The sequence below is a fragment of the Geodermatophilus amargosae genome (assembly GCF_900116515.1).
Taxonomy (GTDB): domain Bacteria; phylum Actinomycetota; class Actinomycetes; order Mycobacteriales; family Geodermatophilaceae; genus Geodermatophilus; species Geodermatophilus amargosae.
In genome coordinates this window covers 57672-115342 of the sequence record NZ_FPBA01000013.1, presented here as the reverse complement: position 1 = coordinate 115342, position 57671 = coordinate 57672, and the positions used below count along the sequence as shown (strand labels likewise).

Below are 57671 nucleotides of genomic sequence, written 5' to 3'. Positions count from 1 at the left end.
GGGCCGGCTGGCCTTCGACCGGCCCGAGTCGATGGCCACGCTGCTCGCCGTCGTCTCCGAGGACCCCGCGCCGACCGAGCTGGCCGGCCCGCTGGCCCCCGTCCTCGAGGGCCTGCTCACCAAGGAAGCCGCCGCCCGATGGGACGTCCCGCGGGCGCGCGCGGCGCTGCGCGCGGTGCTCGAGGGCGCCGGCCCCGGGCCGGAGTGGAACCCGCGCGCGCAGCGGTCCGGCGACGGGCCCGAGGACGGTTCCGGCGACGACGGGAACGCCGGCGGCCGCCCCACCCTCGGCGGCCAGGTCGAGCGCTTCGACATCGACGACCTGCGCGCCCTCGCCTCGGTGATCCACGGCGTCGCCCGGGACGCCCGCGACCAGGCGCGCCACCTCGCCGACCGGCGCAAGGAGCGCAAGGAACGCAAGGAGCTCGAGGAGAAGCACCGCAAGCGGGGGTCCCGGCCCGTGCGGGCGGCCGCCGCCCCGCCCGTGGCGGCGCCCGCGGCTCCGCCGTCCCGGCGCCGGCCCACGGCGCCCGTGCAGCGCCGCCGGTTCAAGCGCCGCTGGGTGGTCGTCCCGGTGCTGCTCGCCGTGCTCGCCGTGCTGGCCGCCCTCGCCGGGGTGGTGGCGCTACTGGCCGCGGCGTTCGGCGTGTGGTGAGCGACCCAGCCGGGACGCGTCCAGCCGCTGCGACGCCACGTAGTACAGGGTGGCGCCCTCCGGCACCGGGGTGTCCCACGAGGGGCTGACGAGCAGCCCCTCACCGGTGCGCATCGCGAGCACCGTGGCGCCGTGCTCGCGGCCGAAGGCCGTCTGGCACTCGCCGAACGTCCGCTGCGGCAGGTCGTGTGGCACCCGCACCGAGTAGGTGTTGCCGTGCCCGCCGGCGGTCATCAGCTCGTTGTAGACCTGGGTCAGCCCCGGGTCGGCGGCCTCCTCCGACAGCAGGAAGGGCATGTGCCACTGCACCACCTGCACGCCGGCGTTGACGTAGCGGAGGGTGTCGCGCCGGCCGAGGTCGCGCACGGCGGCGACCATGTGCACCTGCGGGTTGGCGTGGTCGACGGCGACCGCGATGGCGAGGGTCTCGTTGTCGTCGCGGCCGTCGATGACCGCCGTGCGCGCGCGGTCCACGCAGGCGCGCGTCATGACGTCGGCGTGCGTGAGGTCGCCGCGGACGAAGGAGACCCTCGGCTCCTCGGGCATGGGGTTGCCGGGCACGTCGTCGTGGGCGGCGAGCACCACCTGGGTGCCCGGCTCGACGGTGAGCTCGGCGACGATCCGCTCGGTCCGTCCCGGCGTGTAACCCAGGACGACCACGTGGTCCCGGAGGTCCAGGCCGACCACTCCTCTCAGCCGCTTGCCCCGCGCCGTCTGCAGGGCGGTGGCCAGCTCGGTGAACAACAGGGTCAGGGTGACGATCCCGCCGACGATGACGTAGGCGCCGACGAGGTGGCCGGGGCCGGACTCGGGGAAGAAGTCGCCGTAGCCGACGGTGGCGGCGGTGACGACGAAGTACCACCAGTAGTTGGCGGGGGTGACGAGCTCGCTGCCCGGCTCGGCCAGCGCCATGAGGCCCCAGCTGGTGAGGAACACCAGCGTGGCCACCGCCAGTGGCAGCCTCCAGCCGGGCAGCCGGATGCGGGCGAAGCGCAGCAGCCGGTGCAGGAAGAACGGCAACGCGGGGGCTCCCTCGACGGCGCGGCGGACACCGCAACCTACCGTCGCGCGGCGCCCCCAGGAGTCCCCCGGGAGCGGGACGGGTAGCGGCCGCCCATGCGCACCCGTGAGCTGCTCACCCACGCGTACTCGCAGGTCGGCGAGACGCTGCACGCCGCCGTCGAGGGCCTGTCCCCCGACCAGCTCGCCGCCCGGGTCGGCCCCGACGCCAACCCGATCGGCTGGCTGGCCTGGCACCTGCTCCGGGTGCAGGACGACCACCTCGCCGAGGTCGCCGGCAGCGAGCAGGTCTACTCGGCGCAGGGGTTCGCCGTCCGCTTCGGCCGGCCGGCCGACGACGCCGCCACCGGGTACGGGATGAGCAGCCTGGAGGTGGAGTCGCTGCGGGTGCCCTCCGCCGACCTGCTGCTGGAGTACGCCGACGCGGTGGCCGCCCGCAGCGCCGAGTACCTCGGGAGCCTGTCCGACGACGACCTCGACCGCGTCGTCGACGAGCGGTGGGACCCTCCGGTCACCCTCGGCGTCCGGCTGGTCAGCGTGCTCTCCGACGACCTGCAGCACGTGGGCCAGGCGGCCTACGTGCGGGGGCTGCTCGGCGCCTGAGGTCACAGCACCCGGGCGGCGAGCTCCTCGAGGACGGCCGCGGGCTCGGCCAGGCAGCGGGCGAGGTCGGCCACCTCCGTCAGGGCGTGCGCGGCGGCGAGGCCGGCGGCCGCGAGCTCGCCCGGTCCCAGGGCGACCCGGCCGGCCAGCCCGACGCAGGGCACCCCGGCCGCCCGGGCCCGGGCGGCGACGACGGCCGGCGCCTTGCCGCGCAGCGACTGCGCGTCCAGGCTGCCCTCCCCCGTCACGGCGAGGTCCGCGCCGGCCAGCGCCGCGTCGAGCCCGACGAGGTCGGCGACCAGCTCCGCCCCCGATCCGACCGTGCACGTCAGGACGGCGGCCACGCCCGCCGCGGTGCCGCCCGCCGCGCCCATCGCCGGCCGGCCCTCGAGGTCGATCCCCAGGTCGCGCCGGACGACGGCGGCGAACCTCCCGAGCGCGGCGTCCAGCTCGGCCACCTGCTCCGGCGTCGCACCCTTCTGCGGGCCGTAGACCGCGGCGGCGCCGTCCGGGCCGGTGAGCGGGTTGTCGACGTCGGTGGCCACCGAGACGGTGACCTCGCGCAGCCGCGGGTCGCGGGCGCCGACGTCGATCCGGTCGAGGGAGGCGAGGCCCGCCCCGCCGGGCGGCACGTCGCGGCCGGTCGCGTCGAGCAGCCGAACGCCGAGGGCCTGCAGCAGGCCCGCGCCGGCGTCGGTGGTGGCGCTGCCGCCCAGGCCGAGCACGACCCTCCGCGCGCCGGCGTCGAGCGCGGCCAGCAGCAGCTCCCCCACCCCGCGGGTGGTCGCGGTCATCGGCGCGGGCTCGGGGAGCAGCCCGAGCCCGGCCGCGGCGGCGAGCTCGACCACCGCCGTCGTCCCGTCGACGGCGGTGGTGGCGCGTACCGGCCGGCCGTCGGGACCGCTGACCGTCGTCGTCACCGGGCGGGCGCCGGCGCGCAGTGCGGCGGCCACCGTGCCCTCCCCGCCGTCGGCCATCGGACGGGTCAGCACCTCGGCGTCCGGGTGCACCCGGAGGAGGCCGCGGGAGACCGCGTCGGCGGCCTCCGCGGCGGTCAGGGTGCCCTTGAAGGAGTCGGGCGCGACGACGATCCGCACGCCCGGCAGCATGCCCTCCCCGCGCGTAGCGTCGGGACGTGACCGAGACCGCGCGCACCGACTTCTACGCACTCGAGGAGCTCCTCACGCCCGAGGAGATCGACGTCCGCGACCGGGTGGCGGACTGGTGCGCGAAGGAGGTCACGCCGCGGATCAACGACTACTGGGAGCGCGCGGAGTTCCCGTTCGAGCTGGTGCCGGGCTTCGCCGAGCTCGGCATCGCCGGCGGGACCATCGAGGGCTACGGCTCCCCTGGGATGAGCGCCGTCGCGGCCGGCCTGGTCGCCGCCGAGCTGGCCCGCGCCGACGGCAGCATCGGCACCTTCAACGGCGTGCACAGCTTCCTCGCGATGCAGTCGATCGCGCTGCTGGGCTCGGAGGAGCAGCGCGAGCGGTTCCTGCCCGCGATGGCTCGGATGGAGAAGATCGGCGCGTTCGGCCTCACCGAGCCGCGGCACGGCTCGGACGCCGTCGCCCTGGAGACCCGCGCCCGCCGCGACGGCGACTCCTACGTCCTCGACGGGCAGAAGAAGTGGATCGGCAACGGCTCGATCGCCGACTACGTGCTCATCTGGGCGCGCGACGAGGAGGGCCAGGTCGGCGGGTACGTCGTCGAGAAGGGCACGCCCGGCTTCACCGCGCGGGTCATGACCGGCAAGACGGCGCTGCGGGCCGTGTGGCAGGCCGAGATCACCCTCGACGGCGCCCGCGTCCCGGCCGAGAACAAGCTGGAGAACTGCCGGTCGTTCAAGGACGTGTCCACGATCCTCGACCGCACCCGCTACACCGTCGCCTGGCGGGCGCTGGGCGTGGCGATGGCCTCCTACGAGCTGGCGCTGGCGCACTGCCTGAGCCGCGAGCAGTTCGGCCAGCCCATCGCCGGCTACCAGCTCGTGCAGGAGAAGCTCGCGACGATGCTCGCCGAGATCACCACCATGCAGCTGATGTGCTGGCGGCTGTCGAGCCTGGCCGACACCGGCCGGATGACCGCGGCGATGGCGTCGCTGGCCAAGCGGCACTGCTGCGCCACCGCGCGGGCGATCGTGGCCGACGCCCGCGACCTGTTCGGCGGCGACGGGATCCTGCTCGAGCACCACATCGCGCGGCACCACGCCGACATCGAGGCGATCTACACCTTCGAGGGCACCGACCACGTGCAGGCGCTCATCGTCGGACGGGAGATCACCGGGCTGTCGGCGATCAGCGGCCGGCGGCGGTGAGTCGCGCGCTGAGCCCGCGCGGCTGAACGTGGCGACCTCCCAGGCCGGCCGGGACAGCCGTCGGCACTCCGGGCAGCCGGTGCGCCCGGCCCCGATGCGCTCCCACGTCTGGCTGCCCCGGACCTGCACGATCGCACCGCAGAGGGCCGGCTCCACCTCGCCGTCGAGTCCACCGGCCGGGCCGTGCCCCGCGTCACCGCGAGCCGACCCCCTCGTCCGGGGAACCGACCGGCGGCCCGCGGGTGGCACCTCCGGGCGCCTCGCGGCGTTACCGTCGGGGAGTCCTGCAGAGCGGAGGAGCGAGCGCGGTGGATCCAATCAGCCTGGTGGTCGGGGCGGCGCTGCTCGTCACGGGCTTCCTCGCCGGACGGCTCGGGCGTCGCCGTCCCGCCGGTCCCCCACCCACCCCGGTGCCCGTGTGCGGCTGCGGGCACCCGCTGAGCCAGCACGACACCGAGACCAACACCTGCTACGCCGAGCTGCGCCGCGACACCTTCGACAGGCGCGGCCGCTGGGCGGGGCACAGCTGGGTGCCCTGCACCTGCCGGCAGTACGTCGGCCCGCGCCCGATCGACGAGGTGTTCCTCCCCCGCGTCCTGCCCCCGTCCGACTGAGCTCCAGCGGCGGTAGGGCCGGCGGTCCGGCGCCGTTCCAGCGCTGTCGACATCGCCCTCCGCCGCGATCATGGAGCCGGCGCCGCGCCACGCCGTCGCCGGGCGGCGTGTCGCCGCCGCAGCTCCGTGATCGTCGCCGGAGCGCGGGAGGCGGACCGCCGACGGTCTCGGGGGCGGCGACGTGGCGCTGTCCGGCGTGATCACGGGGCGGGTGCCACGACGCGCCGAGGCCCGGCGGCGTGTCGCCGCCGCGGCTCCGTCATCGTCGCCGGCACGCAGCGAACGGGACCGCGGGCGGCCAGGGGCGCGGATCAGGCGGACGGCGTCGCGAGGTCGGTGAGGGCCGTGACCAGCGCGGCGACCCGGGCGTGGCCGAGCTCGGTGGTCAGCGCCGCCTCGTGCGCGGACACCAGCGCCTCGAGACGGTCCAGCCGGGTGCGGCCGCGGGCGGACAGGTGCACCCGCACCCGCCGGCCGTCGTCGGGGTCGGGCAGCCGGTAGGCCAGCGCGGCGTCGACCAGCCCGTCGACCAGGCGGGTGGCGGTCGGCGCCGGGACGCACAGCGCGGCACCCAGCTCGCTCATCGTCCGGCCCGGTCCGGAGGCGAGCGCGCGCATCAGCCGGTAGGTGTCCAGCGAGGCGCCGTCCTCGGCGAGCACCGCCCCGACCCCACGGGCGACCCGCCGCGAGACCACGCTCAGCAGCTCGACGAGCGAGGACGCCGGCGCCTCGGTCCGGGTGGCCTGCTGCTCGACCGCCATGGCCGCACCATACTCAGAGAGTGCCCGGACCGACCGTCCCGATGGACGCGTGGGAGGCCGCCGTCGCCGGCCGCTCCCCCGACGTCGTCCGGATCGGCCTGGCCGTCCCGCTGACCGGCCCGCTGGCCATGACCGCGCCCTCGGCCCTGGACCTCGCCGCGCTGGCCGCCGACGAGCTCACCGAGGCCGGCGGGGTGCGCGGCCGCGCGGTCGAGCTGGTCACCGTCGACGCCGGACAGCGGCCCGCGGAGGTGGCCGCCGAGGTCGCCGCGCTGCACGCCGCCGGCGCCGTCGACGTCCTCGTCGGCTTCTCCACCAGCGACGTGTCGCGTGCGGTCGCCGCCGCGCTGGCCGGGCGGGCCGGGTACGTCTTCACCCCGCCGCACGAGGGCGGCCGCGGCTCACGGGGGGCGCTGCGCATCGGCTCGTCGCCGCTGGTGCAGCACGCCGCCGCCCTGGCCTGGCTGGTGCGGCACCGCCGCGCCCGGCGCTGGGTCCTGCTCGGCACCGACTACGTCTGGCCGCAGGCGGTGCACCGCGCCGCCCGGACGGTCCTGCGAGACCTCGGCGCCGAGGTGGTCGGCGAGCTGCTCGTCCCCTTCGGCCCGGCCGACCCCGGCCCCGCGCTCGGCCTGATCCGCCGCACCCGCGCCGACGCCGTGCTGCTCAGCCTCGTCGGCCGCGACCTGGTCGCCGTCAACCGCGCGTTCGCCCGCGCCGGGCTCGACCGCCGCGTCGTCCGGCTGTCCGGGGCGCTCGAGGAGAACGGCCTGTACGCGGTGGGCGGCGACGGCACCGGTGAGCTGTACGCCTGCATGCCCTCGTTCGCGGCGGCCGACGGCGCCGCCGACGAGGGGCAGCTGGCCCTGCAGGAGCGGCTCGCGGCGCGCGTCGGGCCGAGCGCGCCGGTGGTGTGCGCCTACGCCCGCGGCGTCCACGACGGCGTCCGCGCCGCCGCGCGGCTGCTGGAGACCGGCGTCCCGGAGCCGCCGCGGATCCCCCGGCCGCGGCTGGCCAGGGCCGACGGGCTGGTGTTCCGCGAGGTCGGGTCGCGCGACTGACCCCACTGCTTCCGAACGGAAACAACTGTGGCCTACCCTCCCCGCGTCCGGCTGCGTGCCGGCCGAGAGGAGGAGCCGTGAGCGACCCCCGCACCACCCCGTCCCCCGACCTCACGAAGCCGGGTCGAGGAACCGGCGCCGGAGCCGTGCCCGCCGCCGGCGCGGCCGGCGTCGAGGAGTTCGGTTACCGCCAGGAGCTCAAGCGCTCGCTGACCTTCACCGACCTGCTGGTCTACGGCCTGGTCTTCATGGTCCCGATCGCGCCGTTCGGGATCTTCGGCAGTGTCTTCCAGGGCTCGGGCGGCATGATCGCCCTCGCCTACGCGATCGGCGGGCTGGCCATGGCCTTCACCGCCGCGTCCTACTCGCAGATGTCGCGGGCCTTCCCGATGGCCGGCTCGGTCTACACCTACGCCGGCCGCGGCATCGCCCAGCCGGTCGGGTTCATGGCCGGCTGGATGATCCTGCTCGACTACGTGCTCGTCCCCGGGCTGCTCTACCTCATCGCCGCGGTCGCGATGAACTCGATCCTCCCGTCGGTCCCGGTGTGGGTGTGGCTGATCGGCTTCGTCGTCCTCAACACCGTCGTCAACTACTTCGGCATCGAGTTCACCGCGCGGGTCAACAAGATCATGCTGGTCGGCGAGCTGATCGTGCTGGCGGTCTTCCTGGTCATCGGCGTCATCGCACTGGCCACCGGCGCGGGCCGCGGCTTCGACTTCACGCCGATCTACAACGCCGACACGTTCTCGCTGGAGCTCGTCTTCGGCGCGGTCTCGATCGCGGTGCTGAGCTTCCTCGGCTTCGACGGCATCTCCACCCTCGCCGAGGAAAACAGGGACTCGGCCCGCTCGATCGGCAAGGCGATGATCGCCGCGCTGGCGCTGGCCGGGACGCTGTTCATCGTCCAGACCTGGGTCGCCGCGCTGCTCGTTCCCGACCCCGACACGCTCATCGCCGAGGGCGACGCCGCCGGCACCGCGTTCTACGACGCGGCCGAGGTCGCCGGCGGCGCGTGGCTGGGCACCCTGACCGCCGTGGCGACGGCGATCGCGTGGGGCTTCGCCAACTCCCTCGTCGCCCAGGCGGCCACCTCGCGGCTGCTGTTCGCGATGGCCCGGGACCGGCAGCTGCCCGCCTTCCTCAAGCAGGTGCACCCGACCCGCCGCGTGCCGGTCAACGCCACGCTGCTGGTGGCGGTGATCTCCCTCGTGCTGGGTCTGTACATGGAGTCGCGCGAGGACGGGATCACGCTGCTGTCGACGCTGGTCAACTTCGGCGCGCTGTCGGCGTTCCTGCTGCTGCACGTCTCGGTGGTGTGGCACTACGTCGGCCGGCTGAAGAGCAGGAACTGGTGGCTGCACCTCGCGGTGCCCGTCATCGGGTTCGCGATCCTGGCCTACGTCGTCTACAACGCCCAGGTGGCCGCGCAGGAGCTCGGCTTCGTGTGGCTGGTCATCGGCCTGGTGCTCATGGGCGTGCTCATCGCCACCGGCCGCAAGCCCGAGATCCGAGCGGAGGAGAACCTGTGACGACGTCGCTGGAGGTCGTGTCGCTGGAGCCGACCCCCGACCAGTACCGCTTCTCGTTCGGCGGCGGCGAGCCGCTGATCACGGTGGCGCCGGGCACGGTGGTCGAGCTGACCACCGAGGACTGCTACGGCGGGAAGGTGCGTGGCGTCGACGACCTGCCCAGCCGGGTGTGCGACTTCCCCTACCTCAACCCGGTCAGCGGCCCGATCGCCGTCGAGGGGGCCGAGCCCGGCGACACCCTGGCGGTGCACCTGGTCGATATCGCGCCGGCCCGCGACTGGGCGGTGTCGAGCACGTTCCCGCACTTCGGCGCGCTCACCACCACCCACTCGACGGCGATGCTGCACGAGCCGCTCGAGGAGCTGGTCTGGCTCTACGAGGTCGACCGCGAGCGGGGCACCTGCCTGTTCCGCCCACGCCGCGGCGGCCCGGAGGTGGAGCTCCCGCTCGACCCGATGCACGGCACGATCGGCGTCGCGCCGGCCGCGGGCGAGGTGTTCGCCAGCATCACGCCGGGCGCGCACGGCGGGAACATGGACACCCCCGAGATGCGGGCGGGCACGACCGTCCACTTCGGCGTCAACGTGCCCGGCGCGATGCTCGCCCTCGGCGACGGGCACTGCCGGCAGGGCGAGGGCGAGGTCTGCGGCACCGCGGTCGAGTCGGCGATGCGCACGGTCGTCGTCGTCGACCTGGTCAAGGGCGGCGGCCCGGTCTGGCCACGGCTGGAGACCGACGAGTTCCTCATGTCGACCGGCTCGGTCCGGCCGCTGGAGGACGCCTACCGGGTGAGCCAGCACGACCTGGTCACCTGGGCGGCGCAGCTCACCGGCTGGGACCCGCTCGACGCCCTGCAGCTGGTCAGCCAGGCCGGCCTGGCGCCCGCGGGCAACGTGGTCGACACCAACTACACGATGGTCGCCAAGCTGGCGAAGCGGTACGTGCCCGGTGCCGTGGCGCACGACGGCGTCCACGAGCGGCTGCGGGCCACCGCCTCGGCGTACCTGCAGCAGCGCTGAGGACTCCGCCGGGCGTCCGGGGTGCACCCGGCCGCCCGGCGGGGTAGCGCAGCGGGACGCCACCGCAGTCGGAGGAGCACCCGTGCCCGAGTCCCCGCAGAACCGCCGGTCCAGCGGCCGCGCCACCCCCGGCCGCGCCGCCGGGTTCCTCCAGCCCAGCCGCCGGGCCACCCTGCTCGCGGCCACCGAGCCGGTCCGGGCCGCGGCCAGCGCCGGCGCGCTCGCGCTGACCTACCCTCTGCTGCGCGGCGCCCCGCGCGGCGAGCCGCACGGTGTCCTCGTGCTCCCGGGCCTCATGGCCTCCGACGCCTCGACCGTCACCCTGCGCCGCTGGCTGCGCGGGCTCGGCTACCCGGTGGTCGGGTGGGAGCTCGGCCGCAACCGCGGCCCCACCCGCGAGATCACCGAGCAGCTGCCGAAGCTGATCGAGCAGCTCGCCGACCGGCACGGCGGGCCGGTCAGCGTCGTCGGCCAGAGCCTCGGCGGCATCTTCGCCCGGCGGCTGGCGCTGCGGGTGCCGCGCCTGGTCCGCCAGGTGATCAGCCTCGGCTCGCCGTTCGGCCTGTCCGGGCGGCCTGCCGACGGCACGCCCGGTGCCCGCGCGTACGCCCGCTACCGGCACCTGCACGCCGTCCCGACCACCGGCCGGGGCGACCTGCGCGGCTCGCTGCCGGTCCCGAGCACCGCGGTCTACTCGCGCTGGGACGGCGTCGTGGACTGGCGGGCCTGCCGGCAGGCTCCCGGCCCGGGGGCGGAGAACGTCGGCGTGCACGCCAGCCACCTCGGGATGGGCCACGACCCGGCGGTGCTGTGGCTGGTCGCCGACCGCCTGGCGCAGAGCGGCGACGAGTGGCGGCCGTTCACCCCGCCGGCCCGCCTGCGGCTGCTCTACACCAGCGAGGACGACGTCACCGGCTGACGCCGCGCGCGCAGGACGGCGTCGGCCACGTGCCCCTCGTGACCGCCGTGACCCCCGTGGACGGCCTCGTGCCCGCGGGCCGGCCGCGGCCGGGTCTCGGCCACCTCCACCGTCCACTCGGCCGGGTCGAGGGCGGCGGCCATCTGCTCGCCGGTGGCGTACCATTCGGGCAGCCCCGGCCGCCGCACGCCGTGCGCGGCGTCGCCGCCGTCGTGGGCGGTCACCAGCAGCGTGCCGCCGGGCGCGACCGCCGACGCCAGCGTCCGCAGCACGTCGTCGCGGCGGTCGGGCAGGAAGTGCAGGAAGGACGCGGTCACCAGGTCCCAGCGCTCCTCCCCCGGCTGCCACGCGGTGATGTCGGCCTGGCGGGTCTCCAGCTCGACGCCGGCGTCCGCGGCGGCCGCGGCCGCCCGGTCGAGCGCGGTGCGGGAGACGTCGAGGGCGGTCACCTGCCAGCCGCGGCGGGCCAGCCAGACGGAGTCGCCGCCCTCGCCCGCGCCGGCGTCCAGGGCGCGGCCGGGCGGGAGGCCGGCGGCCTCGGTGGCCAGCACGTCGTTGACCCGGCCGCTCCAGACCCGGTGCCCGTTCGCGCGGTAGCGCTCCTCCCACCACCTCTCGCCGAACTCCGGGTCGGTCTGCGCGCGGACCACCTCGACCGCGGCGCGGGTGTCCTCGGCGACGAGGTCGGCGTTGATCTGCGCACCGGCCCCCAGGCCGGCGGCCGCCGCGCTGATCACCTGCGCGCTCAGGTCCGCGACGTTCCCGGCCGCCCAGACGCCGGGCACCGCGGTGGCGCCGCGCGGGTCCACCGGCACGTGCGACCCGACGACCGCCTCGCCCATCCGGAACGGCGCGGCCTCCAGGCCCAGCCCCGTGAGCACGGCCGAGCGGGCGGTGAACCGCGGGGCGACGACGACGGCCGCGCGGGGCACGACCTCGCCGTCGGCCAGCCGGACGCCGGTGAGCCGCCCGCCCTCGGTCTCCAGCGCCGCCACCTCGCCGCGCACCACCCGGACGCCGCGCGCGGCGAGCGCCTCGGCCGTGGCGTCGTCGGGTTCCGGCGCGGTGTGCAGGAACAGCAGGACGTCGGCGCTCCACTGCCGCCACAGCTGGGCCTGGTGCACGGACATCGGGCCGGTGGCGATCACGCCGACCGCCTGGTCGCGCACCTCCCAGCCGTGGCAGTACGGGCAGTGCAGGACGTCCGTGCCCCACAGCTCGCGCACCCCCGGGATGTCCGGCAGCTCGTCGGTGAGGCCGGTGGTGACCAGCAGCCGGCGCGCCTGCAGCACCCGACCCCCGGCCAGCTCCACGGTGAAGGCGCCGACCGTGCCGCCGGTCGAGGTCACCGTGTCCTGGACGAGCGCGACGCCGTACCCGGCGACCTCGGCCCGCCCGGCGGCGAGCAGGTCACCGGGCGGCGTGCCGTCGCGGCCCAGGTAGTTGTGCATCTCGTGCGCCGGCGCGTTGCGCGGCGTCCCCTCGTCGACGACGGCGACCGAGCGCCGCGCCCGTCCCAGCGCCAGGGCCCCCGACAGGCCCGCCGCTCCCCCACCGATGACCACCACGTCGTACGTCTCGTCCATGCCGACGACTGTGCGCCTGGCAGTGCCACCTTGACAAACACCTTTGCCAGAACGGCAAACTGGACGGCGTGACCGACCTCGACTCCGTCCTCGACGCCGTGGGCCCGCGCCTGCGCGAGCTGCGCCGCCGGCGGGGGGCCACGCTCACCGCGCTGTCGGAGGACACCGGCATCTCGGTGTCGACGCTCTCCCGGCTGGAGTCGGGGCAGCGCCGGCCCACCCTGGAGCTGCTGCTGCCCCTGGCCCGGGCGCACCAGGTGCCGCTCGACGAGCTGGTCGACGCACCCGAGACCGGCGACCCGCGCGTGCGCCTCAAGCCGGTCACCCGGCACGGCGCCACGTTCATCCCGCTGACCCGCCGGCCCGGTGGGCTGCAGGCCTACAAGCAGGTGCTGCCGCCGCGCTGGGGCGGGGAGCCGGGCGAGCAGCGGTCGCACGAGGGCTACGAGTGGCTCTACGTCCTGTCCGGGCGGCTACGGCTGCTGCTCGGTGACGTCGACGTCGTCCTCACCGCCGGCGAGGTGGCCGAGTTCGACACCCGGACCCCGCACTGGATGGGCAACCCCGACGACCGGCCGGCCGAGCTGCTGGCGCTGTACGGCCCGCAGGGCGAGCGGATGCACGTGCGCGCCGCCCCCCGCAGCCACTAGCGCTACGAGCCCCCCTCAGGGGACGACGACCAGCCGCGCGCCGGCGTCGCCCGCGGCCTGCCGCGCCCAGGCAGCGGCGACGTCGGCCAGCGGCACCGTCTCGTACGCCACGCCGACCCGGCCGGCGGCGGCCGCCGCGAGGACCGCGCCCAGGGCGCTGCGGCGCTGCGCGGGGGTGAGCGCGTTGTTGGTGTAGCCGAGCACCTCGGCCGACCGGCCGCGCAGCACCGCCGAGGAGAACACCGCCTCGTCGCCGGACGCGCCGCCCAGGTTCACCAGCCGCCCGCCCGGCGCCAGCACCCGCGAGGCCGCGGTGGCCGCGGTGCCGAACACCGGGTCGACGACGACGTCCGCGTCGCCCTCGCACGCCCCGGCCAGCGCGGCCGCGAGCGCGTCGACGTCGCCGCCCGCCGGCACCACGGCGTCGGCGCCGGCCGCCCGGGCCCGCTCCTGCGCCGCGGCGGAGCGGCAGACCGCCACCACCCGCCCGGCACCCAGGACCCGCGCGGCCCCGACCGCCACCTGGCCCACCGCGCCGCCGGCGCCGAGGACCACCACCCGCTCCCCCGGCTGCAGCCGCCCGCGCCAGGTCAGCGCCATCCACGCGGCCACCGCCGACAGGCCGAGGGCCGCGACCGCAGCGTCGGGCACGTCGGCGGTCAGCGGCACGAGGTCGTCGTCCGCCACCGCGCAGCGCTGCGCGAGGCCGCCGTCGCCGGGCGCCATGCCGGCCGACGTCGCGAACCAGACCCGGGTGCCGGCCGGCAGCCGGCCGGACTCCTCGACGACGCCGACGCCCTGGACGCCGGGGACGTAGGGCACCGCCGGCGTGCCGAAGTAGCTCGTGCCGGAGGCGCAGAGCAGGTCCAGCGGCACGATCGGCGCGGCGGTGACCCGCACCAGGCTGCGCCCCGGCCCGGCCACCGGGTCGGGGTGCTCGGCGTGCTCCGGGAGCGCCCCGGGCGCCCGGACGACGGCGGCGCGCACGTCAGGTGCTGATGTCGGGATAGGGCAGCGTCAGGTGCTCCATCGCCTTCCCGTAGGCCTTCTGGTACTCCAGCGGCCCGTGGTCGCGCTCGAACATCGCGATGAACAGCGTGAGCGTGAGGAAGGGGTGGGCGCCCATCTCGAACAGCGTCACGTGGTCGTGCTCGCGCAGCGCGCGCCGCTCGTCCTCGGTGAACTCCAGCCAGGTGCTCTTCTCGGCCGGGGTGCAGTTGAGGATCGTGTTGGCCATCTCGGCCTCCCACCACGCCACGGTGCCGGCGGGGTCCTCGCGGTAGCGCTCGACCAGGGCCGGGTCGCGGTCGACGGTGAAGAGGAACTTGTCCAGCAGGTAGCGGCTCATGCCGGGACCCCGTCCGGGTACCAGGTGAAGTACGCCTCCATGGTGTGGAACAGGTCGAGGGTGTCGACGTGGTCGGCCTTCGCGCCCTCGCCGGCCACGCCCATCATCAGCATGAAGTCCATGAACCCGTGGGTGGCGTTGCCGGGGTGGTGCAGGGACTCCAGCGACACCTCGGCCAGGCAGCCCTCGATGTCCCCGGAGGCGATCCACTCCACCGCCCGGCGGTCGAACTCCGGGTCCGGGCCGTGCTCGCCGAACTGGCGCGGACCGCCGAGCTCGAGCGAGAGGTGGCCGGTGCCGATGACGGCGACCCGCTCGTCCGACTCCCAGGACTCGACCATCTCCCGGATCGCGCGGCCGAGGGCCACGAACCGCCTCGGCTGCGGCAGCGGCGGCGCGAAGATGTTCGTGTAGACCGGCACGATCGGCAGGTCGGCCTGGGGGCGCAGCGTGATGATCGGGCACGTGATGCTGTGGTCGATCCGCAGCTCGTTGGAGAAGGCCAGGTCGAAGTCGCGGTCCAGGCCGTCGCGCAGCAGGTGCGCGGCCAGGTCCTCCTCGCCGCGCAGCGTCATCCGCGGCAGGCCGAACTCGCGCTCCTCGTTGTACCAGTTGGCGTCGAAGAAGGGCGCCTTGCCCACCAGGAACTGCGGCATGTTGTCCAGCCACAGCTGGTGGAAGTGGTCGCTGCCCACCATCACCAGCACGTCGGGCTCGGCCCGGGTCAGGGTCTCCCGGAACCGCTCGATCTTGGCCACCCACTCGTCGGCGAACGGCGGCCGGTCCGCGCCGGTGGCGGTGCTGGCGCGGTAGTAGAAGGGGTGGTGGGTGGACGCGATGACCGCGGCCAGTTCAGCCATGCCGACCTCCCAGTGAGTCGGGCTCGTACGGATCCGGGGCGACGGAGCGGTTGTTCAGGTCCACCGACAGGAAGACGTCGTTGGCCACGGGGTGGCGCAGCTCCTCGGCGAGCTGGCCGATGAGCCCGGCGGTGCGGGCCAGCAGCGCGAACCCGCGCAGCAGCTCCAGCGGCAGGCCGAGGTCTGCCAGCGCGGCCCCGCACACGCCGGCGCCGTTGAGCGGCAGCGTCTTGCCCAGCACCTGCGGGTGCACCCGGCCGATCGCGGCGAACAGCGCCAGGTGCGGCCCGACCAGGCCCTCCTCGGCGGCGATCTCGAACAGCCGCGGGGTGCGCGGGTCGCCGTCCTTGTGCACGTGGTGACCCAGGCCCGGCACGAACCGGCCCGCGGTCCGCTGCGCGGTCACCGTCTCCAGCGCGAGGGCGTCCCAGCCGGCGTCGTCCCCGGGCAGCTCGCCCTCCGTCGAGGTGAGGACGCCGTGCAGGAACCGGCCGCAGTCCTCGGTGACCCCCAGGAAGCGTGACCCGCCGCCCAGCAGCCCGGCGGCCAGCGCGCCCTGCACCGAGTCCGGCGCCGACAGCCAGGTCAGCCGGGTCACGATCGCGGTCGGGGTGAAGCCGTGGTCGGCCAGCGCCGCGAGCACCGCCTCGAACACCCGGGTCTCCCCCCGGGTCGGCCGGCGCTGGGTGGCCAGCCAGAACGCCAGCTCGCCGAAGCCGACGCTGCCCATGACGTCGCGGGCGAGGTCGGTGCCGAGCAGGGTGATCGACTCCCGGCTCGAGGCGCCCAGCGCGGTCGGGTACTCGCGCGGCCCGATCACGGCGTCTCCCCGCCCTCGGTCAGCCAGCGGCGGACCTCCTCGCCGTGCTCGTCCAGCGTGGGCGGTGGCAGCCGGTACTCCGCGGCGGTGTCGGAGAAGCGGATCGGGTTGCGGATCGAGGGGACCCCCGCGTCGCCGTCCCCCGCCGTCACGACGGGGTCCAGGCCGACCTCCTCGGCGAAGGCGACGCCCTGGTCGATGGTGTTGATCGGCCCGCACGGCACGCCCGCGGCGATGATCTCGCGGAACCACTCCATCTTCGTGCGGGTGGCGAGCCGCTCGACCAGCAGCGGGCGCAGCTCCCCGCGGTTGGCGGTCCGGTCCTCGTTGTGCAGGAACCGCGGGTCGTCGGCCAGCCCGGGGAGCCCGAGCACGTCGCACAGCTTGCGGAACTGGCCGTCGTTGCCCGCGGTCACGATCAGGTCGCCGTCGGAACAGGGCAGCGGCTCGTAGGGGAACAGGCTCGGGTGGCTGTTGCCCATCCGGAACGGGACGACGTCGCCGGCCACGAACGCCGAGGTCTGGTTGACCAGGCCCGACAGCGCGCTGGAGAGCAGGTTCACCTCGACGTGCTGCCCGCGGCCGGTGGCGTGCCGGTGGTTGAGGGCCGAGAGCACGCCGATGGTGGCGTGCAGCCCGGCCATGACGTCGAAGACGGCGACGCCGGCGCGGTAGGGATCGCCGTCGGGGTCCCCGGTGAGGCTCATCAGCCCGGAGATCGCCTGGACGATGAGGTCGTAGCCGGGCAGCGACCGTCCGCCGGGCCCGCTGCCGAAGCCGCTGATCGACGCGTAGACGACCGCCGGGTTGGTCGCCGCGACGGTCTCGAAGTCGAGCCCGAAGCGGGCCAGGCCGCCGGGCTTGAAGTTCTCGACCAGGACGTCGGCACGGCGGGCCAGCTCGCGGGCGGCGGCGGCGTCGCTCTCGTCGGTGAGGTCGAGGGCCACCGACCGCTTGTTGCGGTTGACGCCGAGGTAGTACGTCGACACGTCCTCGCGCACCGGCGGCTGCCAGGTGCGCGTGTCGTCGCCGCGCGGGCCCTCGACCTTGACCACCTCGGCGCCGAGGTCGGCCATCAGCATCGTGGCGTAGGGGCCGGCCAGGATGCGGGAGAAGTCGGCCACGAGCAGGCCTGCGAGAGGTCCCCGGGGTGCGGCTCCGGCGGGTCCTGCCGTCATCGTCGCCTCGAGCTCCTCACCGCGGTGCTGCACCGATCAGCGGACGGCCGTCCGTCGTCGCCGCCGATCCTGGGGAGGGCGACCGCACGCTGTCAACCGGGAGGCCGGCCGCTTGACAGGTGGCGCAGGTCACGGACAGGGTGACGCCGTCCGGCGTCGGTGTCCGTGCAGCGGACAGGCGTCCGTCCGTGTCGAGGCGTCCGAGGAGCCCCCATGACCCAGCCCCCGTCCCCGGCGCCGCAGGCCGGCCGCCCCGTCGTCCTGCGCGGCGGCACCGTGCTCACGATGGACGACGCCGGGACGGTGCTGCGCGACGCCGACGTCCTGGTGGTCGGCGACCGGATCGCGGCCGTCGGACCCGCGCTGGAGGTGCCCGAGGGGACCCAGGAGGTCGACGCCACCGACGGCGTCGTGATGCCCGGGATGATCGACACCCACCGGCACATGTGGCAGACGGCCATGCGCGGCTACGGCGCCGACTGGTCCCTGACCCAGTACTTCGTCTGGTACTACCTCGAGCACGGTCGGCGCTTCCGGCCCGAGGACGTCGCCGCGGGCAACCGGCTGGCCGCCGTCGAGGCGCTCGACTCCGGGGTCACCACGGTCGTCGACTGGTCGCACGGGCTGCAGACGGTCGACCACGCCGAGGCCGCCGTCGACGCGCTGCAGTCGGTGCCCGGCCGGTACGTGCTCGCCTACGGCAACATCCAGGGCGCGCCGTGGGAGTGGACCGCCGACCCGGCCGTGCAGGGCTTCCTCGAGCGCCGCCGCACCGGCGCAGGCGACCTGCTCGCCTTCCAGCTCGCCTTCGACGTCACCGGCGACCCGGCCTTCCCCGAGAAGGCGGCGTTCGAGGTGGCCCGCGAGCTCGGCCTGCCGGTGACCACGCACGCCGGCGTCTGGGGCGCGACGAACGACGAGGGCGTCCGGCTCATGCACGAGCACGGCTTCGCCACGCCGGAGACGGTCTACGTGCACGCCGCCTCGCTCTCCCCCGACAGCTACCACCGCATCGCCGCCACCGGCGGGTCGATCTCGGTGTCCACGGAGTCCGAGCAGAGCGCCGGTCAGGGCTACCCGCCCACCTGGCAGGTCCGCGCGCACGGCATCCCGGTGTCGCTGTCGATGGACACCAGCGTGTGGTGGAGCGGCGACCTGTTCTCCGCGATGCGCACGACCCTGGGCGCCGACCGCTCGCGCGAGCACTTCGAGGCCCACCTCAAGGGTGAGACCGTGACGCAGCTGGCACTGCGGGCCCAGCACGTCGTCTCGTGGGCCACCCGCGGCGGCGCGGCGGCGCTGGGCCGCGACGACCTCGGCCGGCTGACCCCGGGCGCGAAGGCCGACGTCGTCCTGCTCAAGAACGACGCCTCGCCGGTGTCGTTCCCCCTCCTCAACCCCTACGGCCACGTGGCGTTCCAGGCGCAGCGCGGCGACGTGCACACCGTGCTGGTCGACGGCCGGGTGGTGAAGTCCGGCCACCGGCTGGTCGGCGTCGACCTGGCGGCCGTGCGCCGCGAGGTCGAGGCCACCGTCGAGCACCTGCGCGCCGACATGGGCGAGGACGTCTGGCAGGCGGGGATGGACCCGGAGCTCCCCTCGGGCGAGGTGCTCGACAACCCGTACCAGTACACCGACTACCGCTCGGACTCCACGCACGCCGCCCGCGAGGAGGCCTTCGAGCGCCACCTGGCCGGCGAGCGGTGACCGCGCCGGAGCGGGTGCCGGTCGCCGTCGTCGGGGGCGGGCCGGTCGGGCTGACCGCCTCGCTGCTCCTGAGCCGCCTGGGCGTGCGGCACGTCCTGTTCGAGCGGCACCCCGGGACGTCGGTGCACCCCAAGGCCATCGGGCTCAACCAGCGGACGATCGAGGTGTTCCGGTCGCTGGGGATCGAGGACGTCGTCCGCGGGCACGCGGCACCGCCGGAGACGGTGGGCCGCACGGGCTGGTACACCTCCTTCGCGGGGCCGACCGGCCTCCACGGTCGCCGGATCGCCGTCCGCGACGCCTGGGGTGGCGGGCGGTACCGCGACGAGTACGCCGCGGCCAGCCCCTGCGGCTACACGATGCTGCCGCAGATCCGGCTGGAGCCCCTGCTCCGCGCGGCCGCCGAGGCCGCCCCCGAGGCCGAGCTCCGCTTCGGCACCGCGGTCACGGGCCTGTCCGACACCGACGCCGGGCCGGTCACCGTGAGCTGGGAGAGCACCGACGGCCGCCGGGGGGACGTCGTCGCCGACCACGTGGTCGCCGCGGACGGCGGCCGCACGGCCGCGGGCCTGCTCGGCATCGGCGACACCGGCCCCACCGACCTCCTCGACATGGTGAGCGCGCACTTCAGCGCCGACCTGTCCGCCGCCCTGCCCGACCCCGGCCTGCTTATCCACTGGTTCGTCAACCCCGACCACGCCGGGTCCATCGGCAGCGGGTACCTCTACCACCTCGGCCCGTGGGACGAGGCCGGCACGTCCCGGGAGTGGGTGTTCGCCTGCGCCTTCCTCCCGACCGACCCGGCCCGCTTCGACGACGACGACATGCGCGCCCGGATCTCGCGGTCGCTCGGCCTGCCCGACCTCGAGGTGGACCTGCACTCGATCAGCCACTGGTACATCCGCTCGGTGGTCGCCGACCGGTTCCGGTCCGGTCGGGTCTACCTGGCCGGCGACGCCGCGCACCGCATCCCGCCGTGGGGGGCGCTGGGCCTCAACACCGGCGTCCAGGACGTGCACGCGCTGACGTGGCGGATCGCGGCCGCCCTGGCCGATCCCGACCTGGAGCCGCTGCTCGACGGCTACGAGACCGAGCGCCGGCCGATCGCGCTGACCGTCGCGGCCAACTCCCTGGCCAACTTCCAGGCCCACGGCGGCGTCGTCGACGTGGCGCTCGGACTGGACCCCGCGGCCGGCCCGGCGGCCGGCTGGGCCGCGCTCGCCCGGCTGTTCGACGACGGTCCCGACGGCGACGCCGCGCGGGCCTCGGTGCAGGCGGCCATGGACGTCCTCGACGCGGAGTTCCACGCCCACGGCGCCGAGCTCGGCTGGTCCTACCCGCAGGGCACGGTCGTCCGCGAGCCCGGGCAGGCCGAGGGCTGCGTCCCCTCGGACCTGCTGGTGTACCGGCCCACGACCGCTCCCGGCCACCACCTGCCGCACGCGTGGGTGACGGCCGGGGACCAGCGGCGCTCCACGCTCGACCTGGTCGGTCGCGGGAGGTGGGCGCTCGTCGTCGACACCGCGGCGGAGCAGTGGCAGCAGGCGCTCGCCGCGTCCTCGTCCCCGCTCGCGGGCCTGGTCGACGTCGTCGCGGTGGGGCCGGACGCGGCGGTCCGCAGCGGGGAGGACTGGCCCCGCCTGCGGGAGGTCGCACCCGGCGGCGCCCTGCTCGTCCGCCCTGACACCATCGTGGCCTGGCGGGCCCGCGACCTGCCGCAGGACCCGGCGACGGCGCTCGCCGCGGCGCTGGAGCGCCTCGTCCACGGCACCGTCGCCGCGCAGCCCTGAGCACCCGGCCGACGGGCGGGGTCCCGCGCACCTGCGACACCAGGAACAGGAGACGGCATGGCCGGACGGGGTGAGGGACCGGACTTCGTCGAGGCGCTGGCGCGCGGACTGGACGTGCTCGCCTGCTTCGACGCCGACCGGCCCGCCATGACGCTGAGCGAGGTGGCGGCCGCCGCGGGGCTGGCCCGCCCGACGGCGCGGCGGCTGCTCCTGACCCTCGTGGAGCTGGGCCACGTCCGGTTGGCCGGCGGGGCGTTCTCGCTCACGCCGCGGGTGCTCTCGCTCGGCATGGCCTACGTCGGCGCGCTCGGGCTGTGGGACGTCGCCCGGCCGCACCTCGAGGAGCTGGTGGCGCGGACCGGCGAGTCGTCGTCGATGGCCCAGCTCGACGGCTCGGACATCGTCTACGTCGCCCGCGTCTCGGTGCCCAAGCTGATCACGCTGCGGGTGGAGATCGGCACGCGCTTCCCCGCCGTGCAGACCTCGCAGGGCAAGGTGCTGCTCGCCGCCCTGACCCCTGACCAGCTGGCGGAGACCCTCGCGCAGCCCAGCCGCTCGGGCCTGCCCCCCTACATCGGGCGCACGCCGGAGCAGCTGCGCGAGGAGCTGACCGAGGTGCGTGCCCGCGGCTGGGCGCTCGCCGACGAGGAGCTGGCGCCCGGCGTCCGCTCGGTGGCCGTCCCGGTGCGGGACGGGACCGGGGCCGTGCGCGCGGCCATGAACGTGACCGTGCACGCCGCCGAGACGTCCATCGAGCGGCTGCTGGGCGAGCACCTGCCGGCCCTGCTGCGCACCGCCGGCGAGGTGAGCGCCGACTGGACGCGCTGGCAGGCCCGCCCGCACGTCGAGGTCGAGCGGGCGGCCACCGCGGCCGGGTGAGCGGGCGGCGCCCTGGGTACCGACCGCCGTCATGAGCGGGAAGTCGGCGGAGGACTACGCCCAGGACTACACGGACCCGGAGCTGCGGGAGCGGCTCAAGGAGGAGATCAAGGCCGGCGACAAGGGCGGGCGGCCCGGTCAGTGGAGCGCCCGCAAGAGCCAGCTGCTCACCCACGAGTACGAGGCGCAGGGCGGCGGCTACCGGCACGAGGGCGAGCGCACCGCGTCGCAGGAGCACCTGCAGGAGTGGACGAAGCAGGACTGGCACACCGCCGACGGCGGCGACCGGGCCCGCGGGTCCGACGGGACGAAGCGGTACCTGCCCGACGCCGCGTGGGAGCTGCTGTCCGACGAGGAGAAGGCGGCCACCGACGCGCGCAAGCGGGGCTCCGACGAGCAGCACGTGGCCAACACCGACGCCGCCAAGGAGGCCCGCAAGGCCGCCGAGCTCCTCGACGTTCCCGCTCCCGAGGCGCGCGAGCGGGTGGCGAAGATGCACGGCGACTCCCAGCTGGACCGCGCCGAGCAGGCCGAGCGCGACCTCGGCACGGGCCGCAAGACGGTGCTCGAGGCGATCGAGGAGCAGCGCGACCGGGACTGACAGGGCGCCGGCCCCTGAGACCGACGCGACACGCCGTGCAGGCTACGCAACATTGCCCGGACTGCACGATCCGCGCGATGATGTCCGGGTGACCTCCGGCCTGCGCGAGCGCAAGAAGCTCGCCACCCGCCTGGCGCTGCACCAGGCGGCGCTGCAGCTGGTTGCCGAGCGCGGCCTGGACGGCGTCTCGGTCGACGACATCGCCGCCCGCGCCGACGTCTCTCCCCGCACCTTCTTCAACTACTTCCCGACCAAGGACGACGCCGTCGTCGGGATCGACGCCTCCGCCGTGGGGCAGGCCGCCGAGCGGTTCGCCGCACGGCCGGCGCACGAGTCGCCGGTCGAGGCGCTGCGCGCGGTCCACGCCCAGCAGGCCACCGAGATGGCCGGCGAGCCGGAGACGCTGTGGCCGCTGCGGCTGCGGGTCATCGACGAGCACCCGGTCCTCATCGCCCGGCTGCACGCGGTCTTCGGCTCCGCCGAGCGCGCCCTGGCCGAGGCGATCGCCGTCCGCACCGGCACCGCGGTCGGGGCCGACGTCTACCCGACACTGCTCGCCGCGGTGTCCGGGGCGGCCATGCGCGCCGGCCTGCACGCCTGGCTGGCGAGCGACTTCACCGCCTCCCTGCCCGCCCTCGTCGACGAGGCGTGGGACGCACTGGCCGCCGGGCTCCCCGCCCCGCGCCGCTGACCACCTGAGCGGCCGGCGCCGTCCGCTCCCCCCTCGCTGCCGCGCGCTCGCGGCACCGCCGAACGACCCGAAAGAGGACCTCGTGCAGGCCCCGCCCGACAGCTCCGCACCGCCGATCGTCCTGACCCGGCGCCGCATCAACGTCATCTTCAGCGCCCTGCTGGCCGGCATGCTCATGGCCGCCCTCGACCAGACGATCGTGTCCACGTCGATGCCCACCATCGTCGGCGAGCTCGGCGGCGTCTCGCACATGGCGTGGGTGACCACCGCCTACCTGCTGGCGACGACGCTGGTCATGCCGGTCTACGGCAAGTTCGGCGACCTGTGGGGCCGGCGCACCCTCTTCCTGGTGGCGATCGGCCTGTTCACCGTCGCGAGTGTCGGCGCCGCGCTGGCGCCGGACTTCACCTCGTTCGTCGTCTGGCGCGGGGTGCAGGGCCTCGGCGGCGGCGGGCTGATGATCCTTTCCCAGGCGATCATCGCCGACATCGTCCCGGCCCGGGAGCGCGCCAGGTACATGGGCCCGATCGGCGCCCTGTTCGGCCTGTCCGCCGTGGCCGGGCCGCTGGTCGGCGGCTTCCTCACCGACTCGCCGGCGCTGGGCTGGGAGTGGTGCTTCTGGGTCAACGTCCCGGTCGGCGTCGGCGCCTTCCTCATCGGCTGGTTCGCGCTGTCCCTGCCGCGCAAGCGCAGCACCACCCCGCTCGACGTCGCCGGGATCGTCGCGCTGTCGGCCACCACGACGTCGCTGGTGCTGGCCACCGACCTCGGCGGCAGCGACGGCTGGACCGCCCCGGTCACCCTCGCGCTGGCGGCGGCGTTCGTCGTCTCGGCGATCGCCTTCGTGCTGGTCGAGCGGCGCGCGGTCGAGCCGATCGTGCCGCTGAGCCTGTTCCGCAACCGGACGTTCGTCGTCGCCACGGGGATGGGCATGGCGGTGGGCCTGGGCATGTTCTCGGCCATCGCGTTCATGCCGACGTTCCTGCAGATGAGCTCGGGGCTGTCGGCCGCGGACTCGGGGCTGCTCATGCTGCCGATGACCGCCGGCATCATCGTCACGATCCAGGGCTCGGCGGCGTCCATCCTGGAGGACGGGCGCTACAAGCGGTTCACCATCGCCGGGACCGCGGTGATCCTCGGCGCCGTCGTCTGGATGACCACGCTGACCGGCGGGACGTCGCTGTGGACGATCGGCGTCATGTTCTTCGCGCTCGGCTGCGGGCTCGGGCTGATCATGCAGAACGTCGTCCTGGCTGCTCAGAACGCCGTCCCGGCCACCCAGATCGGCACCGCCACCTCGACGAACAACTACTTCCGCGAGGTGGGCGCCACCCTGGGCGTCGCCGTCTTCGGGACGCTGTTCACCAGCCGGCTCGCCGAGAACCTGACCGGCGCGCTGAGGGGGAACGCCGAGCAGGCGGCGGCCGCGGGCATCACCTCGCCGGACACCCTGGTGCCGTCGGCGGTGGAGGCGGCCGGGGAGCCGCTGCGGACGGCGATCGTGGACGCCTACGCCGACTCGCTGGCGCCGGTCTTCTGGTACCTCGTGCCGCTGCTGGTCCTCGCGCTGCTGCTGTCGTTCGCGCTCAGGGAGGTCCCGCTGGCCGAGCACGCCGGCATGGTCGCCCGCGGCGAGGCGGTGGAGTCCGAGGAGGAGCTCGCGGCGCTGCGGCGGTCGGGCGCGCACGCCGCCGTCCCGGCGCCCGAGCCGACCGTGCGCGAGGACCACGACGACGACCAGGTCCGCGTCTGACCCGTGCACTCCCGCGGATCGCCCGGGGGCCGATCCGCGGAAGGACAGGGGAAGAACGGTGCTACCGGAGTAGCATCGCGGTGTGAAGCTCAGCATCAGCCTGACCGAGGAGGACGTCGCGGTCCTCGACGACTACGCCCGGTCGGCCGGCCTCCGGTCCCGGTCGGCGGCCCTGCAGCACGCGATCCGTCTCCTCCGGCACCCAGACCTCGAGGACGACTACGCGGCCGCGTGGGAGGAGTGGCGGGCGTCGGGCGAGGAGGCCGACTGGCAGACGACCGTGGGCGACGGGCCGGGCGATGCTGCGCGGTGAGATCCGCCTGGTCGACCTCGAACCGATCCGCGGGAGCGAGGCCGGAAAGCGCCGACCCGCCGTCGTCGTCAGCAACGACCGGGCCAACGCGGTGGCGGACCGTCTGCGGCGTGGCGTGGTGACCGTCGTCCCGGTCACCGGCAACACCACCCGTGTCTTCCCCTTCCAGACCCTGCTCCCAGCTGCGGACACGGGCCTGCAGGTCGACAGCAAGGCCCAGGCGGAACAGGTGCGTGCAGTCGCGGTCGAGCGCGTCGGTCCAGTGCTCGGACGGGTGCCCGCCACGACGATGGCCGCCCTCGACGACGCGCTCCGCCTGCACCTCCAGCTCTGACCGCGCACGTCCGCGGATCTGCGGGACAGATCCGCGGACGTGCACGGAGCAAGGGGTCAGGCGGCCCGGCCGCAGGCGGCAGCGCTTCCGATCCCGGCGGCCGGGCGCGTCGCGCGCCGGCGGCGCTGGACGCGGGCGATGGTGACCGCGGGGACCAGGGTCAGTGCGGCGAGAACGGTGCCGACCATCGCGGGACCGACTGCACCGAGACCCGAGTCGAGGGTGGCGCCGGCGATCCCGGTCCCGGCGGCGGTGCCGAGGTTGTACGCCGAGACCGACATCGCCACCCCGAGCGTGGGTGCCACGCCGGCGAAGCGGACCGCCAGGGACGACAACACCGGGTTGGCGCTGAGCCCGACGAGCCCCAGCAGGGTGACCAGCACGACCGTGGGCACCGCCTGCGCGGAGAGCAGCCAGATCGCCGCGAGGACGACCGTGGTCGCCGCGGGGACGGCGATGGTCGTCGCGTGCGGACGGACGTCGCCGAGGCGACCACCGACGATCGTGCCGACCAGGGAGCCGACGCCGAAGCCCACGAGCACGAGCGGCACCAGGCCGACGGCGATGCCGGCCCGGTCGGTGAGCAGCGGGGAGACGTAGGAGTAGGCCGACAGCACCGCGCCGGTCGTGGTCGCGCAGGCGGCCAGCACCAGCCACAGCCGGCCGGAGCGCACCGCGGCGAACTGGGATCGCAGGGACACCGCCTCCCCGGCCGGGCCGCCGTGCGGTACCTGGCGGGCGATGAGCCAGACGGCGCCTCCGGCGAGTGCGGCGAGCGCCCAGAACGGTCCGCGCCAGCCCGTCAGCTGTCCGGCGAACGCGCCCAACGGCACACCGACGACGTTGGCGAGCATGCCGCCGGCGCCCACCAGGCCCAGGGCGCGGGCGCCGGCGCCGGGGCCGGCGGCGCGGGTGGCCGCCACCGATGCCACCGACCAGAAGGCGCCGGCCGCCCACGCGGTGACGAAGCGGGCCGCGAGCAGCAGCGGGAAGTCCGAGCCGAGGGCGACGACGACGTGCCCGGCCGCGAAGACGACGAGGGCGAGCACCAGCGTCGTCCGCTGCGGCATCCGCCGGGTCAGCAGCGCCATCACCGGTGAGCCTACGATCATCCCGGCCGCGAACACCGTGATCAGCAGCCCGGCCTGGGCCACGGTCACCTGCAGGTCGCCGGCGATCTCCGGCAGCAGTCCGGCCACCACGAACTCGGTGGTGAGCATCAGGAAGGTGCCGGCCGCCAGCACGTACACGACCAGTGGGAGCCGTTCCCGGGCCCCGGCGGGCGGGATCGCCGGCCCCGCCGGGCGCGTCAGCCGGTCCGGGGTCACCGCAGGGTCGCGGCGTCGATGACGAACCGGTAGCGGACGTCGGAGGCGAGCACGCGCTCGTAGGCCTCGTTGACCCGGTCGGCGGGGACGACCTCGACCTCGGCCCCGATGCCGTGCTCGGCACAGAAGTCCAACATCTCCTGGGTCTCGGCGATGCCGCCGATCATCGAACCGGCGTACGAGCGGCGGCCGCCGATCAGCGACATCGCGTTCAGGCTCAGCGGCTCGGCGGGAGCGCCGACGTTGACCAGCGTGCCGTCGACGGCCAGCAGGGACAGGTACGCGTCGACGTCGATCGTCGCGCTGACGGTGTTCACGATCAGGTGGAACCGCCCGGCCAGCTGGGTGAACGTGTCCGGGTCAGTGGTCGCGAAGTAGGAGTCGGCGCCGAGCCGCAGGCCGTCCTCCTGCTTCTTCAGCGACTGCGACAGCACGGTCACCTCCGCACCCATCGCGTGTGCGAGCTTGACGGCCATGTGGCCCAGGCCGCCGAGGCCGACGACGGCGACCCGCCTGCCCGGCCCGGCGCCCCAGCGGCGCAGCGGCGACCAGGTGGTGATGCCGGCGCACAGCAGCGGCGCGGCGGCCGCGGGGCCGATGCCGTCGGGCACGCGCAGCACGAAGTCCGCGTCGACCACGACGTGGGTGGAGTAGCCGCCCTGGGTGGTGCTGCCGTCGCGGTCCGTGCCGGCGTACGTGGGGACCAGGCCGTCGAGGCAGTACTGCTCGTCGCCGTTGCGGCAGTTGGCGCACTCGCCGCAGGAGTCGACCATGCAGCCGACGCCGACGCGGTCACCGACCCGGTGGCGCGTGACCCGGGGCCCGACCTCGGTGACGACGCCGACGATCTCGTGGCCGGGGACGACGGGGAAGGGCTGCGGGCCCCAGTCGCCGTTGACGGTGTGGATGTCGGAGTGGCAGATGCCGGCGTACTCGACCTCGATCAGGACGTCGTCGGGGCCGACGTCCCGGCGCTCGATGGTGGTGGGGGCAAGGGGGCGGCCGGCGGCGGGGGCGGCGTAGGCGTGGACGCGCACGGTGGATCTCCTCGTTCGAGAGGTGGTCGGGTGGGGTGGCTGGACTCCACGGAACGCCCCCGGGAAGGCGCGTGGGAGGTCGGGTCTGTGGGGGGTGGAAGCTCGCCCCCCTTCTCCCGGTGGGCGCGACGTAGCGTCGACGGCGTGGACAACCGGGCCGACATCCGCGACTTCCTCACCAGCCGGCGGGCCCGCATCACCCCCGAGCAGGCCGGGCTCCTGCCGGGCGGTGGGCGGCGGCGGGTGGCCGGGCTGCGCCGCGAGGAGGTCGCCGTCCTCGCCGGGGTGAGCACCGACTGGTACACCCGGCTGGAGAAGGGCCACATCGCCGGTGTCTCCGAGGACGTGCTGGAGGCCGTCGCCCGGGCGCTGCAGCTCGACGAGGCCGAGCGCGCCCACCTGTTCAACCTGGCCCGCGCCGCCTCCAGGCCGGCCCGCACCCCGCAACGCCGCGGTGGCAGGGCGCACATCCAGCCGCAGGTGCAGTGGATGCTCGACTCGATGACGGGGTCGGCCGCGTTCGTCGCCGACGGTCGCCTGGACGTCCTCGCGACCAACACCCTGGGGTGGGCGCTGCACTCCCCGATGTTCGACGACCCGCGGCGTCCGCCGAACTTCGCCCGGTTCCAGTTCCTCGACCCGCGGGCGCGCGACTTCTACCTGGACCGGGAGGGCGCGGCCGACGTCACCGTTGCCCTGCTCCGCGCCGAGGCCGGCCGCCGCCCGCACGACACGCAGCTGCGCGAGCTCGTCGGGGAGCTGTCCACGGTGAGCGAGGAGTTCCGGACCCGGTGGGCCGCGCACGACGTCCGCATCCACCACAACGGGACCAAGCAGTTCCACCACCCCGTCGTCGGCACGGTGGACCTGCACTACCGCACCCTCGACCTCCCCACCGAGGACCGCTCGGACCTCCGCCTGACCATCTACACGGCCGAACCGGGCTCACCGTCGGAGGACGCGCTCAAGCTCCTGGCCAGCTGGGCCGCAACCGCCACCCAGGCGGCCACCCCGGCGGCGGACCGGACCTGATCCCGACCAGCCGCCGGCCCGGGGGTGGCAGGAACGGCCATTCCTGCCACCCCGGACCGTTCAGCCGGCGCGGGCCTCGCGGGCGACGGCGACGAGGCGGTCGAGCTCGGCGGGCGGGATGGCGGCACCGAAGTCGGCGGCGAACCGGCGCATCGGCATCGACCCGATCATCTGCAGCATCCCGGCGTGCATCTCCGCGGCGCCCTCCGGCATGGTGGCGAGGAAGCCCTCGAGCAGCCGCGCCCCGACGACCGGGTGGGTGAACCACTCGGCCACCGACGAGCCCAGCGTGAGCTCCGGGACGACCGTGTCGCCGGCCAGCGTCACCGTCTCCTCGGCCAGGACCTCGGCAGCGCTGGCGCCGACCTGCACGGTGTACTCGCCCGGCGCCACGACCCAGCCGCCCTCGCGGACGTCCCAGTAGGCGAACGCGCGGCGGTCGAGCGCCAGCTCCACCGTCCGCGACTCCCCGGGCTGCAGCGAGACCTTGGCGAAGGCGCGCAGCTCCCGGGCGGGACGGCGGACCGGGCCGGCCGTCGTCGCCACGTAGACCTGCACCACGTGCCGGCCCGTCCGCTCCCCGGTGTTGGTCACGCTCACCGAGACGGTCGCCGAGTCGTCGCCGGTCGCCGTCACCCGAAGGTCGGAGGTCTCGACGGTCGTGTAGCCCAGCCCGTGCCCGAAGGGGTACCGCACCGGACGGTCGACGGTCGTGTAGTGCCGGTAGCCGACCATCACGCCCTCGCCGTAGCGGACGTGCCCCTGCTCGCCCGGGAAGTTCAGGTGGCTGGGGGTGTCCTCCAGGCGCAGCGGGATCGACTCGGCCAGCCGCCCGGAGGGGCTCACCGCGCCGGTGAGCAGGTCGGCCAGCGCGCTGCCGCCGGCCTGGCCGAGCAGGAACCCGGCCAGGACCGCGTCGACGTCGTCGTGCCAGCCCTCCAGGGACACGATGCCGCCCGAGGACAGGACGACGACGGTGCGCGGGCTGGCCGCGGCCACGGCCCGGATCAGCTCCACCTGCACCGCGGGCAGGCCGATGGTGGTGCGGTCGAAGCCCTCGGACTCGTCGGACTCGGCCAGGCCGGCGAAGACGACGGTGACCTCGGCGTCGCGGGCCGCGGCGACCGCCTCGTCCCGCAGTGCGGCGGCGTCGCCGGAGCCGTCGAGGGAGAAGCCGGGCGCGAACGAGACGGCGGGGAGCGCCTCCCGCAGCGCGGTCAGCGCGTCGTCGACGCGGGTGGCGTTGACGTGCGAGCTGCCGCCGCCCTGGTAGCGCGGGGTGCGGGCGAACTCGCCGACGACGGCGACCCGCGCACCCGGCGCCAGCGGCAGCACGGCGCCGTCGTTCTTGAGCAGCACCGCGCACTGCGCCGCGAGCTCCCGGGCCAGGGTGTGGTGGGCGTCGACGTCGAAGCCGGCGGTCGGCTCGGTCACCAGGTCGGCGAGAACGGCCACCCGCCGGGCGCTGCGGTCGACGAGGGCCTCGTCGAGCTCGCCGGCGCGGACGGCCTCGACGACGAGCCGGTTGCCCGCGCCGTGGTCGCCGGGCATCTGCAGGTCCAGGCCGGCGGCCAGCGCCGCGACCCGGTCGTCGACGGCGCCCCAGTCGGAGACGACGACGCCCTCGAAGCCCCACTGCTCGCGCAGCACCTCGGTGAGCAGCCAGCGGTTCTGCGACGCGTAGACGCCGTTCACCCGGTTGTAGGCACACATGACCGTGGCCGGCTGCGCCGAGGTGACGATCCGCTCGAAGGCGGGCAGGTAGATCTCGCGCAGGGTGCGCTCGTCGACGTCGGCGCTGACCTGCATGCGCTGCGTCTCCTGGTTGTTGGCCGCGAAGTGCTTCACCGACGCGCCGACACCCTCCGCCTGCTGGCCGCGGACGTGCGCGGCGCCGAGCACGCCGGTCAGCAACGGGTCTTCGGAGTAGTACTCGAAGTTCCGCCCGCACAGCGGCGACCGCTTGATGTTCACGCCCGGGCCGAGGACGACGGGCACCCCGAGCGCCCGCGCCTCCCGCCCGACCGCCGTCCCGATCCGCTTGGCGACCTCCGGGTCCCAGCTCGACCCGACGGCGACGGCCGGCGGGAAGCAGGTGGCCGGGACGCTCTGCAGCAGCCCGATCCGGTCGAAGTCCCCCTCCTGGCGCCGCACGCCGTGCGGGCCGTCGGTGAGCACCACCGACGGCAGCCCGGCCTCCTCGACCGGCGCGGTGGACCAGAAGTCCTGGCCGGACAGCAGCGCCGCCTTCGTCTCGAGGGGCAGTGCGTCGAGGTGGGACCGGACGGAGGGCGTGGCGGAGGTCACCGCCCGATCCTGCTGTGCCGCGGACCGCACGTCCTCGCGGCTGCCATCCAGTGGCAGCGCGGCTCAGTGCAGCGCGGCGTCCGCCGGGCCGAGCGCCCACCGCCGGAAGCGCACGACGAGGCCGCTCCGGGTGGGTGCGCAGCAGTGGGGCCCGGCCCGCACCGCGGCCTCCGGCGGGAAGGACGCGACCCGGACCAGGCGGAAGGCCTCGTCGTCGACCCGCGCGCGGACGGTGACCGCGTCCCCGGCACGGCTGGCCCGGACGGTGACCCGGCGGCCGGCCCACTCCGGCGCCGGTGCCGATGACCAGTCCGAGTGGCCCAGCGTGACGACGGCGCCGACGTAGGCGGCGCCGTCGGTCGTCTCCACCCCGGCCTCGAGCCAGGTCTCCTCGTCCGCCCGGAGCACCAGCCCGGCCTGGTCGAACTGCCCGTCCCAGCCGACGTCGGACGTCACCTCGACCGCGCCCGGGGACGCCATCGGGGACAGGAGCGCGTGCGCGTCGTCGTGCACGAAGCCGTAGGCGGTGTGCCGCCCCGCGTCGCTGCCCTCGACGGCGGTCACCACCAGGTCCGGCCCGTCCTCGACGGCGGCGGCGGGGGCGGTCGTCCACCCGCCGGCGCGCCACGGCTGCACCCGCAGGCCCCCGTCCGTCATGCCGGCACGGTGGAGGAGCCCGGTCAGCGCGCCTCGACGGTCGTGGTCACGCGCTCGCAGCCGGCCGCCGACGCGGTGACCGTGATCGTCCCCGGGCCGGTCGGGCGGACGACGGCCAGCGCGCGGCCGTCGAACGTGGTGTGCACGTCGTCGAGGTAGGACTCCTCGGTCGACGGCGCCGCGCTGCCGAACCCGGCGAGCACGCCGGGCCCCTCGACCGTGACGGTGACCTCGCGGTCGACGCCGAGCGCCACGGTGCCGGCGGCGTCCTGCAGCGTGAGGTCCACGTACGCGAGGTCGGTGCCGTCGGCCCGGATCACCTCGCGGTCGGCGACGGCGGCCAGCGCGACCGGCCCCTCCACCGACCGCAGCGAGAACCGGCCGGTCTCCCCGCCGCCGGTGCGGGCGACGGCGGTGAGCTCACCGGGCGCCCAGGTCACCGTGAACTCCGCCCGGAAGCGGTGGGCCTCCCCTGCCTTCGCGGTGCCCAGCGACTCGCCGTCGAGCAGCAGCTCGACCTCGTCGGCGTCGCTGTGGACCTCGACCGTCAGCGGCGTCCCCTCGGTCCCGGAGGGGAAGGCCCAGCTGCCGACGGTGTCACTCCACGACCACGGTGTCGACACGGTCTCCCGACCGGAGCGCTCCGGCCGCAGGACCGCGACGTAGGGGTCGCGGCGGAGACCGAAGACGATCTCGCGGTGGTAGGACGCCGGCCGCCGGTGCCCGGTGACGTCGATGTCGCCGACGTGCGCCAGCAGCCACGGGAACGGGCCGTTGAGCTGACGGGCGGTCGGGTCCTCGACGTCGGCGACCCGGCCGATGCCCACCTCCCCGAGGTAGTCCCAGCCGGTCCAGGTGAAGTCGCCGATCACGTGCGGGTTGTCGCGGACCAGCCGCCACAGCCGGTCGACGTCGCCCGGGAAGGTCTCGCTGCCCACGACGACGCGGTTCGGGAAGACCTCGCGGTCGGCCTCGTAGCGGGCGTCCATGTAGTTCAGGCCGGCCACGTCGAGCACCGCGAAGGACTCCGCCGTCCGCCGGCCGACCAGCTCCGACCCGGACAGCTCGCGCATGAAGCCACCCATGTCCGACAGCATCGTGTTGATGCCGCCGTCGACGCTCTGCGTCGCCTCGCCGATCACGGCGAGCATGCCGTTGACGCCGTTGGTGACCGAGCGGGTGTCGTCGAGGGCCCGCACCGCCTCCGCCAGCCGTCGCGACCACAGCGCGCCGTGCGGGGTGGCGACCTCGGGGATCTCGTTGCCGATCGAGTACATGACCACGCTCGGGTGGTTGACGTCCTTGCGCACCATCGCCGCGACGTCGCGCTGCCACCACTCGGAGAAGTCCAGTGCGGCGTCGAAGTCGGACTTGCTCTCCGTCCACACGTCGGTGAGCTCGTCCATGACGAGGACGCCGAGCCGGTCGCAGGCCTGGAGCATCGCCCGGCTCATCGGGTTGTGGGCGCTGCGCAGGGCGTTGAAGCCGGCCGCCCGCAGCAGCTCCACCCGCCGCTCGTCGGCGCGGTCGACGGTGGCGGAACCGAGGACGCCGTTGTCGGAGTGCACGCACGCCCCGCGCAGGTCCACGGTCTCGCCGTTGACCCGCAGGCCGCGCACCGGGTCGACCGAGACCGTCCGGATGCCGAAGGTCACCGTGTCGTCGTCGACGACCGCGTCGCCGTCGCGCAGGTGCACCGTGGCGGTGTACAGCGCGGGTGAGCCGGGACCCCACAGGGCCGGCTCGCGGACGACGAGGCGCTGCCGCACGACCGCGGGCTCGCCGGGCCGGACGGTGACCGGCGCCCGGTCGGTGGCGACCACGGCACCGGCAGCGTCGCGGACCTCGGTGACCGCCTCGACGGTGGCCAGCCGCGGCCGGTCGTTCTCCACGGTCGTCGCGATCTCGATGACGGCGAGCTCGGCGTCGGCGTCCCGGGTGGTGACGCGGACGCCGTCGAGCGCGACGTGCAGCAGGTCGCCGACGACGAGGTGCACCGGCCGGTGGATGCCCGCGCCGGCGTACCAGCGGGAGTCCTGGGCCGACCGGCACACGACCCGCACCTCGTTGTCGTCGCCGTACCGCAGGAAGTCGTCGAGCGGCACGGCGAAGCCGGTGTAGCCCGACGCCCAGTGCCCGGCCAGGGCGCCGTTCACGTGGACCGTCGCCCGCCGGTAGACGCCCTCGAACTCGAGCACCCACCGCCGGCCGGCGGCGTCGGACGGGACGTCGAACGTCCTCCGGTACTCGTACACGCCGCCGGGGAAGTAGCCGCGGCCGGCGCCGTGAGCGGGTTCGCGGGGCTCGCCGAGCGTGGCGTCGTGCGGCAGGGTCACGTCCTGCCAGGGCGCGGCGGCACCCACCACCTCGGCGAAGGAGTTGGCGTGCGGCCGGGTCTGCCAGCCGGTCGTGAACGGGATGCGGCGCATGGCTGTCCTGTCATCGGGGGGACGAGGGGGCAGCACGCGACGGATGGCGTCCTGGCTGGAGCGCCCCGTGCCCACGCGGGTCCGGCGTCAGGGGCGACCGGCCGTCCGCTGGGTCGCCGCTGGAGCCCGCGTCCCCGATACTCGACGACGCGGGCAGCCGACGGACAGCCGCGTGCCGGTGGATGGCAGACGGGTCCCGGTGCCCCGGGGGGCGCGGGACAGACTGCGGACGTGAGTGGGCGACTGGCAGGGAAGACGGCACTGGTCACCGGTGCTGCCGCCGGCATCGGGCGGGCGGTGGCCGACCGGTTCGCCGCCGAGGGAGCGCGGGTCGCCTACGCCGACCGGGACGCCGCAGGGGCCGAGGCGGCCGCCGCGGCGTCGGGCGGGCGGGCGGTGCCGATGGACGTCACCGACGAGGACGGCGTCGCGGGCGGGTTCGCCGCGCTGGCCGCGGACGGCTGGGTCCCCGACGTCGTCGTCGTCAACGCCGGCGTGCAGCTGTTCGGACAGGACGCCGAGGTCGCCGACCTCGACCTCGACGTCTGGCGGCGCACCCACGAGGTCAACCTGACCGGCGCCTTCCTGACCGTCAAGCACGCCGTCCGCGGGATGCTGACCGTCGGCGGCGGCTCGATCGTCCTGACCGGCCGCCCCACCGCGCTCAGTGGCGAGGGCGCGGAGTTCACCGCCTACGCGTCGTCCAAGGCCGGCATGCACGGGCTGGGCCGCACGGTCGCCGCCGCCTACGCCCGGCGGGGCATCCGGGTGAACACCGTCGTGCCGCCCTACACCGAGACCGGTCTGGTCAGCACCCTCACCGCCGACCCCGGGGCGCGGGCCGGGATCGTCGGCCGGATCCCGATGGGCCGGGCCGGCACGACCGGTGGCCTCGAGGGCGTCATGGTGTTCCTGGCCAGCGACGAGTCGGCGTTCGCCACCGGTGCGGTGTTCGCCGTGGACGGCGGCATGACCACGTTGTGACCCGTGGGGTGGGGCGGGTGCCCCCCCGGTCACCGGTCACACCGGCCCCGAGGACCCGACCGCCTGCCGCTCGTGCCGGCGCAGTTTGGCGTAGAGGTCGGCGACCAGCAGCCGGACGTCGACGTCGACGTACACGCGGCGGGACGCACCCCCGGGCGCGGACGCGGTCTCGGTCCACGCGCTGGTCGCATCGCTGAGGGCGGTCAGCAGCAACGGCGGGCTGTCGCCGAGCGGCCAGGTCTCCCCCTGCTCCACGAAGTAGGGGATCGGCAGCTCGACGTACCGCTGCCACAGCCACGCCCCCACCCGGCCCGCCCCACCCAGGTCCTGCTCCAGTTCGGCGACGGAGTACTCGCACCGCCGGTAGGTCTCCAGCGGGAACTGGGAGACCGCGAGGTCGGTGCGGGCCAGCACCTCACGGGCTGCCTCGGCGTCGGTCTCCCGGTTGTACTCGAAGGCGGCCGGGTCCAGTGCCCCGCCGACCCAGACCAGCGTCAGCCGCGACGCGATCTCCGGCGCCTGCCGTAGCGCCTGCGCGACGTTGGTGAGCGGCCCGGCGCAGACGAGCAGCAGCGGCAACGGGTCGTCCCGCCGGGCCTCGGCGACGATGAGGTCCGCCGCGGCCGAGCGGGTGTCGCCTGCGTCCAGGACCACGTCGCAGCCGGCGGCGACCGCCGGCCGGGGGCCGTCGACCAGGTCCACCAGCTCCTGGGCGAACCGGGCGCCTCTCTCCGCGGTGCCCTCGGGTGGCCCGAACACCGGGTTCAGGTGCGAGCTGGTCACCGCGTCCACCCGGTTGGCGGGGCTGAGCAGGTGGTGGGCGAGGGCGACCAGGCCGTCGGGGTCGCCGGCCCAGTCGTTGTCGACGACGACCCGGCAGCGTTCCGTGATGCGCAGGGACACGCGTTCCTCCATGGTCAGACGGCGGCCGGGGCGTCGGCGCCGCGGTAGGTGGTCGATCGGACGAGCAGTTCGCCCCGCGCACACCAGACGCCGCCCAGCCGTCCGGTCATGCCGCCCGCCACCTCGGTGGAGACGTAGCGCCCGTCGAGGCGGCCGAGCTCGGTGGACCCGCCCGCGCCGGCGAGCCCGGCCACCAGCACGTCGGGGGCGAGCGCCGTCGAGGAGAAGTGCCCCTCGCCCGGCAGCGTGCGGATCTCCAGGACGACGTCGTCGCCCGGGGGGACGGCGGCCTCGCCGAGCACCGAGCGCAGCGCGCCGACCTGGGCGACGGCACGGACGCGGTCGCCCTCGACCTCGAGGTCGAGGTGGTGCCGGGCGTCGATGCGCACCGTCAGCCCCCCGACCCCGTCGGAGGCCCGCACGACGGCGCGGAAGAGGGCGTCCTCGTGCTCCTGGCGGCGGCCCACGACGGCGAGGTCCTCCGACGCGGGGTCGGGGTCGGCCGCGGTCAGCCGCCAGCCGCCCTCGACCCGGGTCAGCAGCTCGCCGGGGAAGCGGCGGGGCGCCACCCAGGCGGGGCCGGAGAGGTCGTCGGAGACCTCGACGGCGCCGTCCGGCGGGGTCAGCCACTCCCCCAGCCGGGGCCAGCCGTCGACCCACTCCACCTCGGCGGCGAAGGTCTCCCGGCCGAGGACGTGGAACTGCGGGCTGGCGCCGCGCGGGCGCACGCCGTGGAAGAGGATCGCCCAGCTGCCGTCGGGGCGCTGCACCAGGTCGGCGTGGCCGGTGTTCTGCACCGGCGACTCGACGCCGCGGTGGGTGAGCAGCGGGTTGGACGGGCACGGCTCGAACGGCCCGGCCGGCGAGTGCCCGCGCGCGATGGTCACCGCGTGCCCGCGCTCGGTGCCGCCCTCGGCGATGAGCAGGTACCAGAGGGCGCCCACCCGGTACAGGTGCGGCCCCTCCGGGAACCGGCCGCCGGTGCCCTGCCACAGCGGGCGCCGCTCGGTGAGCGCTGCGCCGGTGACCGGGTCGACGGCCTGCTGCACCAGCCCGGCCGGGCCGCCCGCGCCGAAGCCGGCGTAGCTGACCAGCAGCGTGCCGTCGTCGTCCCAGGCCAGGTCTGGGTCGATGCCGCGGACGCCGGTCAGCCGGACCGGGTCCGACCAGTCGCCGAGCGGGTCCTCGGCGGAGGTGAGCACCTGCCAGCCGCCGTCGGCGAGGTTGGTGGTCACCATCCAGAACCGGCCGTCGTGGTGGCGGATGGTCGGCGCGGTGATCCCGCCCGACCCGGGCGCGGCCGAGACGTCGAGCTGCGAGGGCCGGGCCAGCACGTGCCCGGCCTGCTCCCACGTCACCAGGTCGGGCGAGCGGTACAGCGGGACGCCGGGGGCGTACTCGAAGCTCGAGTGCACCATCCAGTAGGTGTCGCCGACCCGGACGACGCTCGGGTCGGGGTGGAAGCCGGGGACGACGGGACGTGGGGTCATGCGTGCGCGTCCGGGTCGAAGAACAGCGCCGGCTTCTCCACCGGCCGCGGCTCCGGGACCTCCGCGGTGAAGGAGTGCCGGCCGGAGCCGACCTCCACCGGCGCGCTGCCGTCGGGCAGCACGACCTCCGCGGTGGTGTTCGGCGGGACGACCACGTCGAGGGCGAACGCGGTCCCGCCGGTCAGCGCCCAGGACACCGATGCCGGACCGTACGGCGTCTCGTGCGTGGCCGCCGCCGAGGTGAGCCCCGGACCGGGGCGGGGCTCCACCTGCAGCCGCCGGTAGCCCGGCGCGGCCGGGGCGAGGCCGGCCACGGTGCGGTGCAGCCAGTCGGCGACGGCGCCGAGCGCGTAGTGGTTGAACGACGTCATGTCGCCGGGGTTGATCGACCCGTCGGGGAGCATCGAGTCCCAGCGCTCCCAGATCGTCGTGGCGCCCATCGTCACCGGGTACAGCCACGACGGGTTCTCCCGCTGCAGCAGCAGCTCGTAGGCGGTGGCCAGTTCCCCGGCGTCCGTGAGCGCGTCGGTGACCAGCGGCGTGCCCAGGAAGCCGCTGGCGATGTGGAACCCGTCCTTCAGCACCTGGTCGGCCAGCAGCCGCCCGGCGTGCCCGCGCTGGCGCGGCTCGAGCAGGTCGAACTCCAGCGCCAGCGCGTAGGCGGTCTGCGACGGGAAGGCGACCCGGCCGTTCGGGGAGACGTACTCGGCGCGGAACCGCGCGGCGGCCCGCTCCCCCAGCTCGGCGAACCGGGCGCCGTCGCGGCCCAGCACCCGCGCCGCCTGCGCGACCGTGCGCGCCGAGCGGGCGAGGTAGGCGGTGGCCACGCACTGCCACGGCGTCCGGGCGGCCGCCGGGTTGTCCGGCGGGGCGGCGGTGTCGAGCCAGTCCCCGAAGGAGAAGCCACCGCCGGGGAAGTCGAGGTCCTCCCCCGCCCGGGCGGCGAACGCGTCGATCCAGGCGGTCATCGACTCCCACTGGTCGGCGAGCAGGCCCGCGTCCCCGGTCCGCTGGTACAGCACCCACGGGACGACGACGGCGGCGTCGCCCCAGCCCACCTCGGGCTGCTGCGGGAACGGCAGCAGCGGGAGGAACGGGACGTACATGGGCACCGTGCCGTCGAACCCGCGCTGCTCGACGGCGAGGTCGGCCAGCCAGGAGCGGAGCATGCCGGTGGTGTCGTAGAGGAACGACGCGGTGGGCGCGAACACCTGCAGGTCGCCGGTCCAGCCGAGCCGCTCGTCGCGCTGCGGGCAGTCGGTCGGGATGTCGAGGAAGTTGCCCCGCATCCCCCACACGACGTTCTCGTGCAGCCGCTCGACGTCGGGGTCGGAGCAGGTGAACGTGCCGGTGCGCCGCATGTCCGTGTGCAGGACGACGGCCTCGAGGTCCTCTGCCCGCAGCTCGCCGGGCCAGCCGGTCACCTCGGCGTACCGGAAGCCGTGGAAGGTGAACCGCGGCTCCCAGGTGCGCGGGCCGTCGCCGTCGAGGACGACCACGTCGGTCGCCCTCGCGGCCCGGAGCGGGCGGGTGCCGAGCTCGCCGTCCTCCAGGACCTCGGCGTGCCGGACGGTGACCTCCGTGCCGGCCGGGCCGTCGGGCAGCCGCAGCCGCAGCCGGCCGACCAGGTTCTGGCCGAGGTCGACCAGCGTCCTCCCGGACGGCGAGGTGGTGACGGCCTGCACCGGCAGGACCTGCGTGCGCCGTATCGGCGGGCCGGTCGGGGCGACCAGCGTGGCGACGTCGAGCTCGCCCGCCTCGACCGGCGTCCAGCCCGCGTCGTCGAAGCCGGGCGCCGACCAGTCCGGCAGCTCGGCGCGCAGGTCGGCGGTCTCGCCGTTGTACAGCCCGGCGCGGGTCAGCCAGCTCGGCGCCGACCGCCACGTGCCGTCGGTGGTGACCACCGTGCGGGAGCCGTCGGCGTGGTCGACCTCCAGCTGCGCGAAGGCGCCGGTGCGGTCGCCGTACCAGTCCCGCTTGCCGGTGAAGCCGAGGTATCCGCGGAACCAGCCGTCGGCCAGGTGCACGCCGAGCGCGTTGCCGCCCTCGGCGAGCAGGGACGTGACGTCGTGCGTGCGGTAGCGCAGCCGGTGCCGGTAGCTGGTCCAGCCCGGCGCCAGCACCTCGTCGCCGACGGGAGCGCCGTTGAGCTCGGCCTCGAACACGCCCTGCGCGGTGGCGTACAGGCGGGCCCTGACCACCGGGGCGTCGAGCACGAACTCGCGCCGCAGCAGGACCGCCGGCTCGTCGCCCTCGGGCAGCACCGGCCGCACCAGGGTGGCCGTCCAGTCCGCGGGCTCGAGCAGCCCCGCCTCGACGACGACGTCCTCGCCCCATGCGGAGGGCTGCGCGTCGCCGGCGCCCCACACGCGGACGCGGACGGTGCGCCGCTCGCGGCTGGTCAGCGGTGGCGCGCCCCACGGCACGAGCACCGACGCGTCGGAGTCGACGCGGCCCGACGACCACGCCGGCCCGCCCTGCGGCTCGACCTCCACCTCGTAGGCGGCCTGCCGCCAGTCCGGCAGCTCGGTCGACGTCACCCACGACAGGCGCGGTGCCGTCTCGCCGATGCCGAGCGGCTCGCGGTGGTGCTCGACGGTGACGGCGCCGACGGTCAGGTCGCTCATGCCCGGGCTCCGATCAGCGCGTCGGCGAGGTACCGGACGGAGCGGTCGACGATCCCGTCGACGTCGTCGGAGCCCTCCCAGATGTGCCCGGCGCCGTCCACGGCCTCGAACTCGACGGGCACGCCGGCCTCCCGAAGTGCCGTGGCCAGGCGCGCGCTCTGCGCGAAGGGCACCAGCCAGTCGGCCGTGCCGTGCAGCAGGAGGAACGGCGGGGCGCCGGCGGTCACGTGGGTGACCGGGCTGGCGTCCGCCCGGGTGGCGTCGGTCAGGCCGGCGACCAGGTGGTCCTCCGGCGGGACGCGCAGCTCCTCGGGCAGCCGGGCGGCGATCTCCGGGGGCGGCGCCTGGCGCGGCATGGTGTCGAGATCCGAGACGCCGTACCAGTCGACGACGACGTCGACCGCGCTCGACGGGCCGACGACGCCGAGCGTGCCCTCCGGGTCGGCGCGGTGCCCGGTCAGGCCGACCAGCGCGGCGAGGTGCCCGCCGGCCGACTCCCCCATCACGCCGATGCGGGTGGTGTCCACGCCGAGCTCCCCGGCGAAGGAGCGCAGGTAGCGGACCGCGGCCTTGGCGTCGTGCAGCTGCGCCGGGAAGGGCGCCTCCAGCGTGAACCGGTAGTCGATCGTGGCCACGGCGAGCCCGGCGGACAGCAGCGCGTCGAAGACCTGGCCGGGCCGCAGGGTCTCGGGCAGCTCACGGCGGTCGCCGATCATCCAGGCACCGCCGTGGACCCACACGACCAGGGGCGCGGGCGCCGGGGTGTCGGGGACCCACACGTCCAGCTGCAGCGGCCGGTACCCGAAGGCGACGGCGTAGGTCAGCCCGGGGAAGTGCCGCGCGCCGTCGTCCCGGCGGGTCGGTTCGGCCGGCGGCAGGAACCGGGCGGGGCCGGCCCACCCGGGCGTCTCGGTGGTGCTCATCGCGTCTCCTCGGAGGTGCTCGTGAACTCGTGCCGGCCGGGGCCGGCGGTCGTGGTGGTGCCGTCGGGCAGGACGACCTCGGCCTGAGTCCCGGAGGGGACGACGACGGTCAGGGACAGGACGCCGCCGTCCAGCCGCCAGGACGACCCGATCCGGCCGTACGGCGACTCGTGCGCGGCCTCGGCGGAGGTGAGCCCGCCACCGGGGCGTGGGTGGACGCGGAACCGGCGGTACGCGGGCTCGATCGGCTCGATCCCGGCGACGTACCGGTGCAGGAACGAGACGACGGCGCCCTTGGAGTAGTGGTTGAGCGACTCGTGCGGCACCCCGTCGGCGTCGACGCCGTTCCAGCGCTCCCACACCGTGGTGCCGCCGCGGTCGACCATCGTCAACCAGGACGGCTCGGTGTCCTGCAGCAGCAGCTCGTACGCCACGTCGAGGTGGCCCGCGTCGGCGAGCACCGGCAGCAGGTACGGCGTGGCCAGGAAGCCGGTGCCCAGGTGGGTACCGGCCCTCCGCACCAGCTCGACCAGCCGCTCGGCGACGGCCGGGCGCAGTGCGTCGGGGACCAGGCCGAAGGCCAGCGCGCGGACGTGGTTCGCCTGGGTGTCGGGCGTGAGACGCCCGTCGTCGTCCAGGTACTCGGCCTGCCAGGCGGCGCGCACCCGGTCGGCCAGCTCCGCGTACCGCGCGGCGTCGTCGTCCCGGCCGAGCACTTCCGCGGTCCTGCGCACCAGGTCCGCGCTGTGCGCGAGGTACGCCGTGGCCACGTCGCCCTCGTCTGCGGCGACGAAGGCACCGAAGTCGGTGATCTCCTCCCCCGGGACGAGCCACTCGCCCCAGTGGAAGCCGGTGTCCCACAGCTCCCGCTCGTGCGGCGCCGGCTCCGGCCGGCGCGCCACCCGCGCCGGGTGCCGCTGCTCGCGGGCCATGCGCTCGGCCCGGTCCAGCCAGCGGACCATCGTCGGCCACAGCTCGGCGAGCACGCCGGGATCGCCGTAGGCGCGGTACAGCTCCCACGGCACGACCACCGCGGCGTCGCCCCACCCGGCCGAGCCGTTGAGGAAGGCGACCGGGCTCTCCCGGCCCTCCGAGCGCGGCATCGGGCTGACGTTGGCGACGGTCCCGTCGGGCCACTGGTCGGCGACGACGTCGCGCAGCCACTTGGTGGAGAAGCCGGCGACGTCGTAGAGGAAGGCGGCGGTCGGCACGAACAGCTGCCAGTCGCCGGTCCAGCCGACGCGCTCGCGGTGCGGGCAGTCGGTGGGGACGTCGCAGGCGTTGTCGCGCAGGCTCCACACGGCGGCCTCGTGCAGGCGCGTGACCCGCTCGTCGCTGCAGGAGAACCAGCCGGTGCGGCGCATGTCGGTGTGCACGACGACGCCGCGGACGTCGTCCGGCGTGAGGTCGGACGGATGCCCCTCGACCCGCACGTACCGGAAGCCGTGGGTGGTGCGCCGCGGCTCGAAGACGTCGCCGGGGACGCCCGCGCTGACGACCGTGTCGACCTGGCCGGCCGGCAGCGGGTGCGGGAGGAAGGGCACGGCGGGGCGCAGGTGCTCGGTGGTCACGTCGCCGTCAGGGCCGAGCCACTCGCCGTGGGTGAGCGTCACCGTCGTCCCGGCGGGGCCCAGGTCGGTCAGCCGCACCCAGCCGTTGACGTTCCGGCCGAGGTCGACCACCTGCCGGTCTTCGTCGAGCCGGGTCACCGACACGGGCACCAGCTCCTCCACCCGGCGCACCGGCGGCGCCGGGGAGTCGACCAGCCCGGCGAGGCCGTGCTCGACGACCTGGACGGCGTCCCAGCCGGAGTCGTCGAAGCCGGGCGTGTCCCAGCCGCGGGGCAGCCGGCCGAGGTCCCAGCGCTCACCCGCGATGAGGTCGGCGGCGACCACGTGGCCAGGGGCGCTGCGCCAGTCCGGCCCGGTGCCGACCACGGTGACCGTGCCGTCGTCGTGCGTCAGGTGCAGCTGGGCGAGGACGGCGGTGCGGTCGCCCCACTGGTCGGCGGCGCGGGTGATGCCGATCTGTCCGCGGAACCAGCCGTCGGCGAGGACGACGGCGAGCGTGGTGCGGCCCGTGCGGAGGAGCGACGTCACGTCGAGCGTCTGCACCTGCAGGCGGGCGTCGTACTGGGTCCAGCCGGGCGTGAGCTCGGCGTCGCCGGCCCGCTGCCCGTCGAGGAACGCCTCGTAGAGCCCCTGCGCGGTGGCGTGCAGCCGCGCGGCCACCACCGGCCGGTCGACGTCGAACTCCGCGCGGAGCAGGGCCGCAGGCCGCTCCCCCGCCGGGCCGCCGGGCATCTCGCCCGGCTCGATCCAGGAGGCCTGCCAGTCCTCGGCCGCGAGCAGCCCGGTCTCGAACCAGGCGGGCTCGGACACCGGGCTCTCGCCGAGGTCGGTGCGCACCTGCACGCGCCAGTGCACCCGCTGCGACGACGCCGGCGCCGGGCCGTCGTAGGGCACGAGCAGGTGGCTGCCGTCGGAGACCCAGCCGGAGTCCCACCCGTCGTCGGAGGTCAGGCGGTACGCGACCTGCTCGCGGGCGCCGTCGGGGAGCCGCCAGGACAGCCGCGGTGCCGTCGTCCGGATGCCGAGCGGCTCGTCGAGGTGCTCGACGCGGAGCGAGTGTGCTGCGGAGGGCACGTGTCTCCCGTCAGGCGTCTGCGGCACCGCGGCCTCGGTGCAGGGGCCCGCCGCGAGCCTGCGAGCGGTGGGGGGCACCGAGGTCCTTCAGGCGCTCGGCGTGGTGGCAGGCGGCCTCGGTGCCCTCGACCAGCCGCAGCGGCGGCCGCTCGGTGACGCAGACGTCGGTGGCCAGCGGGCAGCGCGGCACGAACGGGCAGCCGGTGGCCGACGGCGCTGCGGCTCCCGCGGTGCCGAAACCGGCCGCCTCGCGGGCGGTGCGGCGGGCCCGCTGCTCGGCCGGGCGGGGCACCGGCGCCGCCGCGGTGAGCGCCACCGTGTACGGGTGCCGCGGCGCCTGGCTCACGGCCTCCACCGGGCCGGTCTCCATGACCTGCCCGCGGTAGAGCACCACCGTGCGCTGGGAGAGGAACCGGACGACGCCGAGGTCGTGCGCGATGAAGAGGAACGCCAGGCCGCGCTGGTCGCGCAGGTCGGCGAGCAGGTTGAGCACCTGCGCCTGGGTGGAGAGGTCCAGCGCGCTGACCGGTTCGTCGAGGACGACGACCTTCGGTTCGCACACCAGCGCCCGGGCGATGGCGATGCGCTGGCGCTGGCCGCCGGAGAACTGCGAGGGATAGCGGTCCACCGCGTCGGCCGGCAGCCCGACGGACTCCAGGCCGGCGCGAGCCTTCTCCACGGCCTGCGGGCCCTTGATGCCCATCAGCCGCAGCGGCTCGACCAGCGTCTGGCCGATCGTGCGCGCCGGGTTGAGCGAGGAGTACGGGTCCTGGAAGACGACCCGCAGGTCGGCGACCAGGCGGCTGCGCTGCTTGAGCGACATCGCGGTGATGTCCTGCCCGTGCAGCTTCACGGTCCCCGACGTCGGCCGCTGCAGTCCGAGCACCGCCTTGCCGATCGTCGACTTGCCCGAGCCGGACTCGCCGACCAGGCCGACGGTCTCGCCGGGGGCGATGTCGAAGCTGACCCGGTCGATGGCCGGGGGCGCCTGCCGCGCCTTGCGGCCCGAGCCGTAGCGCACGACGAGGTCGCGGATCTCCAGCGCGGGGGTGGCGGCGGTGGCGGTGAGGGCCGTGGCGCCGGCGGGGGCGGTCATGAGGACACTCCAGCGGTCGGGGCGGTCTCGTCGGCCGGCGCCAGGACCTCGGCACCGGGCTGGATCTCGTCGCCTGCGCGCTCCGGCGTCCAGGTGGCGTGCTCACGGCTGAGCTCGTCGACCCGGATGCAGAGGACCGAGCCCGCGCCGTGGGCGGGCAGCGCCGGGAAGGGCACGGTGCACTTCTCCTGCGCGAAGCGGCAGCGAGTGGCGAACCGGCAGCCGGTCGGCCACGAGCCGGGCGGGGGGACGGTGCCGGCGATCGAGGCCAGCCGCTCGGGCACCGGCTCGCCCTCGGGCACGTGCGGGTTCGCCCCGAGCAGCGCCATCGTGTACGGGTGCGCGGGCGCGTCCAGGACGGCCTCGGCGGTGCCGGACTCGACGGCCTGGCCGGCGTACATCACCGCGACGTCGTCGCAGATGTCGGCGACCACACCGAGGTCGTGGCTGACGATGACGACCGACAGGCCGGTGTCACGGACGAGCGCGCGCAGCAGCGACAGGATCTCGGCCTGCACGGTGACGTCGAGGGCGGTGGTCGGCTCGTCGGCGACGAGCAGCTGCGGCTCACCGGTCAGCGCCAGCGCGATGCAGACCCGCTGTGCCATGCCGCCCGACAGCTGGTGCGGGTAGCTCTTCAGCACCCGCTCGGCGTCGACGATGCCGACGTTGCGCAGCAGCTCGGCGGCGATCCTCTTCGCCTGGGACCGGCCCACCTCGCGGAAGCGGCGGATCGGGCCGACGAGCTGGGTGGCGATGGAGAACATCGGGTCGAGGGCGACCATCGGCTCCTGGGAGATCATCGCGATCTCCCGGCCGCGGATGCGGTTGAGCTCGGTCTCGGGCAGACCGGCCAGCTCGCGGCCCTGCCAGCGGATGGATCCGCCGGTGACCGAGACCCCGTCGGGCAGCAGCCCCAGGAGCGAGCGGGCGGTCATCGTCTTGCCGCAGCCGGACTCGCCGACCAGACCGAGGACCTGCCCCTGCCGCAGAGAGAAGGAGACGCCGGTGACCAGGTCCGGGCCGTCGTCGACGGACACGGTGAGGTCCCGGACCTCGAGGACGGCGGCCGGGTCGGCCGGGGTGCCGTCCGGCACGGCGGCTGCGGCGACGGCCCGGCGCAGCGGACGGCGGCGACGGCGGGTCCCGCGTGCACCGGCGGCCCTGCCCGCCAGCGCGTCGGCGAGCTCGTTGGCCGCGACGACCGTCAGTGCGAGCACCAGGCCCGTGGGGACCATCAGCCACGGCGACGTGTAGATGTAGCCCGACGCGTCCTGGATCATGAAGCCCCAGCTGGGCTCGGGCTCGCCCGGCCCGAACCCGAGGAAGGCCAGGCCCGCGACGATGAGCAGGCCGATGCCGAACAGCTGCGCGGCCTGCACCGCCACGACGGTGGCCATCGAGGGCAGCACGTGGACGAGGTTCACCCGCAGCGAGCCCAGGCCGTTGACCCGGGCGGCGTCGACGTAGAGCCGCTGGCGCACCGACTGCGCGACCCCGAGCAGCACGCGGTAGACCGCGGCGGAGATGAGCACACCGAGGACCGCCATCACCGGGTAGAGCCGGTTGCCGATCACGCCGATGAGCGCCAGCAGCAGGATCGTGGCCGGGAGTGCGAGGAAGACCTCGGTGACCCGGCTGATGACCCGCTCGACACGGCGGCCGCGCTCGGCGGCGATCAGCGCGAGCGGCAGGCCGATGCCGAAGGCGACGACGAGCATGAGCGCCGAGGACAGCAGCGGCAGCGAGCCGGCGGTGAAGATCCGCGAGAGCAGGTCGCGGCCCAGCGGGTCGGTGCCCAGCCAGTGCTCGGCCGAGGGCAGCGCGAGCCGGTTGGCGGTGTCCTGCTGGCCGGGCTCGAACGGCCGCCACAGCGGCGCGGTGAGCGACGCCACGATGACGAAGGTCAGCCAGGCGGCGCCGAAGATCCCGCCGGGACGGCGGAGGAGGCCAGGGAGGCCGCGGCGGCGCCGGGCCGGCGGGACGGGTTCGGTGGCGACCTCGTCGGCCGCGTCGAGGGGGATGACGCTCATGAGGTGCGCACCTTCGGGTCCAGGGCGGCGACGACGAGGTCGAGCAGCAGGTTGGTGACGACCACGACCACCGTGGCCACGACGACGACGCCGACCAGCGCGGGGAAGTCGCTCGAGGACGCGGCGACCTGGCTGGCCTGGCCGAGGCCGGGCAGCGCGAAGAGGTTCTCGATGATCACCGAGCCGCCGAACAGCGCGATGAACTGGATGCCGAGCGTGGAGACCACCGGCACGCTGGCGTATCGGAGTGCGTGCACGTACCGGATCCGCCACCGCGGCGTCCCCATGGCCCGCAGCGTGCGGATGTGCTCCTGGGTGAGGGCCTCGCGCATCCCGGCCGCGGCGGTGCGGGCGATGATCGCGGCACCGCCGACGGCCAGGGTGATCACCGGGATCGCGATGCTCGAGAGCCACCCGAGCGGGTCGGAGGAGAACTCGGTGTAGCCGGTGGCGGGGAACCACCCCAGCTGCAGCGACAGGAGGTAGACGAACAGGATCCCCACCCAGAACGCGGGCAGGGACAGCGCGACGCCGCTGCCGGTGGTGATGAGCCGGCCGAGGCGACCGCCGCGGACGGCGGCGGTGACGCCGAGGAAGACCCCGACCAGGCCCGACAGCAGAGTGGCGAACAGCGCGATCGAGGCGGTCACCGGCAGCCGGTCGGCGAGGTCGGCGGCGATGTCGCGGCCGTCGACGAGCGAGGTCCCCAGGTCGCCTTGCACGAGCTGCCCCAGGTAGTCGGTGAACTGCACCCACAGCGGACGGTTCCAGCCCAGGGCCTCGTTCTCCGCGGCGACCCGCTCGGCGGTGGCGCCCGCACCGGCACGGACGGCGCCGGGGGTGGTGTCGCTGGCGTGCACCAGCAGGAAGACGATCACGACCGCGGCGAGCACGGTGCCGACCGCCAGGGCCAGTCGCTTGGCGACGTAGGCGAGCATCTCGGGTCCCTTGTCCGTGGGTGCCGGGTCAGTGGGGTGGTCGGGCACGGCCGGTGGCCGCGGAGGGTTCCGCGGCCACCGGCCGGTGGCCTCAGCTGGCGGGCTGGATCTCCGACAGGACCAGGTAGTTGTTGGTCCCGGCGAAGGCCGGCTCCGACACGGACTCGGCGTTGTAGCCGGCGTAGGTGAAGTCCTCGTACACCGGGACGAACCAGCCGTTGGCGGTGATGGCCCGGTTGAGGTCGGTCAGGGCGTGCTCCTGCGCGTCACCGGTGGCACCGAGGGCAGCGCCGAGGGAGGACTCGATCTCCGGCTCGGTGGCGCCCTGCATGTTCATGAACCCGCCGTAGAGCACGCCGGCGATGAAGCCGGCGGGCTGCGCGCCGACGGTGAAGGGGCCGAAGATGACCGGGTCGGTGCGCACCGCGGCGAACACCTGGTCGGTCGAGGTCGCGGTGACGAAGTTCAGCCGGATCCCGACCTCGGCCCACTGGCCCTGGATCGCGACGGCGTCCTCGTCCGGCTGCCCGAGGACCGTGTAGTTGACGTCGATGCCGTCCGGGAACCCGGCCTCGGCGAGCAGCTCCCGGGCGCGGTCGGGGTCGTAGGCGAACTCCTCGTCGATCGCCGGGTCGAACCCGGGAGCGCTCTCGGGGAACAGCTGCGACGTCGGCCGGGAGCCGTCGTGCAGGTCGTTGACCAGCGTCTCGCGGTCGGTGGCGTGGATCATCGCCAGCCGCACCTGCTCGCTGGCGAAGGCGGGGTTGTTCGCGCCGGTCTTGTCGATGACCGGGAAGCCGACGATGGTGCCGCCGACGCTCACCGTCCGCTGCCGCTGCTCGACCAGGTCGATCGTCGTCGGGTCCAGGACGGTCGCGACGTCGGCCTGGCCGGAGACCACCGCGTTGGCGAGGGCCTGCGGGTCGGTGATGACGTCGAAGACGATCGTGTCGTAGCTCCACTCGTCGGCGGCCCACGCCTCGTCGTTCTTGTCGAGGGTGTAGGTGCTCGCCCGCGTCGTCTCGTCGGCGTTGAGCGTGTAGGCGCCCGAGCCGTCCGGCGTGGTCTCCAGCGATGAGGGGTCGGCGACGCCGGCCGGGCCGACGATGATGCCGGCGGTGTCGACGAGGTTGTTCTCGGGCGTCGCCTGCGGCTGGGCCCAGGTGATGACCACGGTCTGCGGGTCGGACACCGTGACGTCGGTGATCTCGCTCGCGCCGCCGGGGGCGATGGCGCCGTAGGCCTCCAGGTCCTCGTCGCTGCGCCGGTCGAGGTTGACCTTGACCAGCTCGGCGTCCAGCGGCGACCCGTCGGTGAAGGTGACGCCCTCCCGCAGGGACAGCGTCGTCTGGGTGTTCTCGGGGTTGTTGGAGAACTCGGTCACCAGGCTCGGTGCGACGGTGCCGTCGGCCTGGGTCACGAACAGCGCGTCGTACATCGCGCTGAAGAAGGTGAACTGGCCCTGCGAGTAGAGCAGCGGGTCGTAGCCGGTCGGGGCGGCGTCCGCGTCGTAGGCGAAGGTCAGCGTGCCCTCGGCACTCGCGCTGCCGGCGCCGCCGCCGCCACCGCCGCCGCCGTTGCCACCGCAGGCGGCCAGCGTGGTGGCCGTCGCGAGGGCGATGGTCGCCGCACCGATGCGGACCGACATCGGCCGCGTGGCCGAGCTGCGCAGTCGCAGTCGCAGTCGAGAGATCTTGATCATGTGTCCTGGCTCCCCATCCTCGACGGGTCGAGGGGTCTGGACGGCCGACCGGCGGCCGCGCGGGCGACTCCGCCCGACTGACGTAGACGATGAGGACGACCCGGGTGTGGCGTCAGGCACAATGCCGTTGAATGGAACGCCAGTGTGGTGCGCGCCTCATCAGTGACCGGGAGGTGACCGGGAGATGACCGACGACCCACCCCCCGTGGCGCGCGTCCGCGGCCGCCGGCCGCCACAGGGCGATCCGGTGGTCGACCGGGCGCTGGCACTGCTGTCCGCCTTCGACGCCGCACACCCCGCGCTGACCCTCGGCGAGCTGTCCCGCCGCAGCGGCATCCCGACCAGTTCCACGCTCCGGCTCGCCGGGCGGCTGCAGGCCTGGGGCGCGCTCGAGCGCGGCGCCGACGGCCGGTTCACCGTGGGGCTGCGGCTGTGGGAGGTCGCCTCGCTGGCGCCACGCGCCCGCGGCCTGCGCCAGGTGGCGATGCCCTACCTGGGCGACCTCGAGGAGGTCACCCGCCAGCACGTGCTGCTCGCCGTGCGGGAGGGCGGGGACGCCGTCCTGGTGGAGCGGCTCTCGGCGCACGCGGCGATCCCGGTGCTCTACCAGGTGGGCGGCCGGCTGCCGCTGCACTCGACCGGCGTCGGCCTCGTGCTGCTCGCCTACGCCGACCACGACGTGCAGGAGGAGTACCTGTCCCGGCCGCTGCTGCACGAGCCCGAGCGGGTCCCGGTGTCGGAGGCGGCGCTACGGCGGACGCTCGCCGACGTCCGCCGCGAGGGGCTCGCGCACTTCCGCCGCAAGGTCCCCCAGCCGCTGGTGTCCGTCGCCGCGCCCGTGTTCGACGCGCAGGACCGGCTGTCGGCGGCGCTGTCGGTGGTCGTGCCGGAGGAGCGCGCCGACGCGCGGCTGCTCGGCCCGGCCGTGCGCACCGCGGCACGCGCGATCTCCCGTGAGCTCGGTGCCCGGCGGCCGCTCGGCCGCTGATCGGAGGACCCCGTCCCTCTCAGCCCTCGCACGCTCGGGCCGAGCCTCCGGACGGGGCCGTCCCTGCCGGTCAATGGCAGGTGCATCGCCCGACGGCCGGCCTGATGGCGAAGGTGGCCTGGACCACCGCCGACCCGCCGGAGGACCCGTGCCGATCCATCCCGCCATCGCCTCGAACCTGCACCTGCTCGAGGGCATCGAGTCCTTCGAGCAGGGCCTGGCCGACCCGGAGCAGCGCGCGCGGCTGGACGCGTTCACGTCGATCGCCGGGGCACCCGAGCCGCCGGCCGTCGCCACGCGGTCGGCGTCGGCGCCTGGGCCGCACGGCGACGTGCCCGTGCGCGTCTACGAGCCCGAGGGCGGCGGCGGCGGCCGGCCGTGCTTCGTGTGGCTGCACGGCGGGGCCTTCCGCATGGGCGACCTGGACATGCCGGAGGCCGACTGGACCGCGCGGCAGGTCTGCGAGCGGGCCGACGCGGTCGTCGTGAGCGTCGACTACCGGCTCTGCGTCGGCGGGGTCACCTACCCGGTCCCCCACGACGACGCCGTCGCCGCCGTGCGCTGGGTCCGCGACTCCGCCGCCGACCTGGGCATCGACCCCGACCGCATCACGGTCGGCGGCGCCAGCGCCGGCGGCAACCTGGCCACCGGGGCGGCCCTGCGACTCCGCGACGACGACGGCTGGCAGCCCGCGGCCCTGGTGCTGGCCTACACGACACTGCACGCCGTCGTCCCGGCCCCGTCCACGGCGCTCGCGGCGCTCATGACCGAGGTCCCGCGGCTGCTCCGCTTCCTGCCCGAGGACCGCGCGTCGATCACCCGTAACTACCTGGGCGGGCCGGAGAGCCGGGCCGACGGGTACGCGATGCCGGCCACCGCCGTCCTCGACGGGCTCTGCCCGGTCCTGCTGCTCAACTCCGAGTACGACGACCTGCGCGCCTCGGCCGAGGCGTTCACGGCGGCGCTGGCGCTCGCCGGCGTCGACGTCCGTCAGGTGCTGGTGCCCGGCATGCTGCACGGCTTCCTCAACATGCCGGCGGCCGACGTCGAGCCGGTGGAGCGGGCGCTGACCCTGATGGCCGACGTGGTCCTCGGCACCGAGCGGAGGCGGGACGCCGCCGTCTGACCGCCTCCTCTCCCGGCCCGGTCAGGACGACGGCCCGCACGGTGCGTGCGCTCGTCTGGACCACCGTCCGAGCACGGAGCGAGGATGGCGGCCGTGACCCTCCGCAGCGCGCAGTGGTACTCCGGCGACGTCCGCAACGCCTACATCCACCGGGCGTGGATGCGCCGCGGCGTCCCGGACGACGCGTTCGGCCGCCCACAGATCGCCATCGCGAACACCGCCTCCGACCTCGTGCCCTGCAACCGCCACCTCTCCGAGGTCGCGGCCGCCGTGCGCGACGGCGTCCACGCCGCCGGCGGCACCCCGCTGGAACTGCCCGTGCTCGGTCTGGGCGAGACGCAGGTCCGGCCCACGGCGATGCTCTGGCGCAACCTGGCCGCGATGCAGATGGAGGAGATGTTCAGGGCCAACCCGGTCGACGGGCTGGTGCTGCTCGGCGGGTGCGACAAGACGATCCCGTCGCTCCTCATGGCCGCCGCCTCGGTCGACCTGCCCGCTGTCGTCGTCCCGGGCGGGCCCATGCTGACCGGCACCTTCCGCGGGGTGCCGCTGGGCTGCGGCACCGACGTGTTCCGGCTCTCCGAGGAGGTCCGCGCGGGCACGTTGTCGGCGGAGGAGTTCACGCGGTCCGAGTCGGCGATGATCCGCAGCCGCGGGCACTGCAACACGATGGGCACCGCCTCGACCATGGCGCTCGTCGCCGAGGCGCTGGGCACCGTCGTCCCCGGGGTCGCCGGCACCCCCGCCGCGGACAGCCGCCTGCTGGAGGCCGCGCACGGAACGGGTCGGCTGGTGGTGGAGATGGTGGCCGCCGACCGCCGGCCCTCGACGTTCCTCACCGAGGGGTCCTTCGCCAACGCCATCGTGGCGCTGGCCGCCATCGGCGGGTCGACGAACGCCGTCGTCCACCTGCTGGCCATCGCCGGCCGGCTGGGGATCGACCTGACGCTCGACGACTTCGACCGCATCGGCTCGGGCGTGCCGGTGCTCGTCGACCTGCTCCCGGCGGGGCGGTTCCTCATGGAGGACCTCCACCGCGCCGGCGGCCTGCTCGCCGTGCTGGCCCAGGTCCGCGACCTGCTCGACCCGACCGCGATCACCGTCACTGGCAGACCGCTGGTCGACACCCTCGACGACGCCCCGATCTGGGACCCGCAGGTGATCCGGCCTCGCGGGGAGCCGCTGGTCGAGCACGGGGGCATCGCCGTCCTGCGCGGGAACCTCGCGCCGTCCGGCGCGGTCGTCAAGCCGGCCGCGGCGTCGCCACACCTCATGCGGCACCGCGGCCGGGCGGTGGTCTTCGACTCCATCGAGGACCTCCACGCCCGGCTGGACGACCCCGACCTCGACGTCGACGCCGACTCGGTGCTCGTCCTGCGGGGCTGTGGCCCGAAGGGCTACCCCGGCATGCCCGAGGTCTCGAACATGCCGCTGCCGAGGAAGCTGCTGGAGCAGGGGGTGCGCGACATGGTGCGGGTGTGCGACGGGCGGATGAGCGGCACCGCCTACGGCACCGTCGTCCTGCACGTGGCGCCGGAGGCGGCGGCCGGCGGCCCGCTGGCCCTCGTGCGCACCGGCGACGTCGTCACGCTGGACGTCGCGGCCCGGCGGATCGACGTCGAGGTCCCGGACGACGAACTGGCCCGGCGCCGGCCGAGCGAGGCGACCGTCGCCGCCTTCGCCGACCCCCGGCGCGGCTGGGAGCGGCTCTACGTCGACCACGTGCTGCAGGCCGACACCGGCGCGGACCTGGACTTCCTCGTCGGCTCGAGCGGATCGGCGGTGAGCCGCGAGTCCCACTGAGCGCGGTCAGCCGCCCACCCGGGTGACCACCGAGGTGCCGAAGCGCTCCGCGGCGGCCCGCTTGTAGCCCGCCGGGAAGTCGGCGGACGCCGTGCGGTCCACGGCGGCCAGCCGCACCTGGGCCTCCGCGTCGCCGGCGAAGGCTGCGGCGGCGTCCTCGGGCGCGAGGTTGGCGACCGCGACCAGCGCGCCCGCGCTCCCCACCGCACCGCACAGACCGACCAGGCTGGTCGCGCCGGTGTAGAGGTCGCCGGCGAAGACGTCGCGCTCGTGGAGCAGTCGGCCGGCGTCCCCCGAGGAGTCCTTGAGCCCGGACACCGGCAGGTCGGGCAGCAGGTCGACGGGGATCCCGGGCGCGGAGGCACCCGGGAAGTGGTACGCCAGCAGCGGCCCGGGAGCCGCCTTCGCGACCGCGTCGTAGTACGGCCGCGGATCGGGGACGCCGGCCGGCGAGAGCACCAGGACGGCGTCCGCGCCCGCGGCGAAGGCGCGCTCGGTCAGCTCCGCCGCCTGCCGGCCGGTGGGCGCGCCGGTACCGGCGAGCACGGGCACCTCTGCCGGCACCGCCGCCCGCACCGCGCCGACGAGAGCGTCCCGCTCCTCGGCGGTCAGGGCGGCCGCCTCCCCCGTCGTCCCGGCGACGAGCACGCACCGCACGCCGAGGCCGACCAGCTGCGCCGCCAGGTCGGCGGTGGCGGGCGCGTCCAACGTCCCGTCCTCGGAGAAGAGGGTGACCAGGGCGACACCGACGCCGGTGAACAGGGGCATGCCCCGCATCCTGCTCCTGCGGGCGCCCTCGGGCCCGGCTCGGCCACCGCAGGAGGATGGTTGCCGCTCAATGGCAGGGCGCTGGGAGTGCGTGACCCGGGTCACCCATGCTCGGACGGTCACCGTCGACCCGACCCGGGAGTGCAGATGAGCTTCGAGTACCTGATCGACCCGGAGAAGGGCCCGCAGTGGCAGGGCGTCCTGCCGGGCAAGCCGGTCCCCTACGTGCTCGAGCGCGGCGAGGGCGAGCACGCGATGCTCTTCGGCGACCTGTTCACCGTGCTGCTCTCCGGCGACGAGACGCAGAACCAGTTCGGGATCATCGTCAGCGACTCCCCCGCCGGCGACGTCATCCCGACGCACTCGCACAACGAGACCCACGAGACGTTCTTCGTCCTCGACGGGAAGGTGCGGCTCTTCTTCGAGGACGCCGAGGGCGCCAGGCAGTCCCGGCTGCTCACGCCCGGGGACTTCGGCTACGTGCCGGCCGGGTTCGCTCACGCCTACCAGATCGTCGAGGACGCCCGGATGATGGGCACCCTCTCCGGCGGCTTCGAGCGGTTCTTCCAGCACATGGGCCAGCCGACCGACCACCCGACGAAGGACCAGCCCCCCTTCATCCCCGACTTCCCGCGCATGCAGGCGGCCGCGCAGCAGCACAACATGCAGTTCATGCGCGACTTCGAGTGGCCCGAGCAGGCCTGAGTCCCGCGCTCCCCGACCGGGCGCGGCTCCTCGTGGAGCCGCGCCCGGCGCGCGTCCCGAGGAGGTCCCGCGTGCCCACCCCCGCCCTGCCGCTCCCGCCGCCGGCCCACGCCGCTCCCCTGCCGCCGGCCACCTCCGGCCCCGACGGCACCCGGCTCCTGACCGGCGTCCCGTACGCGGCGATCCCGGGTGTGCGCCCGCTGGAGCTGGACCTGTACCTGCCGGCCGGCGGGGGCCCCCACCCGGTCGCGCTCTTCCTGCACGGCGGCGGCTGGCGCCTGGGCAGCCGGCGCTCCGGCGGCCCCGCGTTCCCCGGCCGCAGCCTCTTCGAGCGGGTCGCGCAGGCCGGGATCGCCGTCGCCAGCGCCGACTACCGGCTCTCCGGCGAGGCGGTCTGGCCCGCGCAACTGCACGACACCAAGGCCGCCGTCCGCTGGCTGCGCGCGCGGGCGGGCGAGCTCGGGGTCGACGGCGACCGGATTGCCGCCTGGGGAGAGTCGGCCGGCGGGCACCTCGCCGAGCTGCTCGGCCTGGTCGCCGACCCGGCGCTGGAGGGCGACGTCGGCGTGACCGGCCCGTCGAGCGCCGTCGTGGCCGTGGCCGCCTGGTACGCGCCCAGCGACGTCGCGGCGGTCGCGACCGACACCGGCGCCGACCCGGCCGACGCGACCACCCGCGAGGCCCAGCTGCTCGGGGCGGCGCCGGCGACGGTCCCCGACGTCGCGGCGCAGGCCAGCCCGGTCGGCCACGTGCGCGGGGACGTCCCGCCGTTCCTGCTGCTGCACGGGCGGGCCGACCGGTTCGTCCCGTGCGTGCAGAGCGAGCGGCTGTCCGCCGCCCTGAGCGACGCCGGGGCCGACGTCGAGCTGCACACCTACGACGGCGCCGACCACATGTGGCTGGGCGCGCCCGAGGCGGCCGCCGACGCCCACGACCGGACCGTCGCGTTCCTGCGGGCTCACCTGCGCGCGGGCTGATCCGGAACCGTCCGGGGCCGTCTGCCGGTCAATGGCAACGGGGTGGGGCGGGGTGACCTGCGCCACCGATGCTCGACGTGTCCGGAAGCGGCCCCAGAAGCCCACCGGCCCGTCCAGCCTCCACCGCGATGGAGGCTCCTCCGGCACCGCAGTCCGACAGGAGTTCCCCGTGACCGAAGCGCACGTTCCCTCCCGGGTCCCGGCCCTCGTCGCCGGCGGCGGCCCCAGCGGGCTCGCCGCCGCCATCGAGCTGGGCCGGCGGGGCGTCGAGGTGCTCGTCGTCGAGCCCCGCACGGTCCTCGACCCGCTGCGCCCGCGCGCCAAGACGACCAGCGTCCGCACGATGGAGCACCTGCGCCGGTGGGGCCTGGCCGACCGGCTGCGCGCCGCGGCGCCGCTGCCCGTCGCGCACGCCCAGGACGTCGTCTTCTGCACCGGCCTGTTCGGCCACGAGATCACCCGCTTCCCCGAGGCGTTCGGCCTGTGGACCGAGCCGCGCCAGATCGCCGCGGAGGCCGGTCAGCAGGCGCCGCAGCCCGACGTCGAGGTCCTGCTGCGGGCGGCCGCCGCCGAGCTGCCGTCGGTCACGCTGCTGGTCGGCTCGCGGGTCACCGCCGTCGTCGACGGCCCGGACGAGGTGCGCGCCACCGTCGAGGGCCCGGACGGCGCGACCACCGACGTCGCCGCCGACTACCTGCTCGGCTGCGACGGCAGCGGCGGGATCTCGCGCCGCGCGATCGGCGCACGCTACGAGGGCTCCTCCGGAGCGCTGCCCAACCTCAGCGTCACCTTCCGCTCCCGGGCGCTGGAGGAGCGGCCGCTGTGCGCGCTCGGCGTCCACTACTGGGTGATCGGCACCGAGCGCGGCGGGCTCATGGGCCGCCTCGACCTCGACGGCACCTGGTGGGCGATCGTCCAGGGCGTCGACACGGTGTCCGAGGACGCCGACCCGGTGGCGCTGGTACGGGCGATGGTCGGCACAGACGCGAACGGCGACGACATCGACGTCGAGGTGCTGGCCACCGACCCGTGGCAGGCGCGGATGCTGCTGATCGACCGCTACCGCGGCGAACGGGTGTTCCTCGTGGGCGACTCGGCGCACCTCAACCCGCCGTGGGGCGGGCACGGGTTCAACACCTGTGTCGGCGACGCCGTGAACGTCGGCTGGAAGCTCGCCGCCGTCCTGCGGGGCTGGGCGCCGGCCGCGCTGCTGGACAGCTACCAGCCCGAGCGGCGCCCGGTGGCGCAGCGGACCATCGAGGCGGCCGGCAGCCAGGAGGCCTTCCTCGCCCCCGCCTTCACCGGCCGCGACCTCGACGACGACGGTCCGACCGGCTGGGAGCTGCGCGCGGCGCTGGCCGAGGCGCTGCAGGTCAAGGACCCCGAGTTCCACAGCCTGGGCCTGGTGCTCGGCTACGACTACCCCGACTCCCCCGTCGTCGTCCCGGACGGCCGCCCGGTGCCCGAGCCGGCGCTGGCCACCTTCACCCCGTCGGCCCACCCCGGCGCCCGGCTGCCGCACGCCTGGCTGGCCGATGGCGACTCGCTGTTCGACCGGCTCGGCCCCGAGCTCACCCTGCTGCGGCTGGACCGCGACGCCGACCCCGCGCCGCTGGCCGCCGAGGCGCAGCGGCGGGGCGTGCCCCTGACCGTGGTCGACCTGCCCGACGTCCCGGGACTGCGCGAGCTGCTCGGCGAGGACCTGGTGCTCGTGCGGCCCGACCAGCACGTGGCCTGGCGCGGCCCGGCCGTCGCCGATCCCGCCGCGCTGTTCGACCGCGTCCTCGGGACGGCGACCGTCGGCGCACCGGCGTCCCGGTGAGCACCCCGCTGCGCGTCGGCCTCGTCGGCGCCGGCCCGTGGGCGGGCATGGCGACCGCCCCGCTGCTCGCGGCCGGACCCGCGACCACGCTCACCGCGGTGTGGGCGCGGCGTCCCGACGCCGCCGCCGGGCTGGCCGGGCGGCACGGCGCGGTCGCCGCCGGCTCGTTCGAGGAACTGCTCGAGCGCTGCGACGCGGTCGCCTTCGCCGTCCCGCCGGACGTGCAGGCCGACCTCGCCGTCGGTGCCGCCCGGGCCGGCCGGCACCTGCTGCTGGAGAAGCCGCTCGCGACCACCGGAGCCGCCGCCGAGGCGCTGGCCGGCGCCGTGGACGCGGCCGG

At 75.3% G+C, this 57671-nt stretch carries 50 protein-coding genes (2 of these 50 cut by a window edge); 26 read left to right on the top strand and 24 right to left on the bottom strand.

The window, feature by feature from the left end; translation table 11 throughout:
- A protein-coding gene (locus BM414_RS17180) for a serine/threonine-protein kinase (protein WP_093581226.1) crosses the window boundary here: on the top strand, nt 1-655 show its 3' portion. Its footprint begins 638 nt before the window's first position; 655 of the gene's 1293 nt are visible here — the last part of the coding sequence; its start codon lies off the left edge, out of view; the stop codon is at nt 653-655.
- On the opposite strand, the gene BM414_RS17175 is transcribed toward BM414_RS17180, so the two are convergent.
- Nucleotides 626-1675 (bottom strand): ion channel, encoded by a 1050-nt coding sequence (locus BM414_RS17175; protein WP_093581224.1) that lies wholly within the window; start codon nt 1673-1675, stop codon nt 626-628. The two genes, BM414_RS17180 and BM414_RS17175, sit on opposite strands and share 30 nt — an antisense overlap.
- 96 nt (nt 1676-1771) lie before the next feature.
- Here BM414_RS17175 and BM414_RS17170 point away from each other — a divergent pair, with 96 nt between their 5' ends.
- Nucleotides 1772-2278 (top strand): mycothiol transferase, encoded by a 507-nt coding sequence (locus BM414_RS17170; RefSeq protein WP_093581222.1) that lies wholly within the window; start codon nt 1772-1774, stop codon nt 2276-2278.
- Between the two features lie 2 nt (nt 2279-2280).
- On the opposite strand, the gene BM414_RS17165 is transcribed toward BM414_RS17170, so the two are convergent.
- A complete protein-coding gene (locus BM414_RS17165; RefSeq protein ID WP_245784791.1) occupies nt 2281-3375 on the bottom strand; it encodes a glycerate kinase in 1095 nt (364 codons plus the stop codon).
- Nucleotides 3376-3413: 38 nt separating this feature from the next.
- On the opposite strand from BM414_RS17165, the gene BM414_RS17160 reads away from it, so the two are divergent.
- Together BM414_RS17160 and BM414_RS17155 are read left to right on the top strand one after the other, a co-directional pair.
- Nucleotides 3414-4595, top strand: coding sequence for an acyl-CoA dehydrogenase family protein (locus tag BM414_RS17160; protein WP_093581218.1), 1182 nt, complete (start codon nt 3414-3416; stop codon nt 4593-4595).
- A 308-nt stretch (nt 4596-4903) separates the two neighbouring features.
- The gene (locus BM414_RS17155; RefSeq protein WP_093581216.1) at nt 4904-5209 is read left to right on the top strand and encodes a hypothetical protein; all 306 of its coding nucleotides are present in this window, start codon (nt 4904-4906) and stop codon (nt 5207-5209) included.
- 311 nt (nt 5210-5520) lie between these two features.
- Here the strand turns inward: BM414_RS17155 and BM414_RS17150 are convergent, their stop codons facing one another.
- A complete protein-coding gene (locus BM414_RS17150) occupies nt 5521-5970 on the bottom strand; it encodes a MarR family winged helix-turn-helix transcriptional regulator (RefSeq protein WP_093581214.1) in 450 nt (149 codons plus the stop codon).
- A 20-nt stretch (nt 5971-5990) separates the two neighbouring features.
- On the opposite strand from BM414_RS17150, the gene BM414_RS17145 reads away from it, so the two are divergent.
- The 4 genes from BM414_RS17145 to BM414_RS17130 all read left to right on the top strand — a co-directional run bounded on the left by BM414_RS17145 (nt 5991) and on the right by BM414_RS17130 (nt 10501).
- The gene (locus BM414_RS17145; protein WP_139245914.1) at nt 5991-7031 is read left to right on the top strand and encodes an ABC transporter substrate-binding protein; all 1041 of its coding nucleotides are present in this window, start codon (nt 5991-5993) and stop codon (nt 7029-7031) included.
- 77 nt (nt 7032-7108) lie between these two features.
- Entirely contained in the window at nt 7109-8563 is a 1455-nt protein-coding gene (locus tag BM414_RS17140; protein ID WP_245784790.1) for an APC family permease, read from the top strand.
- Nucleotides 8560-9582, top strand: a complete 1023-nt coding sequence (locus BM414_RS17135) for an acetamidase/formamidase family protein (RefSeq protein ID WP_093581210.1) — start codon at nt 8560-8562, stop codon at nt 9580-9582. The genes BM414_RS17140 and BM414_RS17135 overlap by 4 nt, the downstream gene beginning before the upstream one ends.
- 82 nt (nt 9583-9664) lie before the next feature.
- On the top strand, nt 9665-10501 hold the full coding sequence (locus tag BM414_RS17130; RefSeq protein ID WP_093581208.1) for an esterase/lipase family protein: 837 nt from the start codon (nt 9665-9667) through the stop codon (nt 10499-10501).
- Here the strand turns inward: BM414_RS17130 and BM414_RS17125 are convergent.
- Nucleotides 10471-12087 (bottom strand): FAD-dependent oxidoreductase, encoded by a 1617-nt coding sequence (locus BM414_RS17125; protein ID WP_093581206.1) that lies wholly within the window; start codon nt 12085-12087, stop codon nt 10471-10473. The two genes, BM414_RS17130 and BM414_RS17125, sit on opposite strands and share 31 nt — an antisense overlap.
- A gap of 68 nt (nt 12088-12155) precedes the next feature.
- Between BM414_RS17125 and BM414_RS17120 the strand changes: the two genes are divergently transcribed.
- The gene (locus BM414_RS17120; protein ID WP_093581204.1) at nt 12156-12737 is read left to right on the top strand and encodes a helix-turn-helix domain-containing protein; all 582 of its coding nucleotides are present in this window, start codon (nt 12156-12158) and stop codon (nt 12735-12737) included.
- A 15-nt stretch (nt 12738-12752) separates the two neighbouring features.
- Here the strand turns inward: BM414_RS17120 and BM414_RS17115 are convergent, their stop codons facing one another.
- Genes BM414_RS17115 through BM414_RS17095 form a run of 5 tightly spaced genes read right to left on the bottom strand, consistent with a single transcriptional unit; the run spans nt 12753 to nt 16943 of the window.
- The gene (locus tag BM414_RS17115) at nt 12753-13724 is read right to left on the bottom strand and encodes a zinc-binding dehydrogenase (protein WP_093581202.1); all 972 of its coding nucleotides are present in this window, start codon (nt 13722-13724) and stop codon (nt 12753-12755) included.
- 1 nt (nt 13725) lies between these two features.
- Nucleotides 13726-14085 carry a hypothetical protein gene (locus BM414_RS17110; RefSeq protein WP_093581200.1) on the bottom strand — a complete coding sequence of 120 codons (360 nt, stop codon included), beginning with the start codon at nt 14083-14085 and terminating at the stop codon, nt 13726-13728.
- A complete protein-coding gene (locus BM414_RS17105; protein ID WP_093581198.1) occupies nt 14082-14945 on the bottom strand; it encodes a DODA-type extradiol aromatic ring-opening family dioxygenase in 864 nt (287 codons plus the stop codon). Before BM414_RS17105 ends, BM414_RS17110 begins: the two co-directional genes overlap by 4 nt.
- Entirely contained in the window at nt 14938-15765 is an 828-nt protein-coding gene (locus tag BM414_RS17100; protein WP_245784789.1) for a citryl-CoA lyase, read from the bottom strand. Before BM414_RS17100 ends, BM414_RS17105 begins: the two co-directional genes overlap by 8 nt.
- Complete coding sequence (locus tag BM414_RS17095) at nt 15762-16943, bottom strand: CaiB/BaiF CoA transferase family protein (RefSeq protein ID WP_093581285.1); 1182 nt, start codon at nt 16941-16943, stop codon at nt 15762-15764. Before BM414_RS17095 ends, BM414_RS17100 begins: the two co-directional genes overlap by 4 nt.
- Before the next feature lie 213 nt (nt 16944-17156).
- On the opposite strand from BM414_RS17095, the gene BM414_RS17090 reads away from it, so the two are divergent.
- The 8 genes from BM414_RS17090 to BM414_RS17055 all read left to right on the top strand — a co-directional run bounded on the left by BM414_RS17090 (nt 17157) and on the right by BM414_RS17055 (nt 25011).
- A complete protein-coding gene (locus BM414_RS17090; protein WP_093581197.1) occupies nt 17157-18650 on the top strand; it encodes an amidohydrolase family protein in 1494 nt (497 codons plus the stop codon).
- Nucleotides 18647-20440: an FAD-dependent monooxygenase gene (locus tag BM414_RS17085; protein ID WP_093581195.1), complete on the top strand. Its 1794-nt coding sequence runs from the start codon at nt 18647-18649 to the stop codon at nt 20438-20440. Before BM414_RS17090 ends, BM414_RS17085 begins: the two co-directional genes overlap by 4 nt.
- Nucleotides 20441-20497: 57 nt before the next feature.
- Nucleotides 20498-21319 (top strand): IclR family transcriptional regulator domain-containing protein, encoded by an 822-nt coding sequence (locus BM414_RS17080; protein ID WP_093581193.1) that lies wholly within the window; start codon nt 20498-20500, stop codon nt 21317-21319.
- A gap of 31 nt (nt 21320-21350) precedes the next feature.
- Nucleotides 21351-21920 (top strand): hypothetical protein, encoded by a 570-nt coding sequence (locus BM414_RS17075; protein ID WP_093581191.1) that lies wholly within the window; start codon nt 21351-21353, stop codon nt 21918-21920.
- An 88-nt stretch (nt 21921-22008) separates the two neighbouring features.
- Entirely contained in the window at nt 22009-22611 is a 603-nt protein-coding gene (locus BM414_RS17070; protein WP_093581189.1) for an acyl-CoA-like ligand-binding transcription factor, read from the top strand.
- Nucleotides 22612-22693: 82 nt separating this feature from the next.
- Complete coding sequence (locus tag BM414_RS17065) at nt 22694-24364, top strand: MDR family MFS transporter (protein WP_093581187.1); 1671 nt, start codon at nt 22694-22696, stop codon at nt 24362-24364.
- Between the two features lie 82 nt (nt 24365-24446).
- Nucleotides 24447-24677, top strand: a complete 231-nt coding sequence (locus tag BM414_RS17060) for a ribbon-helix-helix domain-containing protein (protein ID WP_093581185.1) — start codon at nt 24447-24449, stop codon at nt 24675-24677.
- Nucleotides 24664-25011: a type II toxin-antitoxin system PemK/MazF family toxin gene (locus tag BM414_RS17055; RefSeq protein WP_093581183.1), complete on the top strand. Its 348-nt coding sequence runs from the start codon at nt 24664-24666 to the stop codon at nt 25009-25011. Before BM414_RS17060 ends, BM414_RS17055 begins: the two co-directional genes overlap by 14 nt.
- A gap of 56 nt (nt 25012-25067) precedes the next feature.
- On the opposite strand, the gene BM414_RS17050 is transcribed toward BM414_RS17055, so the two are convergent.
- Nucleotides 25068-26339, bottom strand: coding sequence for an MFS transporter (locus tag BM414_RS17050; protein ID WP_245784787.1), 1272 nt, complete (start codon nt 26337-26339; stop codon nt 25068-25070).
- Nucleotides 26336-27376: an NAD(P)-dependent alcohol dehydrogenase gene (locus BM414_RS17045; RefSeq protein ID WP_093581181.1), complete on the bottom strand. Its 1041-nt coding sequence runs from the start codon at nt 27374-27376 to the stop codon at nt 26336-26338. The genes BM414_RS17050 and BM414_RS17045 overlap by 4 nt, the downstream gene beginning before the upstream one ends.
- A gap of 144 nt (nt 27377-27520) precedes the next feature.
- Here BM414_RS17045 and BM414_RS17040 point away from each other — a divergent pair, with 144 nt between their 5' ends.
- Complete coding sequence (locus BM414_RS17040; RefSeq protein WP_093581179.1) at nt 27521-28408, top strand: helix-turn-helix transcriptional regulator; 888 nt, start codon at nt 27521-27523, stop codon at nt 28406-28408.
- Between the two features lie 60 nt (nt 28409-28468).
- Here BM414_RS17040 and BM414_RS17035 read toward each other — a convergent pair whose 3' ends face one another.
- The 3 genes from BM414_RS17035 to BM414_RS17025 form a co-directional block, all read right to left on the bottom strand.
- Nucleotides 28469-30715, bottom strand: coding sequence for a glycoside hydrolase family 3 C-terminal domain-containing protein (locus BM414_RS17035; RefSeq protein WP_093581177.1), 2247 nt, complete (start codon nt 30713-30715; stop codon nt 28469-28471).
- A 63-nt stretch (nt 30716-30778) separates the two neighbouring features.
- Nucleotides 30779-31372, bottom strand: coding sequence for a DUF1349 domain-containing protein (locus tag BM414_RS17030; RefSeq protein WP_093581175.1), 594 nt, complete (start codon nt 31370-31372; stop codon nt 30779-30781).
- 23 nt (nt 31373-31395) lie between these two features.
- A complete protein-coding gene (locus BM414_RS17025; RefSeq protein ID WP_093581173.1) occupies nt 31396-33801 on the bottom strand; it encodes a glycoside hydrolase family 2 TIM barrel-domain containing protein in 2406 nt (801 codons plus the stop codon).
- Between the two features lie 231 nt (nt 33802-34032).
- On the opposite strand from BM414_RS17025, the gene BM414_RS17020 reads away from it, so the two are divergent.
- Nucleotides 34033-34785, top strand: coding sequence for an SDR family NAD(P)-dependent oxidoreductase (locus tag BM414_RS17020; RefSeq protein WP_093581171.1), 753 nt, complete (start codon nt 34033-34035; stop codon nt 34783-34785).
- A 36-nt stretch (nt 34786-34821) separates the two neighbouring features.
- Here the strand turns inward: BM414_RS17020 and BM414_RS17015 are convergent, their stop codons facing one another.
- From BM414_RS17015 to BM414_RS16975, 9 genes are all read right to left on the bottom strand, one after another.
- Nucleotides 34822-35688, bottom strand: a complete 867-nt coding sequence (locus BM414_RS17015) for a nucleoside hydrolase (protein ID WP_093581169.1) — start codon at nt 35686-35688, stop codon at nt 34822-34824.
- 14 nt (nt 35689-35702) lie between these two features.
- Nucleotides 35703-37178, bottom strand: a complete 1476-nt coding sequence (locus BM414_RS17010; RefSeq protein ID WP_093581167.1) for a glycoside hydrolase family 43 protein — start codon at nt 37176-37178, stop codon at nt 35703-35705.
- Complete coding sequence (locus tag BM414_RS17005) at nt 37175-39805, bottom strand: glycoside hydrolase family 78 protein (RefSeq protein WP_093581165.1); 2631 nt, start codon at nt 39803-39805, stop codon at nt 37175-37177. The genes BM414_RS17010 and BM414_RS17005 overlap by 4 nt, the downstream gene beginning before the upstream one ends.
- Nucleotides 39802-40728: an alpha/beta hydrolase gene (locus BM414_RS17000; protein WP_093581163.1), complete on the bottom strand. Its 927-nt coding sequence runs from the start codon at nt 40726-40728 to the stop codon at nt 39802-39804. Before BM414_RS17000 ends, BM414_RS17005 begins: the two co-directional genes overlap by 4 nt.
- Nucleotides 40725-43373, bottom strand: a complete 2649-nt coding sequence (locus BM414_RS16995) for a family 78 glycoside hydrolase catalytic domain (RefSeq protein WP_093581282.1) — start codon at nt 43371-43373, stop codon at nt 40725-40727. The genes BM414_RS17000 and BM414_RS16995 overlap by 4 nt, the downstream gene beginning before the upstream one ends.
- Before the next feature lie 10 nt (nt 43374-43383).
- On the bottom strand, nt 43384-44469 hold the full coding sequence (locus tag BM414_RS16990) for an oligopeptide/dipeptide ABC transporter ATP-binding protein (RefSeq protein WP_093581161.1): 1086 nt from the start codon (nt 44467-44469) through the stop codon (nt 43384-43386).
- The gene (locus tag BM414_RS16985; protein ID WP_093581159.1) at nt 44466-46502 is read right to left on the bottom strand and encodes a dipeptide/oligopeptide/nickel ABC transporter permease/ATP-binding protein; all 2037 of its coding nucleotides are present in this window, start codon (nt 46500-46502) and stop codon (nt 44466-44468) included. Before BM414_RS16985 ends, BM414_RS16990 begins: the two co-directional genes overlap by 4 nt.
- A complete protein-coding gene (locus BM414_RS16980) occupies nt 46499-47440 on the bottom strand; it encodes an ABC transporter permease (RefSeq protein ID WP_093581157.1) in 942 nt (313 codons plus the stop codon). The genes BM414_RS16985 and BM414_RS16980 overlap by 4 nt, the downstream gene beginning before the upstream one ends.
- 91 nt (nt 47441-47531) lie before the next feature.
- Nucleotides 47532-49142 (bottom strand): ABC transporter substrate-binding protein, encoded by a 1611-nt coding sequence (locus BM414_RS16975; protein ID WP_093581155.1) that lies wholly within the window; start codon nt 49140-49142, stop codon nt 47532-47534.
- Between the two features lie 184 nt (nt 49143-49326).
- Between BM414_RS16975 and BM414_RS16970 the strand changes: the two genes are divergently transcribed.
- The 3 genes from BM414_RS16970 to BM414_RS16960 all read left to right on the top strand — a co-directional run bounded on the left by BM414_RS16970 (nt 49327) and on the right by BM414_RS16960 (nt 53059).
- Nucleotides 49327-50130: an IclR family transcriptional regulator gene (locus BM414_RS16970; protein WP_093581153.1), complete on the top strand. Its 804-nt coding sequence runs from the start codon at nt 49327-49329 to the stop codon at nt 50128-50130.
- A gap of 148 nt (nt 50131-50278) precedes the next feature.
- On the top strand, nt 50279-51256 hold the full coding sequence (locus BM414_RS16965; protein ID WP_093581151.1) for an alpha/beta hydrolase: 978 nt from the start codon (nt 50279-50281) through the stop codon (nt 51254-51256).
- An 84-nt stretch (nt 51257-51340) separates the two neighbouring features.
- On the top strand, nt 51341-53059 hold the full coding sequence (locus BM414_RS16960; RefSeq protein ID WP_217644775.1) for a dihydroxy-acid dehydratase: 1719 nt from the start codon (nt 51341-51343) through the stop codon (nt 53057-53059).
- A 6-nt stretch (nt 53060-53065) separates the two neighbouring features.
- On the opposite strand, the gene BM414_RS16955 is transcribed toward BM414_RS16960, so the two are convergent.
- A complete protein-coding gene (locus BM414_RS16955) occupies nt 53066-53827 on the bottom strand; it encodes a dihydrodipicolinate synthase family protein (protein WP_175551643.1) in 762 nt (253 codons plus the stop codon).
- A gap of 147 nt (nt 53828-53974) precedes the next feature.
- Between BM414_RS16955 and BM414_RS16950 the strand changes: the two genes are divergently transcribed.
- The 4 genes from BM414_RS16950 to BM414_RS16935 all read left to right on the top strand — a co-directional run.
- Nucleotides 53975-54532, top strand: coding sequence for a quercetin 2,3-dioxygenase (locus BM414_RS16950; RefSeq protein WP_093581145.1), 558 nt, complete (start codon nt 53975-53977; stop codon nt 54530-54532).
- Between the two features lie 71 nt (nt 54533-54603).
- Nucleotides 54604-55509 (top strand): alpha/beta hydrolase, encoded by a 906-nt coding sequence (locus BM414_RS16945; protein ID WP_093581143.1) that lies wholly within the window; start codon nt 54604-54606, stop codon nt 55507-55509.
- Between the two features lie 169 nt (nt 55510-55678).
- Entirely contained in the window at nt 55679-57331 is a 1653-nt protein-coding gene (locus BM414_RS16940) for an FAD-dependent monooxygenase (protein WP_245784786.1), read from the top strand.
- Nucleotides 57328-57671, top strand: the start of a protein-coding gene (locus tag BM414_RS16935; protein WP_217644774.1) for a Gfo/Idh/MocA family protein. It continues 580 nt past the right edge of the window; 344 of the gene's 924 nt are visible here — the first part of the coding sequence; its start codon is at nt 57328-57330; its stop codon lies beyond the right edge, outside the window. Before BM414_RS16940 ends, BM414_RS16935 begins: the two co-directional genes overlap by 4 nt.

What these genes read in the sequence shown, in the direction of transcription:
- BM414_RS16980 (WP_093581157.1), bottom strand. Translation starts at nt 47,440, where the DNA reads ATGCTCGCCTACGTCGCCAAGCGACTGGCCCTGGCGGTCGGCACCGTG.
- BM414_RS17025 (WP_093581173.1), bottom strand. Translation starts at nt 33,801, where the DNA reads ATGCGCCGCATCCCGTTCACGACCGGCTGGCAGACCCGGCCGCACGCC.
- BM414_RS17150 (WP_093581214.1), bottom strand. Translation starts at nt 5,970, where the DNA reads ATGGCGGTCGAGCAGCAGGCCACCCGGACCGAGGCGCCGGCGTCCTCG.
- BM414_RS17095 (WP_093581285.1), bottom strand. Translation starts at nt 16,943, where the DNA reads ATGACGGCAGGACCCGCCGGAGCCGCACCCCGGGGACCTCTCGCAGGC.
- BM414_RS17110 (WP_093581200.1), bottom strand. Translation starts at nt 14,085, where the DNA reads ATGAGCCGCTACCTGCTGGACAAGTTCCTCTTCACCGTCGACCGCGAC.
- BM414_RS17010 (WP_093581167.1), bottom strand. Translation starts at nt 37,178, where the DNA reads ATGACCCCACGTCCCGTCGTCCCCGGCTTCCACCCCGACCCGAGCGTC.
- BM414_RS17055 (WP_093581183.1), top strand. Translation starts at nt 24,664, where the DNA reads ATGCTGCGCGGTGAGATCCGCCTGGTCGACCTCGAACCGATCCGCGGG.
- BM414_RS17125 (WP_093581206.1), bottom strand. Translation starts at nt 12,087, where the DNA reads ATGGACGAGACGTACGACGTGGTGGTCATCGGTGGGGGAGCGGCGGGC.
- BM414_RS16975 (WP_093581155.1), bottom strand. Translation starts at nt 49,142, where the DNA reads ATGATCAAGATCTCTCGACTGCGACTGCGACTGCGCAGCTCGGCCACG.
- BM414_RS16955 (WP_175551643.1), bottom strand. Translation starts at nt 53,827, where the DNA reads ATGCCCCTGTTCACCGGCGTCGGTGTCGCCCTGGTCACCCTCTTCTCC.
- BM414_RS16950 (WP_093581145.1), top strand. Translation starts at nt 53,975, where the DNA reads ATGAGCTTCGAGTACCTGATCGACCCGGAGAAGGGCCCGCAGTGGCAG.
- BM414_RS17105 (WP_093581198.1), bottom strand. Translation starts at nt 14,945, where the DNA reads ATGGCTGAACTGGCCGCGGTCATCGCGTCCACCCACCACCCCTTCTAC.
- BM414_RS17005 (WP_093581165.1), bottom strand. Translation starts at nt 39,805, where the DNA reads ATGAGCGACCTGACCGTCGGCGCCGTCACCGTCGAGCACCACCGCGAG.
- BM414_RS17090 (WP_093581197.1), top strand. Translation starts at nt 17,157, where the DNA reads ATGACCCAGCCCCCGTCCCCGGCGCCGCAGGCCGGCCGCCCCGTCGTC.
- BM414_RS17030 (WP_093581175.1), bottom strand. Translation starts at nt 31,372, where the DNA reads ATGACGGACGGGGGCCTGCGGGTGCAGCCGTGGCGCGCCGGCGGGTGG.
- BM414_RS16970 (WP_093581153.1), top strand. Translation starts at nt 49,327, where the DNA reads ATGACCGACGACCCACCCCCCGTGGCGCGCGTCCGCGGCCGCCGGCCG.
- BM414_RS17080 (WP_093581193.1), top strand. Translation starts at nt 20,498, where the DNA reads ATGGCCGGACGGGGTGAGGGACCGGACTTCGTCGAGGCGCTGGCGCGC.
- BM414_RS16990 (WP_093581161.1), bottom strand. Translation starts at nt 44,469, where the DNA reads ATGACCGCCCCCGCCGGCGCCACGGCCCTCACCGCCACCGCCGCCACC.
- BM414_RS17000 (WP_093581163.1), bottom strand. Translation starts at nt 40,728, where the DNA reads ATGAGCACCACCGAGACGCCCGGGTGGGCCGGCCCCGCCCGGTTCCTG.
- BM414_RS17170 (WP_093581222.1), top strand. Translation starts at nt 1,772, where the DNA reads ATGCGCACCCGTGAGCTGCTCACCCACGCGTACTCGCAGGTCGGCGAG.
- BM414_RS16960 (WP_217644775.1), top strand. Translation starts at nt 51,341, where the DNA reads ATGGCGGCCGTGACCCTCCGCAGCGCGCAGTGGTACTCCGGCGACGTC.
- BM414_RS17075 (WP_093581191.1), top strand. Translation starts at nt 21,351, where the DNA reads ATGAGCGGGAAGTCGGCGGAGGACTACGCCCAGGACTACACGGACCCG.
- BM414_RS16985 (WP_093581159.1), bottom strand. Translation starts at nt 46,502, where the DNA reads ATGAGCGTCATCCCCCTCGACGCGGCCGACGAGGTCGCCACCGAACCC.